Source organism: Glutamicibacter protophormiae, from assembly GCF_014647495.1.
In the GTDB taxonomy this organism is placed as follows: domain Bacteria; phylum Actinomycetota; class Actinomycetes; order Actinomycetales; family Micrococcaceae; genus Glutamicibacter; species Glutamicibacter protophormiae.
In genome coordinates this window covers 57,255-113,798 of the sequence record NZ_BMPH01000008.1, presented here as the reverse complement: position 1 = coordinate 113,798, position 56,544 = coordinate 57,255, and the positions used below count along the sequence as shown (strand labels likewise).

Here is a 56,544-nt window from a genome sequence, read left to right as displayed (position 1 = left end):
CTTAGGCCTAGTGGGCGTCGGCTTCGATCGCACCCTGGACGTAGATCGCGGTCAGCAGGGCGAAAACAAACGCCTGCAGCACCATGATCAGAAGTTCCAGGAAGTACATGGCAACCGATCCGGCGATGACCAGAACACCCAGGCCGTTCATGGCGAGGGAATCCTGAACCACGATCAGGTGACGTGCGCCGGCAGCTGCCAACATCACGATCATGTGACCGGCCAGCATCGTTGCCATCAAACGCAGCGAGTGCGTCAGCGGGCGAACGATGAAGTTAGAAATGATTTCCAACGGGATCATCAGAGGCATGATCCAGCCCGGAACACCGGACGGAACTACGGCGAGCTTGAAGTAGCGAATGCCGTGGTTCTTCAGGCCTACGGCAATCCAGGTGCCGTAGATGATGATTGCCATCGCGTATGCAGATCCAGCGTGTGAGAACGATGGAAGCTGCAAGAACGGAATTGCGCCGAAGAGGTTGTTCAGCAGTACGAAGAAGAAGGTCGCAAACAGCAGAGGAATCCAAGGACGGAAGTTCTTCTCGCCAATGATGTCGCGGCCGATGCCGTTACGCACGAAGGCGTAACCGGATTCAGCGAGGTACTGCATCTTACCTGGAACCAACTTCGGGTTCTTGATGGCTGCGGTGAAGAACCAAGTAATGAGCACGATCGACAGGACGATCATGAGCATCTGCTTGCCGAAACCAGTGCCGTACTCAGCCATCCATGGGAAAAGATCCGGGAGGTGGGTGTCGGACACTGTTGGCGGTACGAAACCGCCTTCTTCTGAGGCCATTGGGAGCGCAAACGCGAACAACGCGCTGTCCTCTCTGCAGTAACGGTCACGGGCAAAAGGTGGTGACTGGCGGTAACTGCCTTTCACCGTGTGAAGAAAAGATCAAACGGGTACTTCTCACAGCTGTCGCCATTAGCATCAACTCTGACAAGTGGCACCCCCGGGTTTCCCCGAGGATGAATCCGATTCGTCCGCACCCAATTAAGCGCACGGCCGAAAATGACCCGTTAGTAAGCTTATCAAACTCACAGCATCTCTCCGACATAAGAGTCAGAGGTCTAAGCCCTATTCCTCGTTATAGATGGCAAGGCGAGCCTTCATGAAGGCGCGGACCTCACCAACCTGCCAGGCAACGAGAGATATGGCTGCAGCAAGTACGAATCCCTGACGGTTAACCCAATCGGGCAACCCCAGGTTCAACAGAACGAAGGCGACGCCGAACACCTTGATGACGAACGTCGCCAGAAACGCGGGCATGGCCCACGAACGACGGATTCGCCCTGCAGCTTCAGCGATCAGAATGCCAATAGCAAAAAAGCCAATAACCACACCGGCGGCAAGTGCGCCGGATAACGCATACTCAAGATCGGCAACGAGCCAAGAAATCAGGAAAAAGGCTGCAGTTGCAATGATCGAGTACACCAATGACAGGCCAAGAATCGGCAACCAGATGGATTTCGGTGCAGACGAAGCACTGACGCGGGCAGAACCAGAAGCCAAGTCCGCATCCTTCCTTCGTCTAAATCGATGATCCATGTTGCACCTATCGATGCTGATGAAACTCAAATCTCCCTGCAAACAAAACTGTTCCGGGAGAACATCCACATTGAATTCTACACGAGATAGAAAGAGATTGTTGTCAGGCGGAGCGTCATCTTGGGCGGATTGGCTACTTGGCCAGCTTCTTGCGCAGTGCGCGGAAGCGGTCTTCGACCAGCGGTTTCCATGTGGCAAGACCCACACCGAGAAACAGCAAGATGACGATCGGAATCATCAATACGACAGGAATGAACGCGATCGAAACCACGGATACGGCGATGAAGCCGGCCCACAGGTACAGCAGGATCACCGCGCGGCGCACCGAATGGCCCTGCGCGAGCATCTTGTGGTGGATGTGCTTGGCGTCCGGTGAAAAGGGTGAGCGTTTGTTGGCCAGCCGGCGCAGCACCGAGAGCACAAGGTCCAGTACTGGTAGGAAGACGATCACCATCGGCAGCAGCATCGGCATGTAGGCCGGGATGTTGCGGAAGCGCTGCGCTTCGAGTCCTTGCACGTCACCGGTGACGGCGATGGTGGCCACCGAGAGGATCATGCCGATCGCCAGTACGCCGCTCTCCCCCATGAAGATGTTCGCGGGGTTAAAGTTGTGCGGCAGGAAGCCCAGGCAGGCGCCCAGCAGCAGGGAGCACAAAAGCGCACCCATGTTGGCGTAGTCGTCGGCGCTGACATGGGTGGCCAGCACGTAGGAGTAGACGAAGAAGGTGGCCGCCCCGATGGCGGCCAGCCCCGCGGCCAGCCCGTCGAGCCCGTCGGAGAAGTTGATCGCGTTCATCGTGAGCACGATCAGGAAGATGGTGATGGCGATCTGCATCCAGCTGTGCTCGATCTGCCAAGAACCCACCGGCAGGGACTGGATCACGATCCCGTGCCCGGCGATGATCCCGCCCACCAGGACTTGGCCCAGGGCCTTGACCCACCAGCGCAGGTCGAACATGTCGTCGGCCAGCCCCAGGAGCAGGATCACCAGCAGCGCCAGCACGATCCCGGTGATCGGTTCGGTGTTCCCGAAGACCCCGCGGAAGAAGCTGAGCTGGCTGGCCAGCCCGAGCCCGAGCGCGAAAGCGGCGATGATCGCCACGCCGCCGAACTTCACGATCGGCTTTTCGTGCTGGTCGCGGGCGCGGACCTTTTGGTTGCCGGTGAACCGCTCGCCCACGGAGCGGACGATCGGGGTAAGCAGGAAGGAGACCGCGAAACTGAACGCGATCAGCAGGACGTAGCTTCTCATGCGCCCTGGCCGGAGTCGTCCTGTCCCAAATCGAGAATGGCGGGAACGACCACGCGCAGCTCCTCGATGGAGATCGCGCCGGCGCGGACCACCTTCAGCCGGGTGCCGGTGCAGTCCACGATGGTCGAGGGCAGGGTCTCGGCGTCGTCCTGCGCGGCGCGCGAGCCGCCGTCAAGGTACACATCCACCGATTCGCCCAGCTGGGCGACGGCTTCGTCGGCTGAGGTGGCGGCCGGGTTGCCGGTGCGGTTGGCGGAGGAGACCGCCAGCGGGCCGGTGGCGGCCAGCAGCTCCAAGGCAGTCTGGTCGTTCGGGACGCGCAGCGCCACCGTGCCGCGGGTCTCCCCCAGGTCCCAGGTCAGCGACGGCTGCGCCTGCAGGATCAGGGTCAGCCCCCCGGGCCAGAAGGCCTCGGCGAGCTTGCGGGCTTCGTCCGGGATGTCGCGGGCCAGCCCGTCCATCGTGGCGGACTGCGCGATCAGCACCGGCGGCGGCATGGTCCGGCTGCGGCCCTTGGCCGCCAGCAGCATCGCCACGCCCTGCGCGCTGAACGCGTCGGCTCCGATCCCGTAGACCGTGTCGGTGGGCAGGACGATGCAGCGCTGGGCCGACAGCGCGGCGCGCGCCGCCTCGATGCCTGCAGCGTGTTCCTGCTCGTTGCTGACCATAAATCGTGTGCTCACGGGATCATTCTTTCATGTGGTGTGGTGGGTGGGTAGTTCAGCGCGGCGCGCGGCCGCTGGTCGAGCGCGGTCGTCCGGACAGGTCCGGGTGCCCGGCCACGCTCGTGAATCCGGTCTCGCGCAGCAGCTGGGCTGCCGACTCCTGCTGCACCTCGGCGTGCTCCATCACGAACAGCCCCCCGGGGCGCAGCAGGCGCCGCGCCTCGGCGGCGACGGCACGCGGGATCTGCAGACCGTCCTCGCCCAGCCCGTACAGGGCCATCTGCGGGTCGTGGTCGCGCACCTCCGGTTCGCGGGGCACCGCGTTGGGCGGGATGTAGGGCGGGTTGGAGACGACCAGGTCCATGGTGCCGTGCAGCTCGGGCGGCAACGCGGAGGCGTCGCGGTGCAGCACCGTGACGCCCAGCGGCTCGCAGTTGGCTCTGGTGTAGCCGATGGCGTCGTCGGAGAGCTCCACGGCCCACACGGCGGCCTGCGGCGCCTCGCTGGCCAGCGCTGCGGCGATGGCCCCGGATCCGGAGCACAGATCCACGCAGCGCGGGGCGGCCAGGCCCTGCTCGGCGAGGAAGTCCAGGCCCAGCTGGACCACGGTCTCGGTTTCCGGGCGCGGCGAGAACACCCCGGGCCCGACCTTCAGGGTCAGGTAGCGGAAGTGGCCCTCGCCGGTCAGGTGCTGCAGCGGGATGCGTGCGGCGCGGCGTTCCAGCAGCGATGCATACAGCGCGTACTGCGGCTCGGAGAAGGACTCCCCGCGCAGTTCGCGCAGCTTCAGCTCCGAGCGCTCGACGCGCAGCACGTGGCAGGCCAACAGGTCGGCGTCGGCCGCGGGACTGGGCACGCCCGCGGCGGCGAGCTGCGCCAGCGCGGCGCGGCGCACGGCTGACAGCTCGCGGACGGGTAGCGGATTCTCCACGGGTGTACGGGCGCTGACTACTCGCCCAGCGCCGCCAGGCGCTCTTCCTCGTCCATCTGGATGCAGGATTCGATGACCGGCTGGAGGTCGCCGTCCATCACCGCGTCCAGGTTGTAGGCCTTGTACCCGGTGCGGTGGTCCGCGATGCGGTTTTCCGGGTAGTTGTACGTGCGGATGCGCTCGGAGCGGTCCATGGTGCGGATCTGGCTGGCGCGCACCGCGGAGTTCTCGGCGTCGATGATCTCCTGCTGGTGGGCCAGCAGGCGCGAACGCAGCACGCGCATGGCGGCTTCGCGGTTCTGGATCTGCGACTTCTCGTTCTGCATGGCCACCACGATGCCGGTGGGCAGGTGGGTGATGCGCACGGCGGAGTCGGTGGTGTTCACCGACTGCCCGCCGGGGCCCGAGGAGCGGTAGACGTCGATCTTCAGGTCGTTGGCGTGGATGTCCACTTCTTCGGGCTCGTCGACCTCGGGCAGCACCAGCACGCCGGCGGCCGAGGTGTGGATGCGGCCCTGCGATTCGGTGACCGGCACGCGCTGCACGCGGTGCACGCCGCCCTCGAACTTCAGGTGGGCGTAGACGCCCTCGGCCGGGTCGTTCGACTTGCCCTTGATCGCCACCTGGGCGTCCTTGTAGCCGCCGAGGTCCGACTCGTTGTAGGAGATCATCTCGACCTTCCAGCCCTTGTGCTCCGCGTAGCGGGTGTACATGCGCAGCAGGTCGGCAGCGAACAGGGCCGCCTCGTCGCCGCCTTCGCCGCCCTTGACCTCGAGGATCACGTCGCGCGCGTCGTTCTCATCGCGCGGGATCAGCAGGCGGCGCAGCTTCTCCTCCAGCTCGGGCAGCTGTTCGGTGAGGGTTTCGACCTCTTCGGCGAAGTCCGGGTCCTCGTCGGCCATTTCCTTGGCGGCTTCCAGGTCCTCGGTGGCGCTGTGCCACTTGTTGTAGGCCTCGACGATGCCGTTCAGCTGCGCGGAGCGGCGGCCCAGCTTGCGGGCCACGCCCTGGTCGGCGTAGACGGCCGGATCGGAGAGCTTCGCCTGAATCTCGGCGTGCTCCTCAAGTAGCGACTTGACGGATTCAAACATGGGGCTGCTCTTCCTTTTTTCTACGCATCTCTGGCCAGCGGCCGCGTGGGGCCGAGTTAAATTCTATGTCTTAAGCGTCGCGGTGGTTGACGCGCCGATGGCGTCCAGCCGGCCGGGCAGGTGCCGGCCGGCTGGACGCCATGGCTTTTTGGACGCTAGTGCTTGTCCGGTGTGGTCTTGTTCACCAGCATCAGGAACTCCGCGTTGGACTGGGTGTCGCGGATCTTGCCGGTGAGCACCTCCAGCGCCTGCTGCGGGTCGATGCCCGAAAGCATGCGGCGCAGGCGCCACATGATGCGCACCTCTTCAGCGCTCATCAGCTGCTCTTCGCGACGGGTCGAGGACGCGTTCACGTCGACCGCCGGGAAGATGCGCTTCTCGGCGAGCTGGCGGCTCAGGCGCAGCTCCATGTTGCCGGTGCCCTTGAACTCCTCGAAGATGACCTCGTCCATCTTGGACCCGGTCTCCACCAGCGCGGTGGCCAGGATGGTCAGCGAGCCGCCGTTCTCGATGTTGCGGGCGGCGCCGAAGAAGCGCTTTGGCGGGTACAGCGCGGCGGAGTCCACGCCGCCGGACAGGATGCGGCCCGAGGCCGGGGCGGCCAGGTTGTAGGCGCGGCCCAGGCGGGTCATCGAGTCCAGCAGCACCACGACGTCCATGCCCATCTCCACCAGGCGCTTGGCGCGCTCGATGGCCAGCTCGGCCACGGTGGTGTGGTCGTCGGCCGGGCGGTCGAAGGTCGAGGCGATGACCTCGCCCTTAACGGTGCGCTGCATGTCGGTGACTTCTTCGGGACGCTCGTCCACCAGCACCATCATCAGGTGCACCTCGGGGTTGTTGGTGGTGATGGCGTTCGCGATGGACTGCAGGATCAGCGTCTTGCCGGCCTTCGGAGGCGAGACGATCAGGCCGCGCTGGCCCTTGCCGATCGGGGCGACCAGGTCGATGACACGCGGGCCGACCAGCTTCGGGTCGGTCTCCAGGCGCAGGCGCTCGGTCGGGTACAGCGGCACCAGCTTGTTGAATTCAACACGCTCGCGGTTGTCCTCCGGCATCTTGCCGTTCACGGAAGTCAGCTGCACCAGGGCGTTGAACTTCTGGCGCGGGTTCGGGGTCTCGTTCTCGCGCGGTGCGCGGATGGCGCCGACGATGGCGTCGCCCTTGCGCAGGTTGTACTTCTTGACCTGGCCCAGGGTGACGTAGACGTCGTTCGGGCCGGGCAGGTAGCCGGCGGTGCGGACGAACGCGTAGTTCTCCAGCACGTCCAGGATGCCGGCGATCGGCAGCAGGACGTCGTCCTCGCTCAGCTGCGGCTCGTCGTCCTCGCGGCGGCCGCGGCGGTTGCGGTTGTTCCGGTCGTTGCGGTCCTGGTTGCGGTCGTTGCGATCGTTGCGATCACGGCGGTTGCCGCGCTCGTTGCGGTCGTTGTTGCGCTCGCGGCGGTTGGCGTTGCGCTCGTTGCGGTCGTTGTTGCGCTCGCGGCGATCCTCGGACTGCTCGGCCGAATCCTGCTCGGAGGACTCGGCACGGTCGTTGCCGCGCTCGTTGCGGTCGTTATTGCGGTCGCCGCGGTCGTTGTTGCGCTCGCGGCGGTTGGCATTGCGCTCGTTGCGGTCGTTGTTGCGCTCACGGCGCTCCTCGGACTGCTCGGTCGCATCCTGCTCGGAGGACTCGGCGCGGTCGCCCCGGTCGTTGTTGCGCTCGCGGCGGTTGCCGCGTTCACGGCGGTTGCCGCGCTCGCGGCGCTCTTCGCGCTGATCGCCGGACTTCTCCGCGTCGGCGGTCTCGGCGGCGTCGGCCTCGGCCGAAGCGGCCTTCGCCTCGCCTGCGGCAGCTTCGGCGTCCTGCGCCGGTGCTTCGCTGCCCTGCTCGGCCTTGGCGGCGCGGGTGTTGCGGCGCTGGCGTGGCGCGCGCTCCTTGGCCGATGCCTGGGCGGCATCCTCGGCCGGTGCTTCCACCGCGGCTTCGGCCTGGGCCGGCGCCTCGGCGGTCTCTGCCTTGGCTCCCTCATCCTTGGCGCCGATCTTGCCCGAATCGGTCACGCGGCGCGAGGTACGGCGGGTGCGGGCAGGCTTCTCGGCCTTCGGCTCTGCGGCTTCGGCGGCCGGTGCGGCCTCCTGGGCTGGGGCCTCGGCTGCCTGCGGCGTCTCGGCGGCGGCCTTCGGTGCACGACGGGTGCGTGCTGCCTTGGCTGGCGCTTCCTTGGCGGATGGCGCCTGGGCAGCATCGTTCTTCGGCTCGGCGGCCTTGGCTGCTTCAGCGTCCTTCGCGGCGATAGAGCCGCCGCGCTGGTGGGAGCTGATGGCGGCAACCAGGTCGGCCTTGCGCATGCGAGATCCGCCGGTGATGCCGAGCTGCGAAGCCAGTTGCTGCAGCTGGGTCATCTTCAAAGAGGCCAGGCCCGAGCTCTTGTTCTCGGAAGTCTTGGTGTCCACGCCTTCATTCAGGCTCGTGGTTTCGGTCACGAAAGTTCCTTCTGACTAGTAGGATGGGCTGCTTGCGGCAGTCCCACTGTGCCGTAAATATGAGGTGTTGCCGCCCAGAATGGGAGGCTGTTCCAACGAAAACCCGTCCCGCCTTCAGGTCTGACCGGTGATGGCGGTACACGGGGTTTGAAAAGCTGATATCTCGACGACACGACTGTGCATGGATGTGGGATATCAAGGGTGCTGCGAGCTGCAGGAAAAATCCGGAACGGCTGGACGGCTGCGACAGGCACTGTGCACCGATCGCTTCCGCTTCAGCACTCGCCATAAGGTTCATCATCGGGCTGGCGCCCGCATGATCCGGTCTGCCTTGAGTGCTACAGCACTTCTACTGTAACACCGTTGGCGGCCAGCCGCGGAAACTCAGCACGCCAGGACACCGCAGATTGTGCGGAGAACTGCTCGATGAGCTTACGCGCCTGCTGCTCCTGCTGCTCCCCGGCCACCAGCGCGAGCACCGTCGGCCCCGCCCCGGAGACCACCGCGGCCAGCTGGTTCTCGCGCAGCAGCGCGATCAGCGCGCTGCTTTCCGGCATGGAAGCCGCGCGGTAGGACTGGTGCAGGTAGTCGACGGTGCCGGCGAGCAGATAGGCCGGGTCATTGCTCAGCGCGTGGATCAGCAGCGCGCCGGAGGCGGTGTTCGCCGCGGCTTCGGCGTGGTCGATCTGCGCCGGCAGCACCCCGCGGGCCACCTCGGTGGACAGGCCGTTGGACGGGATGGCCAGCACCGCGCGGACCTGTGCGTGCACCGGAACCAGCGCGCAGCTGAAGGTCCCGTCGGCGTTGGTCGCGGAGATGCTCAATCCGCCGTACACCGCCGGAGCCACATTGTCCGGGTGACCTTCCCACGCGGCGGCGGCCTGGAAGACCGCGTCCAGTCCCCCGCGCTCGGCGGCCGGCAGCAGCGCATCGGCCGTCGCATAGGCGGCGACGATCGCGGCGGCGGAGGAACCCATGCCGCGGGCGTGCGGGATGTTGTTGGTTGCCTGCAGCTCGATGCCGGCCGGAGCGAAGCCGCGCTGTTCCCAGTAGCGGTGCATCTCGCGGATGATCAAGTGGGATTCGTCACGCGGCAGGCTTTCGGCCCCGTCGCCGCTGATCTCCACCGTGCTGCGCTGCGCGGTGCGGATCTCCAGCCGGTCGCGGAATTCCAGCGCGAGGCCCAGCGAGTCGAACCCTGGTCCGAGGTTCGCGGTGGTGGCGGGAGGGGCGACGATCAGGTGCTGGCCCAGGGCGATCTGCTGCATGGGTTCCTTCGAGGTGTTGAGCTTGCGGTGGTTGGCGGGCGGCCGGAGCCGGAACGTGCAGCGGCCCGCCGCGGCCGCACCGGGTGCCGGTGCGGCTGCGACGGGCCGGCAGGCAGCGGGCGGCGTCTAGGACAGGCCCAGTGCGGTGGCGACTTCCACGACGTCGAAGCCGACCTTGGTCGGGGCGACGGCCGAGCCGTCGGCCTGCTTCAGGGCCCAGTCCGGGTCCTTCAGGCCGTGGCCGGTCACGGTAATCACGATCTTCTTGCCGGCTGGCACGTTGCCGACGGCGTGGTGCTTGATCAGACCCGCGACGCCGGCCGCGGAGCCCGGCTCCACGAAGACGCCCTCGCGGGAGGAGAGCCAGCGGTGCGCGGCGAGGATTTCCTCATCGGTCACCGAGTCGATGATGCCGCCGGACTCGTCGCGCGCTTCCTCGGCCTGGGCCCAGGAGGCGGGGTTGCCGATGCGGATGGCGGTGGCGACGGTGTCCGGCTCGGTCACCGGGTGGCCCAGCACGATCGGCGCGGCGCCGGCGGCCTGGAAGCCCCACATGATCGGGGTCTTGGTGGACACCGGTGCGAGCACGGCGCCGGCCTGGTTGGTGAACTCGGAGGCGTACTCCTTGTAGCCCTTCCAGTAGGCGGTGATGTTGCCCGCGTTGCCCACCGGCAGCACATGGTAGTCCGGGGCGTCGCCCAGGAAGTCGACGACCTCGAACGCGCCGGTCTTCTGGCCCTGGATGCGAGCCGGGTTCACCGAGTTGACCAGGAACACCGGGTAGTTCTCGGACAGCTTGCGGGCGACCTCCAGGCAGTTGTCGAAGTTGCCGTCGATCTGGATGATGTCCGCGCCGTGCGCGATCGCCTGGGACAGCTTGCCCATGGAGATCTTGCCGTCCGGCACAAGCACCGCGCATTTCAGCCCGGCCTGGGTGGCGTAGGCCGCGGCGGAGGCGGAGGTGTTGCCGGTGGAGGCGCACACCACGGCCTTGGCGCCGGCGGCGACCGCGGCGGTCATCGCCATGGTCATGCCGCGGTCCTTGAAGGACCCGGTCGGGTTCATGCCCTCGACCTTCAGGTACACCTCGCTGCCGGTCAGCTCCGAGAGCGCCGGGGCGAAGACGAGCGGGGTGCCGCCCTCTCCGAGCGTGATGATCTTGGTGTTCTCGTCTACTGGCAGACGGTCGGCATATTCGCGGATGACTCCGCGCCACTGGTGGGCCACGTTAGTTTCCTTCAACTCGCATAACGGATGTAACAGAGTGCACCGAGTCCAGCGCCGCGACGGCGTCGACGGTGGTGCGCAGGGCCGCTTCGGTGCCCCGGTGGGTCAGGATGCGCAGCGCGGAGCCCTCGCCGTCGGCATCGCTGTGCTGGCTCATGGATTCGATCGAGACGCCGTGCTCGCCGAAGACCGCGGCGATGCTCGCCAGCACGCCGGGCTGGTCCTTGACCGACAGGCCGATCCAGTAGCTGGTGGTGATCGCATCGAAGTCCAGCAGGTTCACCGGCTGGTCCGCCGAGCCGCAGGGCAGCGGGGCCCCGGCGGCCAGCTGGCGGGCCACGGCGATGACGTCGCCCATGACGGCCGAAGCGGTCGGGTTGCCGCCCGCGCCGGCACCGTAGAACATCAGGTCCCCGGCGTTTTCTGCCTCGACGAACACGGCGTTGAACGCGCCGCGCACGCTGGCCAGCGGGTGGCTGCGCTTGATCAGCGACGGGTAGACGCGCACCGAGACGCCGGCTTCTGCGTTCTGGGCGATCGCCAGCAGCTTGATGACGTAGCCGGCCTCGGCGGCGGCGGCCACGTCGGCGGCGGTCACCTGCGTGATGCCCTCGGTGTGCACCTGGTCCGAGGTGACGGTGGTGTGGAACGCCAGCGAGGCGAGGATCGCGGCCTTCGCGGCGGCGTCGTGCCCGCCCACGTCGGCGGTCGGATCGGCCTCCGCGTAGCCCAGCGCCTGGGCCTCGGCGAGCACGTCGTCGAAGGCCGCGCCGGTGGAGTCCATGGCGTCGAGGATGAAGTTCGTGGTGCCGTTGACGATGCCCATCACCTTGGTGATGTGGTCTCCGGCCAGCGAATCGGCGATCGGGCGCAGGATCGGGATGGCCCCGGCCACCGCGGCCTCGTAGCGCAGCTGGGCGCCATTCCCGGCGGCCAGCGCGTTCAGCTGCGCGCCCTGGGCGGCGATCAGCGCCTTGTTGCCGGTGATCACGCTGGCCCCGCGCTTCAGCGCCCGGGCGATGTAGTCCCCGGCCGGCTGCAGGCCGCCGAGCAGCTCGATGACCACGTCGGCCTGGTCGATCAGCGCATTCGCGTCGGTGGTGAACAGGTCCGCGGGCAGCTCCACGTCGCGCTTCGAGGCGGTGTTGCGCACGGCGATGCCGATCAGCTCCAGCTTCGCGCCGCTGCGGTCGGCCAGCGCCGCCGCGTCCTCGCGCAGGATCCGCGCGACCTGCGCGCCGACCGTGCCGCAGCCCAGCAGGGCGACCTTCAGGCTCTTTTCAGCGGTCAATTAAACTCCCATGTCGCGGGCCAACAAATCAGCTTCCGTTTCCCTGCGCACGATCAGACGGGCTTCGCCGTCGCGCACGGCTACCACCGCGGGGCGGGTGAGGTAGTTGTAGTTGCTCGACAGGGCCCAGCAGTAGGCGCCGGTCGCCGGAACGGCGAGCAGATCGCCGGCGGCAAGGTCTTCGGGCAGGTAAACGTCCTTCACGACTATGTCACCTGACTCGCAGTGTTTCCCAACTACGCGAGAAATAATTGCGTCGCTTTGCGTCATACGGCCAGCCAGCACCGCGGTGTACTGCGCGTCGTAGAGCACCGGGCGCGGGTTGTCGCTCATGCCGCCGTCCACCGAAACGTAGCGGCGCGGATGCAGGGTGCCGGCGGCGTCCTCGACCTGGACGTCCTTGCGCACCCCTGCCTCGTAGAGGGTGAAGGTCGAGGGTCCGGCGATGGCGCGGCCCGGCTCGATAGAGATGCGCGGGCAGTCCAGCTGAAGCTCGGCGCAGGTGGCGGAAACGACCTGCGCCATCTGCGCGGCCAGCTTCACCGGGGTGGAGGGGTGGTCCTCACTGGTGTAGGCGATGCCGTAGCCGCCGCCGAGGTCCAGTTCGCCCAGCTGCACGCCGTGGATCTGGCGGATCTGCGCCAGGATGCCGAGCATGGTGCGCGCGGCCATGGCGAAGCCCTCGGCCTCGAAGATCTGCGAGCCGATGTGCGCGTGCAGGCCCAGCAGGTTCACGTGCTCCGCGTCCAGGGCGCGGGCCACGGCGGCCAGCGCCGGGGAGGTGCCAGAATCGTTGGCCAGGATGGACAGGCCGAACTTCTGGTCCTCGTGGGCGGTGGCGATGGCCTCGTGGGTGGAGGCGTGCACACCCGGGGTGATGCGCAGCATCACGTTGGCCTGCCGGCCCAGCGCGTCGGCGATGCGGGTCACGCGCTGAAGCTCGTCCAGCGAGTCCACCACGATGCGGCCCACGCCGGTCTCGATGGCGCGGGTGATCTCCGCTGCGGACTTGTTGTTGCCGTGCAGCGAGAGGTTCTCCCCCGGCACCCCGGCCGCGGCGGCCACGGCCAGCTCGCCGCCGGAGCAGGTGTCCAGGCGCAGCCCCTCGGCGGTCACCCATCGGGCGACCTCGGTGCACAAGAACGCCTTGCCGGCGTAGTACACATCCACCCCGCCGCACAGGTCCTTGAAGGCGGCGTCGAACGCTGCCTTGAAGCCGGCGGCGCGGGCGCGGAAGTCGTTCTCGTCGAGCACGAACAGCGGGGTGCCGAATTCTTCGGCCAGCCGGGAGACGGGGATGCCCTGCACGGCCAGCTGGCCGTCGGCGCCGCGGGCCACGCCTGTGGCCCATTCGATCTCGCGCAGCGCGTTAACGTCGTTCGGGAAATTCAGCCAAGCAGGAGCCAGCGGCGATGCTGCCATAGGGTATTACATCCTCTCCGGGGCGGATACGCCCAGCAGTTCCAGGCCGTTGGCCAGGACGGTGGTGGTTGCGTCGTTGAGCCACAGGCGCGCGGAGTGCACCGGCAGCACGTTCGTGTCCTCGCCGATCGGGGTGATGCGGGTGGCGGCGTACCACGAGTGGTAGGCGCCGGCGACCTGCTCCAGGTAGCGGGCGATGCGGTGCGGTTCGCGGAACTCCGCGGCGCCGGCGACCACCGAGGGGAACTGGCCGAGCACGGCCAGCAGCTCGTTTTCGGTCGGGTCGGTCAGCTCGCCGGCGTCGAAGGACTCGCGGGTGACGTTTTTCTCCGCGGCGTTGCGGGCCGCGGCAGCGGAGCGCGCGTGGGCGTACTGCACGTAGAACACCGGGTTGTCGTTGGTGTTCTTCTTCAACTGCTCCGGGTCCAGCGCGATCGGCGAATCGGCAGGGAAGCGGCCCAGCGAGTAGCGCAGCGCGTCGGCGCCCAGCCAGTCGATCAGGTCGCGCAGCTCGATGATGTTGCCCGCGCGCTTGGACAGCTTCGCCCCGTTCACGCTGATCAGCTGGCCGATCAGCACCTCGATGTTCTTTTCCTTGTCGTCGCCGGCGCAAGCGGCGATGGCCTTCAGGCGATTGACGTAGCCGTGGTGGTCGGCGCCGAGCAGGTAGATCTTCTCGGTGAAGCCGCGGTCCTTCTTGGACAGGTAGTAGGCGGCGTCGGCGGCGAAGTAGGTTGGCTCGCCGTTCGCGCGGATCAGCACGCGGTCCTTGTCGTCGCCGAAGTCGGTGGTGCGCAGCCAGACGGCGCCCTCTTCGTCGAAGATATGGCCTTGCTCGCGCAGACGCGCCACGGCGTCTGCCACGGCCCCTCCCTCGTGCAGGGAGGTCTCCGAGAAGAACACGTCGAAGCTCACCCCGAAGTCCGCCAGGGTCTTCTTGATGTCGGCCATCTGCGCGACGTAGGCCAGCTCGCGGATCTGCGGCAGCGCGGTTTCCTCGTCCAGGCCCTTCAGCTGAGGGGCTTCGGCCTCGACGCTGTCGGCCAGTTCCTTGATGTACTCGCCCGGGTAGCCGCCTTCGGGCACCGGCAGGCCGTGCATGCGGTTGTAGACCGAACGGGCGAACACGTTCATCTGGTTGCCGGCGTCGTTGATGTAGTACTCGCTGGTGACGTCAGCGCCGGAGGCGCGCAGCACGCGGGCGATCGCGTCGCCCAACGCGGCCCAGCGGGTGTGGCCGATGTGCAGCGGGCCGGTCGGGTTCGCGGAGACGAACTCCATGTTGACCACGTGGCCGGCCAGGGAGTTGTTGGTGCCGTAGGCCTTGCCGGCCTCGACGATGGTGCGGGCCAGCTCGCCGGCGGCGGCGGCGTCAAGGGTGATGTTCAGGAAGCCGGGGCCTGCGATGTCCACGGCGCCGACTCCCGGTACCTCTGCCAGGCGGTTGGCCAGCAGCTGCGCGAAGTCGCGTGGGGCCATGCCGGCCTTCTTGCCCAGCTGGAGCGCGATGTTGGTCGCCCAGTCGCCGTGTTCACGGCTCTTGGGTCGCTCCACGCGCACGACGTCGGGGATGTCGACGGAGATTTCGCCGGCTGCTACGGCCTGGGTGAGGCATGCGGATATTGCTGCGGAGAGTTCTTCAGGAGTCACCCATCAAGACTACCGGTTTTTCGCGCGCGCCATGGGCATTCATGACGCTGCAGGCTGTGATCATGTAGGCATTCGGCGCGCCAGCGGCCGCTGGCGCGGATTCCACGTTTGGCGTTGCGACCTGATAGTATTTTTTCGTTGCCCAGCAACACGCCTCTGTAGCTCAGTGGATAGAGCGTCTGCCTCCGGAGCAGAAGGCCGAAGGTTCGATTCCTTTCAGGGGCACCACCTCACCGCAGGTCCTGGTTTACGCCGGGACCTGCGGTTTTTTGCATCCACCCGGGCGCCTCCCGGGTGGATCGGGAACGACGACGGCCCCGCCGGCGAGGAGTTTTCCTCCTCCGGCGGGGCCGTGGTCGGTTCAGCGACGCTGGCTGCTACTGCAGCATGGTGCGGTCATCGAGCTGGGCGCCCTTGATCTTCTCGAACTCGCCCAGCAGGTCCTTGACTGTCATCTGCTGCTTCTGCTCGGAATCCAGGTCCAGGATGATCTGCCCGTCGTGCATCATGATCAGGCGCGTGCCCAGTTGCAGCGCTTGCTCCATGTTGTGCGTGACCATCAGCGTGGTCAGCTGGTGGCGTTCGACGATCTGGTTGGTCAGGCGCGACACCAGCGCGGCGCGCTGCGGGTCCAGCGCGGCCGTGTGCTCGTCGAGCAGCAGGATCTTCGGCTCCGAGAACGTGGCCATGAGCAGGCTCAGCGCCTGGCGCTGGCCGCCGGAAAGCAGGCCGACCTTGGTCTTCAGGCGGTTTTCGAGCCCGAGCTCCAGGGACTTCAGCTCCTCCACGAACAGCTCGCGGCGCTTGGCCCCGACGCCTGCGCCCAGTCCGCGGAAGCGTCCGCGGGCGTAGGCCAGGGCCATGTTCTCCTCGATCGACATGGTCGGCGCGGTGCCGGCCATCGGATCCTGGAACACGCGGCCGATGTACTTGGCGCGGCGGAAGTCGGCCATCTTGGTGACGTTCTTCCCGGCGATGGTCACCGAGCCCACGTCCGGCTGCAGCTTGCCGGCGACCATGTTCAGCACCGTCGACTTGCCGGCGCCGTTGGAGCCGATCACGGTGACGAATTCGCCGTCGCCCAGGGTCAGGTTGATATTGCGCAGCGCCTTGCGTTCATTCACCGTGCCGGGGAAGAACGTGCGGGACAGGTTCTTGATCTCAAGCATTGGTGCGAACCTCTTCCTTGGATTCGGCGGCGGGCGCCGGGGTGCGTTTGAAGGACTTCACGATCTTCTGGAAGCCCTTCCACTTCGGCAGCAGCAGGGCGACAACCACCAGCACGGCGGAAATCAGCTTCATGTCGTTGACCTCCAGGCCGGCGACCAGGGCCAGCTGGATGACCAGGCGGTAGAGCACCGCGCCGATGACGACGGCCAGCGCGGCCAGCCAGATGTAGCGCTGGGTGAGGATCGCCTGTCCGACGATGACCGAGGCCAGGCCGATCAGGATTACGCCGATGCCCATGCCGACGTCGGCGAAGCCCTGGTACTGGGCCACGACCGCGCCGGAGACGCCGACCAGGCCGTTGGACAGCGCCAGGCCCAGGATCTTCTGGTTGTCGGTGCTCACGCCGAAGGAGCGGATCATTTCCTGGTTGTCGCCGGTGGCGCGCATGGCCATGCCCATCTCGGTGTGCAGGAACCAGACCACTGCCGCGACCAGCACCAGGCTGACCAGGAAGAAGATGCCGATGGAGGTCCAGGAGCCGAGGATGCCGGCGTTGCGCATCGGGCTGATGAGCGTGTCCTCGCCCAGCAGCGGCGTATTCGCCTTGCCCATGATGCGCAGGTTGATGGAGTACAGCGCGATCATCGTGAGAATACCTGCAAGCAGGCCGTCGATCTTGCCTTTGGTGTGCAGCAGGCCGGTGATGGCGCCTGCGGCCATGCCGGCGAGGAACGCCAGCAGGGTGGCCAACCAGGGGTTGACCCCGTTGACGATGCTGACAGCTGCCACGGCGGCGCCGGTGGTGAAGCTGCCGTCGACGGTCAGGTCGGGAAAGTCCAGAATGCGGAAGGTCAGGTACACCCCGAGCGCCATGATGGCGTAAATCAGCCCGAGTTCAACTGCGGTGATCATGTTCGGATCCTTGAGTTGTCATAAAATTGTGGGTAGTCGCGACGAAGGCGAGGCGGCATGGTGCGCGCCCCGCCTTCGTGCCGCAGGTTTGGTCCGGCGAGCCTTAGTAGGTCTCGACGGCCTTCGACTTCATGTCGTCCGAGAACTCGATGCCGACCTTCTTGGCAGCTTCCTCGTTCAGGTACAGCTCAACCTCCGAGATGGTCTCAACCGGCATCTCGGCCGGCTTGGCCTCGCCCTTGAGAATCTTCACGGCCATGGCGGCGGTCTGCTCGCCCAGCTTCTCGTAGTTGATGCCGTAGGTGGCGGTCGCGCCGCGCTTGACGGACTCGCCGTCGGCGGAGATAACCGGAACCTTCTTGGACTGGGCGGTCTGCAGCAGGCCTTCCAGCGCGGAAACCACTGCATTGTCGGTTGGCACGTAGAACGCGTCGACATCCAGCGAGCTGGCAGCCTGCTGGACCTCGCTCGGTGCGGAGATCGCGGCTTCCTTGATGGTCAGGCCCAGCTCGGCGGCGGCGTCCTTGGCCCACTGGACCTGGACTGCGGAGTTCGCTTCGCCCGAGGAGTAGACGATCCCGACGTCCTTGGCTTCCGGAGCCAGCTCCTTGAGCAGCTCCAGCTGCTCCTTGACCGGGTTCTTGTCCGAGGTGCCGGTGACGTTGCCGCCCGGGGCCTCGTTGGAGGCCACCAGCTTGGCGTCCACCGGATCGGTGACGGCGGAGAAGACCACCGGGATGCTGGTGATCGCCTGGGCGGCGGCCTGGGCGGTCGGGGTGGCAATGGCCAGGACCAGGTCGATGTCGCTGTCCGAGGCCAGCTTACCGACCATCGAGGTGTTGGTGGCCTGGTCGGCCTGGGCGTTGTTCTCGTCGTAGGAGATCTTGTCGCCGGTGTAGCCGGCGCTCTCCATGCCCTTCTTGAAGCCAGCGGCCACGGCGTCCAAGGACGGGTGGGTGACGTACTGGGCGATGCCGATCTTGACCGGCTCGTCGGTCTTGGCTGCGTCGTTGCTGCCGGAGTCATTGCTGCCGCAGGCGGTCAGTGCCAGGGCGCCGGTGGCGGCGATGGCCGCGAATTTCAAAGCCGTGAAGCGCTTCATGAAGGTTCCTTTCAAAGTTCCCTATGCGAGTGATAACCACCGATACTTCACTGGTTCCGGAGAGCCGCCAGGCTCGCTGTCGGCTCGGGAACGATCCGAACCAGGTGACGGTGATTACCCCCGATCTTACATGTGAACGACCTCACCTTGACTACAATCAACGCCGCATCGCAGACACTTGCGTGTTGATCCGGCGAAAACACCGCACAAAATTGGTTACAAAACCGCCCAATAAGCACTTTTTGTATTCCACTACCCCAAGCTGACGACGATTGTTTGGACGAAATGCGAACTTGACTTGCATCGAACGCGATCCGGATCACGCCGGCGACGGCCGCGAAATGCCACCCCGAGGCGTGGCGGGCACCGCGGCGCGAACGCGAATAGAATGGGGGCATCATGGCGCTAACCATTTCCTATCCCGAAGCCCTGCCCGTATCCGGCCGCCGCGAGGACATCCTCGACGCGGTATCCAAGAACCAGGTGGTCGTGATCGCCGGCGAAACCGGTTCCGGCAAGACCACCCAGCTGCCCAAGATGCTCATCGAGCTGGGGCTGGCCGAAAAGGGCATGATCGGCCACACCCAGCCGCGGCGCCTGGCCGCGCGCACCGTGGCCGAGCGCATCGCCGAGGAAATGGGCACCAGCATCGGCGAGGAAGTCGGCTTCCACGTGCGCTTCACCGGCGAGGTGTCGCGGCGCACCAAGTTGAAGGTGATGACCGACGGCATCCTGCTGGCGGAGATCCAGCGCGACAAGCTGCTGAAGAAGTACTCCGCGATCATCATCGACGAGGCGCACGAGCGCAGCCTGAACATCGACTTCCTGCTGGGCTACCTCAAGCAGATCATGCCCAAGCGCCCGGACCTGAAGATCATCATCACCTCCGCCACGATCGACCCCGAACGCTTCTCCGCGCACTTCGGCACGCTGGACGCGGACGGCGAGCTGGTCCCCGCGCCGATCCTTGAGGTCTCCGGGCGCACCTTCCCGGTGGAGCTGCGCTACCGCCCGCTGGCCGCCGAGGCGGACCCGGGCGAGGACGCGGACGCCGAATCGCTGGAGGACGACCGCGACCCGCTGGATGCGGTAACCGACGCGGTGCGCGAGCTGGCCGCCGAGGCCCCGGGCGACATCCTCATCTTCTTCTCCGGCGAGCGCGAGATCCGCGACGCGGCCGATGCGCTGCGCGCGCTGGTCGCCTCCAACAAGCGCCTGCCGCGCTACGAGGTGCTGCCGCTGTTCGCCAGGCTCTCGCTGGCCGAGCAGCACCGTGTCTTCCACCCGGGCTCCGCCCCGCGCATCATCCTCGCCACCAACGTGGCCGAGACCTCGCTGACCGTGCCGGGCATCAAGTACGTGATCGACACCGGCACCGCGCGCATCTCGCGCTACTCGCACCGCACCAAGGTGCAGCGCCTGCCGATCGAGCGCGTCTCCCAGGCCAGCGCGAACCAGCGTTCGGGCCGTTGCGGCCGCGTGTCCGAGGGCATCGCGATCCGCCTCTACTCCGAGGAGGACTACCAGGGCCGCCCCGAATTCACCGACCCGGAGATCCTGCGCACCAACCTGGCCAGCGTGATCCTGCAGATGATCTCCATGGGCGTGGTGGCCTCGGCCGCGGAGGTCTCGCAGTTCCCCTTCGTGCAGCCGCCGGAATCCCGGGCGATCTCAGACGGCGTGAACCTGCTGCGCGAGCTGGGGGCGCTGGATGGCGAAAAACGCGCCGGCATCACCCCGGTGGGCCGCCAGCTGGCGCAGCTGCCGCTGGATGTGCGGCTGGGACGCATGATCGTGGAGGCCGCCGGGCGCGGTGTGGCCAAGGAGCTGATGGTGCTGGCCGCGGCGCTGAGCATCCAGGATCCGCGCGAACGCCCTTCCGAGGACACCGGCCAGCGCGAACGCGCCGCCGAGCTGCACAAGCGCTTCGCCGACGACAAGTCGGACTTCACCGCGCTGCTGAACCTGTGGGCCTACGTGCGCGAGCAGCAGAACGAGCTGTCCTCCTCCGCGTTCCGCCGGCTGTGCAAGGCCGAGCACATCAACTACCTGCGGGTGCGCGAATGGCAGGATTTGTTCACGCAGCTGCGCCAGCTGGCCAAGCCCCTGGGCATCACCGTGGCCGCCGCGCCGATCGAGCCGGCCGCCAACGAGGACGCCGTGCACAAGTCGCTGCTCTCCGGGCTGCTCGGGCACATCGGGCTCTACGACGAGCGCAAGCGCGACTACGTGGGCGCGCGCGGCACCCGCTTCGCGATCTTCCCCGGCTCGGGGCTGTTCAAGAAGTCCCCGACCTGGGTGATGGCCGCCGAGCTGGTGGAGACCTCCCGGCTGTGGGCGCGTACCAACGCGGTGATCGACCCGGCCTGGGTGGAGGAGCTGGCCCCGCACCTGCTCAAGCGCACCTATTCGGAGCCGCATTGGTCCAAGCGCAACGGCTCGGTGATGGGCTACGAGAAGCTCACGCTCTTCGGCCTGCCGATCGTGCCGCGCCGCCAGTTCCACTACTGGCGCGTGGACAAGGCGCTGGCCCGCGAGCTGTTCATCCGCCACGCGCTGGTGGAGGGCGACTGGCGCACGCACCACAAGTTCTTCGCGAAGAACCGCGCGCTGCTGGAGGAAGTCGAGGAGCTGGAAACCCGTATGCGCCGGCACGACCTGCGCATTTCCGACGAGGACCTGTTCGCGTTCTACGACGCCCGGCTGCCCGAGGACATCCTCTCCGAGCGGCACTTCGACCGCTGGTGGAAGAAGGCGCGCGCCGCGGATCCGGCGCTGCTTGACTTCGATCCGCAGGCGCTGCTGGCCGCCGACGCGCAGGCGCTGGACGAGACCGCGTTCCCGAGAACCTGGGCGCTGGGCAGCATCCACCTGCCGCTGAGCTACGAGTACAACCCGGCCGCCGCCGGCGGCGAGGGCGACGGCGTTTCCCTGACCGTGCCGGTGGTGTTCCTGAACCAGCTGGATCCGGCGCGGTTCGCCTGGCTGATCCCGGGCCTGCGCCACGAGCTGCTCACCGCGCTGATCCGTTCCATGCCCAAGGCGATCCGCAAGAACTTCGTTCCCGCCCCGGATGTGGCCAGCAAGGCGCTGGCGATGCTGGAGGCCGACTTCGATCCCGCCGCCGACGACCTGGCGCAGTCGCTGGCGCTGGTGCTGCGCCGGCTGCGCGGCATCGTCGTGGACCCGGCGGTCTTCGACTTCTCCACGCTGCCCGCGCACCTGCGTTTCGGCTTCACCGTCACCGATGCCTCGGGCAAGGTGCTGGGCCAGGGCGACGACCTGGGCAAGCTGCAGCACAAGCTGGCCGCCGCAAACCGCGCCGCGCTGGCCAGCGGGGTCAACTCCCCCGGCGCAGCTCGTCCGGGCAAACCCGGCACGCCGGGGACCACGGCCGCCGCGTCCAAGGCCGGGCAGGACAAGGCGGCCGCGGGTCGGCAAGGCAACAAGGCAGGCAAGGGCACCCGGGGGAAGAAGAACGCCGCCGGGGCCTGGGACCAGCAAAAGCTCGATGCCTGGCCGCAGCTTGAAGCCGCCGGGGACACGCTGGGCGACAGGCTGCCTCACAAGGTCACCACCACGGTGATGGGCCAGCAGATCACCGCGTACCCGGGCCTGATCGCCCAGGGCGGGCGCGTGGACCTGACGGTGTTCCGCTCGGCCGTGGAGCGCGACGCCGCGCACCGCAGCGGCGTGATCCGGCTGCTGATGCTGCGCCTGCCGCCGACGGCGAAGTTCGTGATCTCGCACCTGGAGAACACCGAGAAGCTGGCGTTCACGCAGAACCCGCACGGCTCGATCGAGAACCTGATCAGCGACTGCACCATGGCGGCGGTGGACAAGCTGGTGCCCGAGCAGCTGCCGATGGACCGCGCCGCGTTCGAGGCGCTGTTCGAGGTGGTGCGCGCGGAGCAGATCGACACGGTGTTCGCGATCACCGCGGTGGTGGCGAAGGTGTTCGCCGCGGCCACGCAGATCTCCAAGGAGCTGAAGGCCACCCGCTCGCTGGCGATGTACGCCGCGATCACCGACATCCGCTCGCAGCTGGAGCAGCTGATCTACCCCGGGTTCATCGCCGCCACCGGAGCGCCGCACCTGCTGCGCCTGCCGCGCTACCTGGCGGGCATCGAGAAGCGGCTGGAGAAGCTCACCGGCGGCGCGGTCACCCGCGATGCGCAGGCGCTGGTCGTGATCCAGAAGCTGGAGGACGAGTACGACGCCGCCCTGGACCAGGTCCCGGAGGGCGCGCGCCTGCCCGCCGCGCTGCGCGAGGTGAAGTGGATGCTGGAGGAGATGCGCATTTCGCTGTTCGCCCAGGAGCTGGGCACCGCGTATTCGGTCAGCGAGAAGCGCATCCGCAAGGCCATCAAGGACGGCCTGGCGGCGCTGTAGCCGACGGCGCTGTAGCCGACGACGCCCCGACCCGTGCCAGGGGCAGGGGCAGGGCAATGCCCGCCGGATCCGACCTGCATGGTCGTTTCCGGCGGGCATTCGGCGTTCTTGAGCCCGGTGGCCTGGCGGCGCTAGTCGGCCGGGACGAATTCCGAATGGCCGTCGGCGCGCAGCCCGTCGCGCAGCGCCTGCGCGTTCGCGTCCAGCTGCGCCGGGTCCGGGTTCACCGCGGCGTTGGCCAGATCGAAGTCGGCCAGCGAGTTGGTCGGCCAGACGTGCACGTGCAGGTGCGGGACCTCGAAGCCGGCGATCATCAGCCCGGCGCGGGCGGCGTTGAACACGCGCTTCTGGGTGCGGCCGATCCTCGTGGCGACCAGGGTCAGGTGGGCGACGAGCTCGTCGGGCGCGTCGGTGAACTCGTTGATCTCCGCGCGCGGCACCACCAGGGTGTGGCCGTCGGACAGCGGGCCGATCGACAGGAAGCCGACGCACTGCGCATCGGACCAGACGAAGCGGCCGGGGATCTCGCCGTTGATGATTTTGGTGAACAGCGTACTCATGGGCTGCCTTTCTGCCCGCGGCGGCGGGCGGTTGCGGGCGCGCGGCGGCCCTCGGCGGGGCGCGCCGCGCGGAAAACTAGTGGCGGTGCTGCTCGTCGCTGGTGGCGACCGGGGCCTCGGGATGCGAGCAGTACTCGGACCAGCTGCCCGGGTAGAGCGCCAGCCGGATCCCGGCGGCGTGCGCGGCGAGCACCTGGTGGGCGGCGGTGATGCCCGAGCCGCAGTACGCGGCCGCATCGCCGGTGTCAGCGCCGAGCTTGGCGAAGTCGGCGCGCAGCACCGCGGCGGGCAGGAAGCGCGCCTGCGAGTCCAGGTTGTCGGTGGTCGGCCGGTTCCGGGCGCCCGGGATGTGGCCGGCGACCGGGTCGATCGGCTCCTCGATGCCCAGGTACCTGGCGGTGGCGCGCGAGTCGATCAGCGTGCCGCTGAAACCTGCCAGCTGGTCGAACTCGATGACCGGCATGCGCCCCCAGGACAGGGTGACCCGGCCCGGGGCGTTGGTCTGCTCCCCGGTGGCCAGCGCGGTGCCGGGCAGCGAGGAATAGGCTTCCAGTCCCCCGTCCAGCACCACCGCGTTCTCGAAGCCGGCGTGGCGCAGCAGCCACCAGGCGCGGGCGGCGGCCAGCGCGCCGGAATCGTCGTACACCACGACCTGCGAGTCCTGGTTGACGCCCCAGCGCCGGGCGGCGGCTTCGAAATCGGCCGGCAGCGGCAGCGGATGGCGGCCGGTTCCGGGGCCCGGGGCCGAGGACAGCTCGCGTTCCAGGTCGACGAAGACCGCGCCGGGGATGTGCCCGGCGGCGTAGAGCTCGCGCCCGTCGCTGCGGCCCAGCGACCAGCGCACGTCCAGCAGCACCGGGTCCGGGCCGGGAGCCTGGAGCAGCGCGGCCAGCGAGGCGGCGGAAATCAGCGGGTTCATGCGTGCCCCTCCACGGTGCCGGCGTCGGTCTGCGAAGTTTCCGCCGCGGCCAGCAGTTCGGCGGCGCGGTACTCGGTCCGCGGCTCCAGGCGCTGGTAGCTCGCCCCGTGGTGCGCAGCGATCGCGCCGAGCTGGCGGTCGAACAGCCCGGTGCCGCGGGCATTGAGCAGCCCGTCGTGGATCGGCACCCAGACCGGGGCGCCGACCGCCACCGCGAAGTCCGCGGCCTCGGCCATCTTGCCCCAGGGGCCCATGACCGGCAGCAGCAGCACGTCCGGGCGCACGCCGACCGGAACCTGGTAGCTGTCCCCGGGGTGGAAGACCTGCACCCGCCCCACGGCGGCGTCGCCCACCAGGTAGCCCACGTTGGCGACCGGGTCGATCGAATGGTGGATGGTGGCGTGGGTGCCGCCGAAGGTGCGCACCCGGATCCCGCCGACGATGAAGTCCATGCCCTCGTGCACGGTGTGCACCTGGGCGCGGCGGGCCGCGGGCAGTTCGGTGCGCAGCGCGGCGGCCAGCCCGGCCGGCGCGTACACCTGGAGCACCGGGTTCGCGCCCAGCGCTGCCGCCAGGGCCTGGTGGTCGGCGTGGTCCGGGTGCTGGTGGGTGATGAGCACCGCGTTCTTGTTCTCGAACGCACCGGCCAGATCGCTGAAGGATCCCGGGTCCAGCAGCAGCGACCCGTCGACGGTGCTCAGTTCCAGGCACGAATGCCCTCTGGATGTGATACGCATGTCCTTAGCGTAGGCTCCGGCGGCGTACCGTGCCACCACCAGACACGCCCTGCGGCCCAAAGTTGGCTAAAATTGGGTTAAACCGCCGGTGGCTGGGGTCGATTCGACACCCGCAGGCCGGCGCGGCAACCACGAACAACCCACATCAGAGGAATGGTGCACGGCCATGGCACAGCCCGAAACCCGGATCACCAAGCAGCGGGTCGCGGTGGAGGAGGCGCTGGAACAGGTCGACGACTTCGCGACTGCCCAGGAGCTGCACCGTTGGCTGCAGGAGGCGCAGAAGAAGGTCTCGCTGGCCACGGTGTACCGGCTGCTGCAGTCCATGTCCGACGACGGCCTGGTCGACGTGCTGCGCAGCGCCGACGGCGAGGCCCGCTTCCGCCGCTGCATCACCGAGGCGCACCACCACCACCTGATCTGCCGCGTGTGCTCCAAGACCGTGGAGGTGCTCGCCCCCTCCGTGGAGCGCTGGGCCGCGCGGATCGCGGCGGAGAACGGCTTCACCGACCCCGAGCACACCGTGGAGATCTACGGCACCTGCGCCGCCTGCCGCGAAGCCGGCAACTAGGGCTTATCGGGTCCGGAGCCGCCGAGGCCCGGCCGGCGCGGGTCCCAGCGGGCGCACGGCAGGCGTTGCGTGAAGCCTCTCCCGGCATTCCGCACGGTGCCGGGCAGGAGCGCCGCCGGCGGATCGGGCCCTGGATGCGGCAAAGCCCCCGGGCGATTCGCCACGGCGCTGTGCGTCGATGGGGGGGAACCGTGCGGGGGCTGGCGCGAGGTGCCAAGGCGGGGAACTAGCGCTCCTCGTTCCCCTCGGTCGCGGGGCCGTCGGGCGTGGCGCCGCCTTCGTCGGTCCAGTCGTGGCCGACCTCGTCGTTGCGAGCCGGATCGGACAGGTGGTCCCGCTCGGCTGCGGCCGCCTGGTCCTCACCTGACTGGGGCTGCACGGCATCGCCGTGGTTCGGAAAATTCGCGTTGTTCTCCATGTCGGTGCTCCTTTCATCGGTTGCTGACACCGTAGCAATGAGTGCCGCGCCCGCTCTAACATCGGCAGCTGGTTCCCAGCAAATACCCATCTTCCGGATCCGCGCCCGGCGCGGGCATACCCGCGTTGCTGGCCGGACGGCGGGCAATAGTTTGGATCCACGACCTCGCAACCCCTGCACCGGGGATAAGCCCTGGCAAGGAGAAGGCAGCATGGAGAACTACTTGCGGGGCTTGAAGGAATCGGAGCAGGATTTGAACCGGGAGCTCCAGCCGGCTCGGCTGGGAGCGCTGGGCGAAGAGGATCTGCTGGCACTGCACCGCCGGGTTCGCCAGGCCAGGAACAAGCACACCAGGAACTACCGCCGCAAGGCCGCGGCCGCCGATCAGTGTGCCCGCGGCGCCTCGCATCCCAAGGGCGGCAAGTTCCGGCATCGGGCCGAGGCGTTCGAAGAAGCGTTGTCGATCGTGTCGGCCCGGCTGGCCGCCGTAGCCCGCCTCGAAGCCGAACGGCGAAGGCCCGAGCGCCTGACGCGGGCGCAGGCCAGTCGCGGCACGGGCCAGAGGGCGCCGGCGCTGCGGTCCCTGCCAAGGACGTTGGCCCAGGCCACGCGGGACGGCTAGGCGGCTGCGCGCTTAAACCAACCGCGGCCCCGTCACAAGACTGACGGGGCCGCGGTTGAATCATCACTCGCACCTTTTGAGGTACCTACTACGTTACGGGTCCCGGCTATGAGCCCGCTGAGTCCGCGCCGTACGCCCGCCCATAGTTCCGGCGCCGGGCAGGCGAAGCGCTAGACCTGGTGGCGGCGCGGGGAGCGCACCGCCTCGATCCCCCGGCAGACCAGGTAGATCACGAAGGAGATGGTGGTGACATAGGGGCTGATCGGCAGCGAGCCGGCCAGCGCCAGCAGGATTCCGCCGACCACTGCCAGCTCGGCGAACAGCACCGAGAGGATGACGGTGAGCACCGGATTGGAGCTCACGCGCATGGCCGCGGCGGCCGGGGTGATCAGCAGCGCGAGCACCAGCAGCGCGCCGACCACCTGGATGGTCACCGCGACGGCAAGGGCCAGCACCATCATGAAGATGATCGACAGCCCCGCGGTGCGCACGCCGCGCGCATTGGCCACGACCGGGTCGGCGCTGGCGAAGGTCAGCGGCCGCCAGATCAGCGCCAGCGCCAGCACCACCACCGCGCTGAGCATCAGCATGCCGCCCAGCTGCACGTCGTCAACCGCGACGATCTGGCCGGTGAGCAGGCCGAACTTGTTGGCGCTGCGCCCCTCGTAGAGCGAGAGGAACAAGATGCCCAGGCCCAGGCCGAAGGGCATCAGCACCCCGGTGATCGAGTTGCGGTCGCGCGCCCGGGTGCCCAGCACCCCGAGGATCAGCGCCGCGATGAGCGATCCGAAGACCGAGCCGGTGACCACGTCCACGCCGATCAGCAGGGCGAAGGCGGCACCCGCGAAGGACAGTTCCGCGATGCCGTGCACGGCGAAGGCCATGTCGCGCATCATAATGAAGATGCCGATCAGCCCGCCGACGATGCCCAGCGCGGCGCCGGCGACCAGCGAGTTGCCGACCAACGGCAGCAGCAGCGCGTAGTCCTCGAAGTTGAACGCCTTCTCGATGAAGTCTGCGAAGTCCATGTTCAGGCCTGCTTTCCGTTGGCGCCCTGCGCACCGGAGGCGGGGCCGGCGTCCTCGGCGTGGTCGTGGCCGTCGGGCGGCAGGGCGCGGTTGCCGTCGCCGCTGACCACCACGATGCGCCCGTTCACGCGCAGCACCTGCACCGGGGCGCCGTAGAGTTCGCTGAGCACCTCGGTGCGCATGACCTCGTCGACGCTGCCCAGGTGGAAGCGGCCTTCGGCGAGGTAGAGCACCCGGTCGACATAGGGCAGGATCGGGTTGATCTCGTGGGTGACGAAGATGACCGCGCTGCCGCGCTGCACGGCCTGGTGGTGGATGACCTCGCTGATGGCCTGCTGGTGGTGCAGGTCCAGGGACAGCAGCGGCTCGTCGCACAGCAGCACCTTGGGGTCCCCGGCCAGCGCCTGGGCCGCGCGCAGCCGCTGCTGCTCGCCGCCGGAGAGGTCCGACACCGCCCGGTTGGCGTAGCCGCCGGCGCCGACCAGCTCCAGCAGCTCGTCGACCTTGGCGCGCACCGCGCGGCGGGCCAGCCGGATGCCCGGCCTGGTGCCGTCGATGCCCAGCGCGACCAGGTCGCGGGCGCGCAGCGGCACGTTGTCGCCGAAGGGCCGCTGCTGCGGGATCAGGCCCACCGAGTCCGACCCCCGGCACACCGGGGCCCCGTCGATGAAGACCCTGCCGGCATCCAGCGCGGTGGTGCCCAGCATGGTGTTGATGAAGCTGGTCTTGCCCGAGCCGTTGGGCCCGAGCACGGCCAGGAACTCCCCCGGCTGCACCTGCAGGTCCAGGCCTTCCCAGAGGACTCTGGGGCCATAGGCCAGTCGCGCATTCTCGAAGGTGACGATCGGGGCAGGGCTCATCGGGGCGGCTTTCTAAGCAGGTGCTGCATGCGGAGTCCCCCGCCCGGGGCGCCCCTTCGGGCGCTGATTCGGGCGGGAATGAAAAACTGCGGCACCGCTGGAACGGTACCGCAGTTAATCCTACCAGTTGCGAGTCATTCGCAATACGCGGTCGGCCGAAGGCTTAATGGGCGCCTGGCCGAACCGGCGGGATCAGCCCTGGGGGTTGCTGCGCGGCGGGGCCACGCGCTTCCGGGTGGAGTCGCTGATCTCGCCCACCAGCACCTCGATGATGTCCTCCAGGAACACCACGCCCAGGGTGGCGCCCGCGTCGTCGACCACCGCGGAAAGGTGGTTGCCCTCCTGGCGCATTGTCTCCAGCGCGTCCTCGATCTCGGTGTCCTGCTTCAGCTTGCCCAGCGGGTGCAGGTCCAGGTCGCGCAGCGGGGCGGTGGAATGCGCATCGTCGATGAGCATCACGTCCTTCACGTGCCAGTAGCCCACCGGGATCTGCTCGCGGGTGATCAGCAGACGCGAGAAGCCGGTCTTGCCGACCTTCTTCTCGAATTCGCGCGCGGTGGCGGTGCCCCATTCAAGGGTGAACAGGTCCTCCAGCGGCACCATGCAGGTCTTCGCGGTGACGCTGGAGAACTCCAGCGCCTTGGTCAGGCGCAGCGCGTCGTCCTTCTCCAGCGCGCCCTCCTCGGAGGAGGCGCGGATGATGGTGCGCACCTCGGCGGCCGTGTAGGAGCTGGCCACCTCGTCCTTTGGCTCGACGCCGAAGGCATGCAGCACCAGGTTGGCCGCGCCGTTGAGCAGCGCGGTGATCGGCTTGAGCACCTTGGACAGGCCCACCAGCGGCATGGCCAGCAGCAGCACGGCCTTGTCCGCCACGGAGACCGAGATGTTCTTCGGCACCATCTCGCCGAAGGTCACGTGCAGGAAGGTGACCACGATCAGCGCGATCAGGAAGGCGACGGTGTCCGCCGCGGCGGCGGCCAGGCCCAGCGCCATCAGCGGTTCGGCCAGCAGGTGGTGGATCGCCGGTTCGGAGATGTTCAGGATCAGCAGCGAGCAGACCGTGATGCCCAGCTGGCACACGGCCAGCATGATCGACACGTGCTCCATCGCGTACAGTGCCACCTTGGCCCGCTTGTTGCCGGCCTCGGCCAGCGGCTCGATCTGCGATCGGCGGGCGGACATGACCGCGAATTCGCCGGCGACGAAGAACGCGTTGAATGCCAGCAGGATGACCAGCCAGAGAAGTCCCATGACGTCGCTCATTCGCCCTCCTCCTGTTGCCGCGGCGCCGGTTCGAAGCGGATCTGCGCAATGCGCCGCCCGTCCAGCTCGGTGACCGTGAAGACGCCGGCCGCGGTGGAGACCTGGTCGTTCAGCTCGGCCATGCGGCCCAGCTCGGCGAGCATGTAGCCGCCGACGGTTTCGTAGGAGGCGTCATCGGGGATGACCTCGCTGCCCACGTGCTCGTTGACCTCGTCCGGGCGGTACATGCCCGGGAAGAGCCACTTGCCGTCGGGCTGGGTGACAGCTTCCTCTTCGTCCTCGTCGTGCTCGTCGGACACCTGCCCGACGATCTCCTCGACCAGGTCCTCCAGGGTGACCAGCCCGGCGGTTCCGCCGTATTCGTCCATCACGATGGCCAGCTGGTACTCGGCCTCGCGCAGCTGCTCCAGCAGCACGTCGAGGTGGATGGTTTCCGGGACGTAGAGCGCGTCGTGGGCGAATTCGCCCACCTGCAGGGCGGCGCGGCGTTCGCGCGGCACCGAGACGACGGCCTTGATGTGGCAGACGCCCTGGATCTCGTCGCTGGAGCCCTCGGTGACCGGGAAGCGGGAGAAGCCGGTGTCGGCGCTGACCGCGATCAGCTCCGACAGCGGCGCCTCGGAGTCGATGGTGGACATCGAGGTGCGCGGGGTCATCACATCCGCGGCGGTGCGCTCGGAGAATTCGATGGTGGACTGCACGAAGCGGGCGGTCTGCACATCCAGGGTGCCAAGCTGCGCCGAACGGCGCACCAGCGAGGCCAGTTCCTGCGACGAACGGGCCGCGGAGATCTCCTCCTTGGCCTCCATGCCGAAGAAGCGGTGCAGCACCGCGTTGGAGAAACCGTTGAGCACGACGATGGCCGGCTTGAAGACCGCGGTGAACACCAGGTGCGGACGGGCCAGCACCTTGCCCACGGCCATGGCCTGGGCGATCGCCAGGTTCTTGGGGACCAGTTCACCGATGAGCATCGACAGCAGCGTGGCGATCAACATGGAAACTACCACCGAGATCGTGGTGGCGCTGGCGCCGGCGATGCCGACGGTTTCCAGCAGCGGTGCCAGCAGCTTGCTCAATGACGGTTCGAGCACGTAGCCGGTGAGCAGCGTGGTCAGGGTGATGCCCAGCTGGCAGCTGGACAGCTGCGTGGACAGGGAAGTCAGGCACTGCATCAGCGGCTTGGCGCCGCGTTCGCCGGCTTCGACGGCCTGCTGCACGGTGCTCTTGTCGAGTGCGACCAGCGCGAATTCCACGGCGACGAAAAAGCCGGTCCCGAGGATCAGCAGCAGGCCGAAAAGTATGTAAAGCCATTCCATGGGTGGTTATCTCCACCCGCGCAATGATTGAGGTGGTATTTCCCCGAAGCCCGTGAGGGGGCAACTAGAAGGCTCCAATGCGGAGCCGGAACTTGTCGGAGATGGACTGACGTGGCCGGCGCTGCGCCTACGGGCGTCGGGCCGGCTAGGAGAGTGTGATTCCATAGTGCGACTCAGTCTAACTAATGGCGGGGGAATCTGCATTACTCCGCGCTTCAGGCGACCAGCGGTATCCCGGAGCCGATGAACGGGTTGTCATTCGCACCACTTTCGTGAGTTTTGATACGTGCCGTGGCCAAGTGCGTAGAAAAGTTACTAGACTGGTCGGCAGGTCTAGAAATCAAAGTGAGTTCGGCGGTCACTATCACGTCCTCGTCAGACCACCGGCTCAAGCTAGAACAACGTAGAAATCAAGGAAGAGGCGTTGCACGTGCCAGAGCAAGCACACCACCGACTTACTGAAGAGTTCGGTGGAAACGAATGGCTAGTAGATGAGCTGTTCGAACAGTATCTCGTTGACAAGAACTCGGTAGACAAGAAGTGGTGGGAGATTTTCGAGTCCCTCGCTGCGGAGAAGTCGGCGCCGGCCGCACCGGCGTCGAAGCCGGCAGCCGCCGCACCACCCGCTCCAGCCGTTAAGGGCGCACCGCGCGCGGCCGCAGATGCCCGCGCCTCGGAGCCGGCACCCGCAGCCGCAGCACCTGTCAAGAAGGCCGAGCCGTCGCCGAAGACTGCTCCCATTCCAGCCCAGGCACCGAAGCCGACCCCGTCGACCGAACTGTTCGGCGAGGAGAAGCGCACCGCGTTGCGCGGCCCGATGAAGGCCATCGCGACCAACATGGACGCCAGCCTGACCGTGCCGACCGCCACCACCGTGCGCGCCGTTCCGGCCAAGGTGATGATCGACAACCGCATCGTCATCAACAACCACCTCAAGCGCGCCCGCGGCGGCAAGATCTCCTTCACCCACCTGATCGGCTTCGCCGTGATCCGTGCGCTGAAGCAGATCCCATCGATGAACGTCACCTACGACGTGATCGACAAGAAGCCGACCGCCATCCAGCCGGCGCACGTGAACTTCGGCATCGCCATCGACATGCCCAAGCCGGACGGCACCCGCATGCTGGCCGTGCCGAACATCAAGGCCGCGGAGACCCTGAGCTTCAACGAGTTCTGGACCACCTACGAAGACCTGATCAAGCGCGCCCGCGCCAACAAGCTGACCGCGGACGACTACGCCGGCACCACCGTTTCGCTGACCAACCCCGGCGGCATCGGCACCGTGCACTCGGTGCCGCGCCTGTCCAAGGGCCAGGCCGCCATCATCGGCGTCGGCGCCCTGGAATACCCGGCGGAGTTCCGCGGCTCGGCCGAGACCACCGTGGCCCGCATGGGCATCGGCAAGCACATCACCCTGACCTCCACCTACGACCACCGCGTCATCCAGGGTGCCGGTTCGGGCGAGTTCCTGAAGCTGGTGGAAAGCCTGCTGCTCGGCGAGCAGGGCTTCTACGACGAGATCTTCGAGCAGCTGCGCATCCCGTACGAGCCGGTGCGCTGGGCCGTGGACAACCAGGTCGACATCGACCTGCAGGTCAACAAGGTCGCCCGCATCCAGCACCTGATCAACTCCTACCGCGTGCGCGGCCACCTGATGGCCGACACCAACCCGCTGGAATACGTCCAGCGCAAGCACCCGGACCTGGACATCAAGTCCTACGGCCTGACCCTGTGGGATCTGGACCGCGAATGGATCTCCGGCGGCCTGGGCGGCCAGGACCGCGCCCCGCTGCGCGACATCCTGGGCATCCTGCGCGACGCCTACTGCCGCACCATCGGCACCGAGTACATGCACCTGCAGAACCCGGTCGAGCGCGAGTGGTTCCAGGCCAAGCTGGAGCGCGGCTACGCGAAGCCGACCCGCGAAGAGCAGCTGCGCATCCTGAGCAAGCTGAACTCCGCAGAGGCCTTCGAGACCTTCCTGCAGACCAAGTTCGTCGGCCAGAAGCGCTTCTCGCTGGAAGGCGGCGAATCGCTGATTCCGCTGCTGGACGCCATCATCTCCGACGCGGCCGACGACCAGTTGGACGAAGTCGCGATCGGCATGGCCCACCGCGGCCGCCTGAACGTGCTGACCAACATCGCCGGCAAGACCTATGCACAGGTCTTCCGCGAATTCGAAGGCACCGCCACCCCGGGCTCCGTCCAGGGCTCCGGCGACGTGAAGTACCACCTGGGCACCGAGGGCTCCTACACCTCGGACGCCGGCAACGAGACCAAGGTGTACCTGGCGGCCAACCCGTCGCACCTGGAAGCAGTGGACCCGGTGCTCGAGGGCATCACCCGCGCCAAGCTGGACCGCCTGGGTTCGGGCAACGCAGTACTGCCGATCCTGGTGCACGGCGACGCCGCGTTCGCCGGCCAGGGTGTGGTTTCCGAGGTGCTGGCAATGAGCCAGCTGCCGGGCTACAAGACCGGCGGCACCGTGCACGTGATCGTGAACAACCAGATTGGCTTCACCACCGCGCCGACCTCCTCGCGTTCGTCCGTCTACGCCTCCGACGTGGCCCGCACCGTGCAGGCCCCGATCTTCCACGTCAACGGGGACGACCCGGAGGCAGTGGTGCACGTGGGCCAGCTGGCCTTCGAGTACCGCCAGAAGTTCGGCAAGGACGTCGTGATCGACCTCATGTGCTACCGCCGCCGCGGCCACAACGAGGGCGACGACCCGTCGATGACCCAGCCGATCATGTACAACCTGATCGAGGCCAAGCGCTCGACCCGCAAGCTGTACACCGAGGCCCTGGTCGGCCGCGGCGACATCACGCAGGAAGAGGCCGACAACGCACTGGCCGAGTACAAGGGCTCGCTGGAGCGCATCTTCGCCGAGACCCACGCCGCCCAGACCTCGCCGATCCCGATCATCACCCCGGGCTCGACCATCAACGACCTGGAGAAGCCATTCGCCCAGGCCGCAGACGAGGGCACCATGGACGGCGCCCGCCCGTCGGCGATCTCCGCGCAGACCCTGGCCCACATCGGCGACGCCCACTCGGCGATCCCCGAGGGCTTCGTGATGCACACCAAGCTGAAGTCGCTGCTTGAGCGCCGCACCAAGATGGCCCGCGAAGGCGGCATCGACTGGGGCTTCGCCGAGCTGGCGGCCCTGGGCTCGCTGTCCATGGAAGGCGTGCCGGTCCGCCTGGCGGGCCAGGACTCGCGCCGCGGCACCTTCGTGCAGCGCCACGCGGTCTTCCACGACCGCGAGAACGACAACGAGTGGTACCCGCTGAAGAACCTGTCCGAGGACCAGGCGCAGATGTGGATCTACGACTCGCTGCTCTCCGAGTACGCGGCCCTGGGCTTCGAGTACGGCTACTCCGTGGAGCGCCCGGACGCGCTGGTCATGTGGGAGGCGCAGTTCGGCGACTTCGTCAACGGCGCCCAGACCGTGATCGACGAGTTCATCTCCTCGGCCGAGCAGAAGTGGTCGCAGTCCTCCTCGCTGGTCATGCTGCTGCCGCACGGCTACGAGGGACAGGGCCCGGACCACTCCTCGGCCCGTATCGAGCGCTTCCTGCAGCTGTGCGCGGAGAACAACATGGTCGTGGCCCAGCCGTCCACCGGCGCCAACCACTTCCACCTGCTGCGCCGCCAGGCCTACGCCCGTCCGCGCAAGCCGCTGATCGTGTTCACCCCGAAGCAGCTGCTGCGCCTGAAGGCCGCAGCCAGCGCCGTGGAGGACTTCACCAGCGGCGGCTTCCGCGAAGTGATCGGCGACGCCTCGATCACCGATGCGAACGCCGTGGACAAGGTGCTGCTCTGCTCGGGCCGCGTGTACTACGACCTGCTGGCCGCACGCACCAAGGCCGGGGACTCGAAGACCGCGATCGTCCGCGTCGAGCAGCTCTACCCGGCACCGGTCGAGCAGATCGCCGCCGAGCTGGCCGAGTACCCGAACGCGACCGCGAGCTGGGTGCAGGACGAGCCTGCGAACCAGGGCCCATGGCCGTTCTTCGGCCTGTACGTGGCACCGAACCTGGACCAGAAGATCAACCTGGTCTCGCGTCCGGCATCGGCCGCCACCTCGGCCGGCACCGCCAAGCGCCACGAGGCTGAGAACGCGGTGCTGATGCAGCAGGCCTTCGCCCGCTAGCGCCCACCCGCGCCGTCGGCGCATCCCCGACCGGCGAACCAGCGCTCCCTTTCCAGGAGCCGGGTTCGCCGGTCTAGGTGTTTAATGGGGTACGACATCCCAGAGCACGCAGTGCAACACTGATAATGTTGACAACGATCCACCCTTACCCAACGAAAGGCCGCCAAGTTGGAGTTACGCACCATCCGGATTACCGCAATCGGGGACGAACTTCTGGCAGGCCACGGCGACCCGCGCGGCCTGGGCTGGTTCGGCCGCGTCATGGCCCGCACCCAGGACCCGGCCCTGCGCCTGCAGTCGTTTGTGCTCGCCGCTCCCGCCGAGGGTTCCGAGGCGCTGGCCGAACGCTGGCTGGGCGAGGCGTCGCGCCGTTTCAGCGACCAGTTCGAGAACCGCCTGGTGATCGCGCTGTCGGACCGCGACGTCGACCTGGGCGTCAGCACCGCGCGCAGCCGCCTGAACCTGGCCAACATCCTCGATTCCGCCTCCCAGATGAACATCAAGGCGCTGCTGGTCGGCCCGGCCCCCGGGCTGGACGACGCGCGCAACGAACGCGTGGCCGAGCTGAACCGCGTGTACGCGGACGTGGCCATGCGCCGCAACCACCACTACGTGGACACCTTCGCTCCCCTGCGCAGCCACGCGCAGTGGCGCGCCGACCTGAACGCCTCCGGCGGCGTGCCGGGCCAGGCCGGCTACGGCCTGATGGCGTGGCTGGTGCTGCACCGCGGCTGGTACTCCTGGCTGCAGCTGCCAGAGCCCAGCGCAGGCTAGCGGCACCGCCCGGCGCGACCCGGCGTCCGCGGGGCCCGTTAGGCTTTTGCCACCGGAATGTGAAAGACTATTAGTCGGCTCGAAACCCATCGAGCAGTTTGTAATGATCCCTCTAGGAGTCACCATGTCGAAGCGCGCTCGTAAGCGTCGCGATCGCAAGCGTGGCGGTGCCAACCACGGCAAGCGCCCAAACAGCTAAGCGAAGCGAACAGACGAAGAACCCCGTACCACTCGAAGCATTTCGAGCGATACGGGGTTCTTTCCATGGTCGCCGGTGTGGCGCGCCGGGTGCTAGTGGCCGGATTCGATCCTGATCTGCGAGATCCGGGTGATGATGTTCGCCTTGAGCTGCTCCGGGGCATGCTCCTGGCAGCTGCGTCGCACCACCGAGCGGATGATGCACTCCAGGTCGTACTGCTCGGTGCACTCGGGGCAGTGGTCCAGATGGGCCTTGACCTCTTTCAGGTCGGCCAGGGTGAGGGCGCCGTCGAGGTACTCGTAGATGCGCACGATGCGCGCGTCGGAGCAGTCCCCCAAAGAATTGCAGTCCATCTTACTTCGTCCCTCCATCGACCTTGGCTGCGGGCTTGGCCGCCGCCTGGATTCCGCGTTCTGCGGCGTAGTCCGCCAGCAGTTCCCTCAGTTGCTTGCGTCCACGGTGCAGCCGCGACATCACCGTGCCGATCGGCGCCCCGAGGATCTCCGAGGCTTCCTTGTAGCTGAAGCCCTCGACGTCGACGAAATACACCGCCAGGCGGAAATCCTCGCCAATGGACTGCAGGGCCGCCTTCACATCGGAATCCGGAAGGTGGTCCAGCGCCTCGACCTCGGCCGAGCGCAGGCCCGTGGGCGAATGCTCCATCGCCTGAGCCATCTGCCAGTCCTCCACCGTGTCCGTGCTGGTGCGCAGCGGTTCGCGCTGGCGCTTGCGGTACAGGTTGATGTAGGTGTTGGTCAGGATCCGGTACAGCCAGGCCTTGAGGTTCGTGCCGGGCTTGTACTGGTGGAAGGCCGAATACGCCTTCGTGTAGGCCTCTTGGACCAGGTCCTCGGCATCCGACGGGTTGCGCGCCATGCGCAGCGCGGCGGAATACAGCTGGTCCACGTAGACCAGGGCGTCCCGCTCGAAACGCTCGCGGCGCTGCGCCTCGGACTCGGCGCCCGCATCGGGAAGGTTCGCGTCCACACTCTCGTTAGTCATCGCCCTCGAGTCTACGCGCTGCGCGGAGTTTCCGGGCAGGGTGCGGCCCGGGCGCTGCGTGCCCTGCACTGCGCCGCCGGCGCCCGCCACGGTGCTGATGTCTTCAATCGTCGTCACACTCGGTTCAACGAACGGCGTCCAAACCTTATTCCCGCGCCGATCTCGGCTAGGATTTAAGCAGGCGGGACGGGGCGAGGAACGCCCCGGCAGGCGCCAGAACATCTTGTGCTCCGACGCCGCAGCAACCAGGCCTCACAGTTAGGATCAGCCCAATCAACACCGCACCCAGCACTGGAACCACCCCTTCGCATCCGGTCGAGCCCCGGTGGTGGCCCGCCCCCTTCGCCGCCGCGCCGCTGGACGCGACGGTCCTGGTGCCGGCTTCCAAGTCGCTGACCAACCGGTACCTGGTCCTCGCCGCCCTGGCGTCCTCCCCCTCCACGATCCACAACACCCTGATCAGCCGCGACACCGAACTGATGCTCGACGCGCTGGCGGCCTTCGGCGTCGCGCTGGAGCGCACCGTGCAGGCCGACGGCTCCACCACCGTGCATGTCGTCCCCCCGGCGCGGCTGTCCGCCGGGCCGCTTCAGGTGCAGTGCGGGCTGGCCGGCACCGTCATGCGCTTCGTCCCGGCGCTGGCCGCGGTGGCCGGCGCGCAGGCGCGCTTCGACGGCGACGCCGCCGCCCGCGTGCGCCCGATGGCCCCGGTGCTCGATGCCCTGGCCGAGCTGGGCGTGATCTTCACCTACCACGGCACCCCAGGCATGCTGCCCTTCACCATGGACGCGCGGCAGCTGGAAGCCGGCGCCGCCGTGCAGATCGACGGGTCGGCCAGCTCCCAGTTCATCTCCGCGCTGCTGCTGGCCGGCCCGGCGCTGCCCGGCGGGCTGCGCCTGCGCGCCGCGCAGGGCCCGCTGGCCTCGCCGGACCACATCGCCATGACCGTGGCCACGCTGCGCGAGCTCGGCGCGGTGCTGGAGGTCGACGCGGACGGGCGCGGCTGGCACGTGCAGCCGCGGCCGATCGCCGGCTTCACCGTCACCGTGGAACCTGACCTGTCCAACGCCGGGCCGTTCCTGGCCGCCGCGCTGGCCACCCGCGGCGTGGTGCGCGTGCCGTTCTGGCCTGCGGCGACCACCCAGGTCGGCGGCAAGTGGGTGCAGATCCTTGCGGCCATGGGCGCCGAGGTGTCGCTGGGCGCCGATTCGGTGCTCACGGTGCGCGGCACCGGGCCGATCCGCGGGATCGACTACGCGGACGCCTCCGAGCTCGCCCCGACCCTGGCCGCGCTGTGCGCGCTGGCCGACTCCCCCAGCAGGTTGACCGGCATCGGGCACCTGCGCGGGCACGAGACCGACCGGCTGGCCGCGCTGCAGGCCGAGCTGGGCAAGGTGGGTGCGCAGGTGCAGGTGACCGGGGACGGGCTGGAGATCACCCCGGGCGCGCTGCGCCCGGCGGACCTTGACAGCTACGAGGACCACCGCATGGCCACCGCCGGAGCCCTGCTGGGCCTGGCCGTCGACGGGATCCGCGTCGCGGACATCGCCACCACCTCCAAGACCATGCCGGACTTCCCGGCGCAGTGGGCGGCGATGGCCGCCACCGCCGCCGGAGCGGCAGAGCAGGGCGCCCGCTGATGCGCTACTCCGACTACGATGAATCCTCGGTCCGCGTCCGCCCGAACAAGAAGGGCTCGCGCCCGCGCACCAAGGACCGCCCGGCCCATGAAAAGGCAGTGATCGGGCGCATCGTCACCGTGGACCGCGGCCGCTACACCGCGATCCTGGACGAGGACACGCCGGCCGAGCGCATCGTGATCGCCGCCCGCGCCCGCGAACTGCGCCGCCAGGCCATCGTGCCCGGGGACCTGGTCGCGCTGGTCGGGGACACCTCCGGCAAGCCGGACACGCTGGCGCGGCTGGTGCGCATCGAGGAGCGCAGCACGCTGCTGCGCCGCAGCGCGGACGACACCGACGCCACCGAGCGGGTGGTGGTGGCCAACGTGGACAAGCTGGTCATCGTGGTCGCCGCGGCGAATCCGGAGCCCCGCACCGGCTTCGTGGACCGCGCGCTGGTCGCCGCCTACGACGCCGGCATCCAGCCGGTGCTCTGCGTGACCAAGGCCGACGTCGCCGACCCGGCCGAATTCCTGGCCCACTACGAGGGCCTGGAGCTGCCGGTGGTCATCTCGCGCACCACCGATGCGGAAGCCTCCGGCATCGACGCGCGCAGCGCCGACGGGGCCAGCGCCCGGCTGGACGCCGCCGCACTGGAGCAGCTGCAGAGCCTGCTCGCCGGCTGCGTCTCGGTGGTGCTGGGCCATTCGGGGGTGGGCAAGTCCACCCTGGTCAACGCGCTGACCGGCGCGCAACGCGCCACCGGGCACGTCAACGCCGTGACCGGGCGCGGGCGGCATACCTCGTCCAACGCGCTCGCGCTGCGCCTGGGCGAGACCCCCGGCTCCTGGCTGATCGACACCCCGGGCATCCGCTCCTTCGGGCTGGGCCTGGTGGACCCGGAGAACATCCTGGCCGCCTTCGAGGACCTGGCCGACATCGCCACCGGCTGCCCGCGCGGCTGCACCCACGCCGCCGGCGAGGCCGGCTGCGCGCTGCAGGCCTGGGCCGACGACGAATCCACCGGCGCCCAGGCCGCCGCCCGGCTGGCCTCCTACCGCCGGCTGGTCACCACCGAGGAAACTACGCACGAAAAGGAGCTCGGCGCGCAGTAGCGCCGCACCACCATGGCTGAATACACCCTGCAGCAGGACCTGAAGTTCGCCCTCGCGCTGGCCGACAAGGTCGACGCGTTCACCCTGGCCCGCTACGGCGCCAACGACCTCCTGGTCGAAACCAAGCCGGACATGACCCCGGTCTCCGACGCCGACCGCGGCGCCGAGCAGCTGATCCTGGACCAGCTGGCCGAGCACCGCCCCGGGGACTCCGTGCTCGGCGAGGAGTTCGGCGTGCACGGGGACTCCTCGCGCCGCTGGGTCATCGACCCGATCGATGGGACCAAGAACTTCGTGCGCCGCGTTCCGGTCTGGGCGACGCTGATCGCGCTGCTCGTCGACGACGAACCGGTGCTCGGTGTCGTTTCCTCCCCCGCGCTGGCCCGCCGCTGGCATGCGGCCACCGGGCTGGGTGCGTTCGTCACCGAGCCGGGCGCCGAGGTCGGCTCCACCGCCACCCGGCAGATCCGCGTTTCCGGGGTGAGCGAGCTGTCCGACGCGTCGCTGTCCTACGCGTCGCTGAACGGCTGGAAGGACGCCGGCAAGCTCGACGGGCTGCTGGACCTGCTCACCACCGCCTGGCGCACCCGCGGCTACGGCGACTTCTACTCCTATGCGCTGCTGGCCGAGGGCGCGGTGGACGCCGCGTTCGAACCCGAGCTGGAGCTCTACGACATGGCCGCACTGGTGCCGGTGGTGCGCGAGGCCGGAGGCCGTTTCACCTCCGTCGCCGGAGTCGAGGGCTGCCACGGCGGCAACGCGCTGGCCAGCAACGGCCGCCTGCACGAAGCGATCCTCCCCTACCTGAACCGCTAGCCGCCCATGCCCCGCAACCGCGATCCGCGCGCGCTGACCGCCAGCGAGGAGGACTACCTCAAGGCGCTGTACCTGCTCACCGAGTGGGAGGACACGCAGGTGAGCACCGGCGCGCTGGCCGACCAGCTGGGCCTGTCGCCCGCCTCGGCGACCCCGATGGTGCAGAAGCTGGCGGCGAAGTCGCTGGTGCACCACGTGCCACGCGGGGCGATCACGCTCAGCGAGGCCGGGCGCCGCGAGGCCCTGCGCATGGTGCGCCGCCACCGGCTGCTGGAGACCTTCCTGCGCGACGAGCTGGGCTACGGCTGGGACGAGGTGCACGACGAGGCCGAGGCGCTGGAGCACACCGTGACCGACCGCTTCATCGACGCGTTGGATGAGCGCCTGGGCCGCCCGCGGCGCGACCCGCACGGGGACGCGATCCCCGCGGCCGACGGCACCCTGCCGGCCAGCCGGGCGGTGCGCCTTGACCGCTTCACCGGCCGCACCGCGATCGTGGACCGGATCAGCGACGAGGACCCCGACTTCCTGCGCCGTGCCAAAGACCAGGGGCTGGTGCCCGGCGCGGCGATCACCCTGCCGCACCAGCTGAACTACCTGGAGGCCTCGCTGGTGTGGGTGCGCCCGGCCTGAGCCCGACGCCCGGCCGGCCGCCACGGCGCCCCGGTCCATGTGCAAAAATGGTGCCAGAACCCCGGCAGACAGGAGCATGCCATGACGGACCGCCCCGGCGTGCTGTTGCTCGGCGTCTGCCCGGAGCAGGATTTGGCCGCAGCGGCCCAGGCCACGGCGCTGGCGGAGCAGCTGGGCGCAGAACTGCACTGCGCCTGGGTCGACCCCGCCCGCTACACCGTGCAGCGGCTCGCCGACGGCACGGTGCGCTCGGCGCCCATCGACCCCGAGGTGCAGGACCAGGATGTCCAGCCGTTTCCCGAATTGCTCCGCCGGGATCTCGCAACGATCCTGGAACCGCTGGCGGTGGTCTGGCGGACCCACGCGCTGGCCGGGAACCCCAGCGCTGAGCTGTCCGCCCTGGCCGAGCGGCTCGGGGCGCGGATGATCGTGGTCGGCGCCCGCCGTCCCTCGCTGCGCACCTCGCTGCACGAACTGCTCGGCGGCTCGGTGGCGGCCCAGCTCGCCCGGTGCCAGCTGCTCCCGGTACTCGTGGTGCCCGCCGCGCAGCACCCCTGAACCGGGGAATTGCCAGAGCCGGGCGCCGCCCTGTCCCGCTATCCGCAACCGACGAATGCTGACCAATGAACCGAGACCTCCCCCAGCCGGACCCCGAAAACACCGTACGGCGCCGGGCGCACCTGCGTCCGGGCCATCTGCTGCTGGTGTTCCTCGGCGGCGCGGCCGGGACCGCGGGGCGCGAGGCCGTGAATCTGCTGCTCCCTTCGCAGCAGGGCTTTCCGACCGCCACCTTCGCCGTGAACATCCTCGGCGCGCTGCTGCTCGGCCTGCTGCTCGAATCCCTGGGCCGCTTCGGAGGCAGCCCCGGCCGTGCGCGGCGGATGCGGCTGCTGCTGGGCACCGGGTTCATGGGCGGCTTCACCACCTACAGCACCCTCGCGGTGGACGGCGCGCTGCTGCTGGGCACAGGATCCGCCGGCCTCGGAGCCTTGTATGCGCTGGGCAGCATCGTGCTGGGTGCGGCGGCCAGCTGGTGCGGCATCCTGCTCGGTGCCGCTCGCACCCGCCGCAATGCGTCCGGGGAGGCCTCCCGATGACCGCCATGCTGTTTCTCGTGCTGAGCCTGTGCGGCGGCCTCGGCGCCTGTGCCCGCTACGCGCTGGACGGGCTGGTCGCCTCGCGCCTTTCCGGCGCCCTGCCGTGGGGAACGATTCTCGTCAACCTCAGCGGCTCGTTCTTGCTGGGCCTGCTCACCGGCCTGGTCGCCGGACGACTGTTCCCCGAGTCGTGGCAGCTCGCCGTCGGAACGGGCTTCCTGGGCGGCTACACGACCTTCTCCACCGCCAGCATCGAAACGGTGCGATTGCTGCAGGCCGGCAAGCCGGCAGCCAGCGCGGTCAATGCTTTCGGCACCCTGCTCGGGGCCCTCGCGGCCGCCGGGCTCGGACTGCTGGCCGCCGCACGGCTGTAGCGTGGCCGGTCGGCCAGTTAATCAGCAGGAGCCAGGCCCGTCGGGCCTGGCTCCTGCTCTTTAGGTTCTCGTGTTGCGCGGCTCAGCGTGCGGCGCGACGTCCGCGGGCTGGCGCTGGCGACTGCGCCGGCTGGGTGCCCACAGCCACCGGCTGGGCCTGGGGCTGGGGTTTGCTGCGGTCGTGCGGCACGACGTAGCCGCCGGTGGCGAGGATCAGGATCGCGCTCACGCCGGTGAGCGCGAGCATGGCGATGGCCCAGATCTGCGACTGTTCGGTGAACGACCGGTCGATGCTCAGCCAGAGCACGTAGGCACCGATGAGGTAAATCAGGTGGATCAGCGTCAGCCTGGTGCGCAGGCGCAGCCTGACGACGGCTTTCGGCGAGAAGAACACCGACCAGAGCGCCAGCAACGGCACCACTACCACGAGGATCGCGGGGATCGTCGGCCATGGCACGTAGGCGATCGCGGCAAGTGCCGCGGCAAACAGCAAGCCGACTTCCAAAAGGAAGGCGACGGCTGCGTAGAGCGAAGAGAGGATCGGGGACACTTTCTGGGTGTTGCTTTTGCCCATCACTGACTGCCTCACTCTAATTCCGCACGTTTTCGCCCAAGAATGCTCTCGGTATCTACTCAATTCTATGTGGTAAACAGAATGCCTGCGAGCAGGCTCGCGCGAGAGGTACAGCACCACTGCTTGATTCCGGACAGCAAGAAGCCCCGGAACCGTAGTTCCGGGGCCATTGGTGGAGATGGGGAGAATTGAACTCCCGTCCGATGTAGTGTTGCCAGGTCTTCTCCGGGCGCAGTTTGCTACGGAATTTCTCTGCCCCAGCCATCACGCAAACAAGTGGCTGATCCGGGCACAGTTGCCTAAATATGTACCCGACAGCGGCAACAGCTGCCGGATACAGTGGCTATCTAAATGACGTTAGGAACAGGGGCGATAGCATCCCCTGGCTAACGGACTGTCTGGCTGCTTAGGCAGCGAGAGCGAAGTCAGTGCGCTTTGATTCGGCACTTATTGTTTTGCAAAGAGCGTTTACGAGATAACTTTGCGTCCTCGGCCCGCTTCATCTGTCGCGACTTACACCGTCGAAACCGATCATCCCCGTATTTTGTTGTCAGTTCCGGGTTTCCCCGGATGCAACCGCACCGAAGTGCGTTAACCAATCATAGCGCACCTCCCGCCGGAACCCCAACGAGAGATGCGCCACCGATTCAGCGTGGAGCCGCAGTCTGATCAGGCATGACCGCGATTGCGCTCGCGCATGGCACGCAGCGCTTCGCGGTTGTCCTGTTTCTCGCGCAGCGTCTGCCGCTTGTCGAACTCGCGCTTGCCTCGCGCGATGCCGATTTCAAGCTTTGCGCGGCCGGACTTGAAGTACAGGCTCAGCGGCACGATGGTCAAGCCAGCTTCGGAGATCTTGCGCTCGATCTTGACCAGCTCCTGGCGGTGCAGCAGGAGCTTGCGGCGGCGGCGAGCCGCATGGTTGGTCCAGGAGCCGTTGAGGTACTCCGGGATATAGCAGTTCTCGATATACAGTTCGCCGCGATAGAACTGGCCGAAGCCGTCCACCAGCGATGCCTTGCCTTCGCGCAAGGACTTCACTTCGGTGCCGGTCAGCACCATACCGGCTTCGAATGTGTCGAGAATTTCATAATCGTGGCGAGCCTTGCGGTTGCTCGCGATGACACGATCTTCCTGGTTCTTCTTGGCCATGACACTCCTTGCATGTCGCGGGCGGATTCCCGCGCACAAATATCAAGTCTAGCGTTAGAGAAGTCCCAATGGGTTCACGGCTTGGCCGTTGACGATCGTTTCGAAGTGCAGGTGGCAGCCGGTGGAGTTGCCGGTGGTGCCGACATAGCCGATAACCTGCCCCTGGGAGACCTTCTGGCCGACGCCTACGGCGATCTTGGACATGTGGTGGTAGTTCGTCGCCAGCGCCTTGCCGTTGACGACGCCGTGCGAAACGGTCACCTTGTTGCCCGAGGAACCGCCCCAGCCAGCCATCCAGACTTCGCCGTCGGCTGCTGCGGTAATCGGCGAACCGCACTGGCCGCCGAAGCCCCAGTCGATGCCGGCGTGCACGTAGCCTCCCCGGCCTCCGTAGTCGATGGTGCCGGCTGGAGTGGGACGCCAGCCGAAGCTGGAGGTGATCTTGTTCCCGGCGGTCGGCTTGACCAGGCCCCAGGCGCTGGATCCTGCGGACTGCGGAGCCACCGGAGCGGCGGTTTCCTTGGGAACGTACTTCTTTTTGGTGTAGGCCTGCTTCTTGGCCTTGGCTTCCGCCGCCAATTTGGCCTGCTGGGCCTCGTAGGCGGCCTTGCGCTTGGCCTCAGCTTCGGCGGCCTTGCGCTTGCGTTCCTGCTCTTCGCGCAGCAGGCGCTCCTGGCGCTCCTTGATGTCCGCCTGCACCTGCGCGTACTCGGCCTGCTGGGCCTTCAGCTTCGCTTGGATCTGCGGCTTCTTCGCTTCCAGCTGCGCACTGAGGGACTCGGTGCTGACGACCAGCGCGTCCAGTTCATCCTTGGCAGACTGCGCGGCGTTGCGGGCGGTTTCTTCCTGGGCCAGCGCTTCCTCGGCCTGGGACTTCAGCGAGGAAATTTCCTTCTCCACCGCCGCCAGCCGGACCTTGTTGTTCTCGTTGTTCGCCTTCTCCTGCGCCAAATCGTTGTAGGCGGAGTTCTGCGATTCCATGGCGCGATTGGCCATGTCGAGCCCGTCGGCCATGGCGGTCGCGGATTCCATGTTCAGGATCATGTCCAGGCCGCCGGATACGCCGCCGCGCTTGTACGCTTCGGAGGCGATCTTGGCCATGGCGTCTTCCGCCTTGTCCATCTCCGCGTTGTTCGCTGCAATCTCCGCGGCGACCTTGTCCCGGGTTCCCTGGGCGCTGATCAGCCGGTCGTTCAGGTCGGACACGGCGGCCTGGGCGTTAGCGACGCGGTTCTGCGCGTCGGCCAGCGCGGCCTGCAAGACCGGCACCTGGGCCTGCTGGTCGCGCAGCTTCTGGTCGGTTTCCTGGATGTCTGCATCCAGGAACTCCATGTCTTGCTCCAGGTTGTCGATGTTCTCCTGCACTTCAACCTTTTTGTTGTCGAGTTCATCAGCGACAACGAGTCCAGCTGGCAGTGTCAGGGCGAGAGCCATTGCTCCACCGAGGGTGGCGCGCAGGAACTTGCGCCGAACTGCGTTGGACAGCATAGGACTCCTTAAAGACGTGCAAAAAGCAGGTTGATCACGACACAAAGGTCGCGGTAAAGCTAAACCTTCAGGTAACGCTTCAACGTTACCACTGATGAAATTGTTGCCAAAACGATACCAATTATCAAGAGCACCGGTGCTATGAGCCAGACTTCCGCGGTGGAAATGAATGCCACTCCCACGTTCTCACTAGCGAGCTTGTCCTCAACGAGGAATTTCATCAGCAGCCAGAGCGTGCCGGAGGCCAGCACGCCGCCAATCACGGAGGCAATCACACCTTCGATGATGAACGGAAGCTGAATCGTCGCCTTTGAAGCACCTACCAGGCGCATGATCGTGGTTTCCAGCCGTCGATGCATGGCCGACAGCTGGATCGTCGTTCCCGTAAGCAGCACCGCGCAGGCGATCATCACGATGGCCACGATGGCCGCCGCGGCGGAGGCGACCCGAACGAGCTGGAAGACTTTTTCCAGCAGTTCGCGCTGGTCGACCACCGAGTCGACACCGGCAACGGTAGAGAAGGCCTCGTTGATGACCTGGTACTTCTCAGGATCGACCAGCGCGACGCGGAAGGACTCGGGCAGCTGGTCGGCCTTGACCTGGTCGACGAGCGAGGAGTTCTTGTACTGGTCCAGGAAGTTCTTGTAGGCGTCTTCCTTGGACTCGTAGGCGATTTCCTTGACGTACGGGGCGAGCTGCTCGGATTCGAGCATGGCCTTGATGGAGTTGCGCTGGTCATCCGTGACCGGCTTGCCTGCGCAGTTCGACGAGGCGCTGGCATCGTCGCAGAGGTACACTGCGACCTCCATGCGGTCGTACCAGTACCCCTTCATCTGGTTGATCTGCAGCTGCAGGAGCGCTGAAGCGCCGACGAAGGTCAGTGACACGAAGGTCACCAGCACCACCGAAACGACCATGACGACGTTTTGGCGCAGGCCCTTAACGGCTTCGCGCAGGATAAATCCGAGTCTCACTGGTCTTCGTCCTTCTTTTCGTCCATGGCTTCAAGCGGTTCACGCTCGTCGTTCGGCTCGGTGGAGGCATCGCCGAAGAGCAGCGCGCGGGATCCGTCCTGGTTCACCACGGTCGTCATCGGCGTGTACTGGCCTTGGGCTTCATCTCGCACCACGCGTCCGGAATTCAACTCAATGACGCGGTGGCGGAATTCGCTGACCAGTTCATGGGCGTGAGTTGCCATCAGCACAGTGGTGCCGTTCTGGTTGATGCGGTCAAGCACGTTCATGACTTCGATGCTGTTCTTGCGGTCGAGGTTGCCGGTGGGCTCATCGGCCAGCAGGATGGCGGGCTTGTTCACAATCGCGCGGGCGATGCCCACGCGCTGCTGTTCGCCGCCGGAGAGTTCGGTTGGCTTGCGCCGGGCCTTGTCTTCAAGTCCGACGAGCTTCAGCGCGTCGGGGACGCGGTCGCGAATCTGTGCGCGGGAGGCGCCGATGACTTCCATGGCGAAAGCGACATTATCGAAGACGGTGCGTTCGCGCAGCAACCGGAAGTCCTGGAAGACGAAGCCGATGTTGCGGCGCAGTTTAGGCACGCGACGGCTGGGGATGCGGTTCAGGTTCTGGCCAGCCACGTAGACAGCGCCGTCGGTGGCGCGCTTTTCACGCAGGACAAGGCTGAGGAAGGTTGATTTACCGGAGCCGGATTCGCCGACAAGGAACGCGAACTCGCCGCGGTTGATCTCGATGCTCACGTCGTCCAGGGCAGCATTTTTCTGCTTGGGCTCGTAAACCATCGAGACGTTTTCGAATTTAATCATGTCTTCAATCGCCAGTTTTCGTCGGGGCGCGACCCACGAAAACCAATCTCGAGAGCAAACGTCTTCTGATGCGCCAATCAACCAAACCTTATCGGTGCGCGGCGGCCATCATGAGGGCATTCGCGGGTGTGTTGCCAGATTCATCAGCTACTAACAGCTGACACAAATTTATATTTTGGCCGCCAATTCCGGTGCTGGCAACCAGTTTTTTACTGGTTGTCCTGGCGGATCCGCGGACGGGCGCAAGGACGTGAGTTTCCTCAAACCCACGCTCCCCCGGGCCAAGGGAAGAGACCTGCGCTTCCGTTGGCCGGCGGGGCTGCGCGGGCTACTTGCTCGGGCGGCGCTGTGTGGCGCGCCAGCGGATCCCGGCGTCGATGAAGTCGTCGATTTCACCGTCGAGCACGGCGGCGGTGTTGCCGACTTCGTGCTCGGTGCGCAGGTCCTTGACCATCTGGTAGGGGTTGAGCACATAGGAACGCATCTGGTCACCCCAGGATGCCTTGACGTCGCCGGCCAGTTCCTTCTTCTGGGCGTCCTGCTCGGCCTTCTTCTGCAGCAGAATTCGCGACTGCAGCACGCGCAGGGCGGCGGCGCGGTTCTGGATCTGCGACTTCTCGTTCTGCATGGAGACCACGATGCCGGTCGGGATGTGGGTCATGCGCACCGCGGAGTCGGTGGTGTTCACGCTCTGGCCGCCGGGACCCGAGGAGCGGAAGACGTCGACCTTGATTTCACTTTCCGGGATCTCGATGGAATCGGTCTGCTCGATCAGCGGGATGACTTCCACCGCGGCGAAGGACGTCTGGCGGCGGCCCTGGTTGTCGAATGGCGAGATGCGCACCAGGCGGTGGGTGCCGGCCTCGACCGAAAGGATGCCGAACGCGTAGGGAGCATCGATTTCGAAGGTAGCGGACTTCAATCCGGCTTCTTCCGCGTAGGAGGTGTCCATGACCGTCGCGCTGTAGCCGCGCTTTTCCGCCCAGCGCAGGTACATACGCAGCAGCATTTCCGCGAAGTCCGCGGCATCGACGCCGCCGGCGCCGGAACGAATGGTGACCACGGCGCCGCGGGCATCGAACTCACCATTGAGCAGGGTGACGATTTCCAGGTCGTCCAGCGACTTGCGGATGGCGAGCAGTTCCTTGTCCGCCTCCGCCAGGGTGTCCTTGTCGTCTTCCAGCTCCGCTAGTTCGACCAGGACTTCCAGGTCGTCGATGCGCGTGTGCAGCTTGGTCAGGCGATCAAGTTCCGACTGGCGGTAGGAGAGCTTGCTGGTGACAATCTGCGCGCTGGCCGGATCGTCCCACAAATCCGGGGCACCGGCTTCCTCGGAGAGTACTGCGATGTCAGCCTTGATTTGATCAACATCGCTCACTTCCTCGATGGCGGCGAAGGTCGCACGGATTGAGCGGATTTCAGCGGGAAAGTCAGTATTTGCCATGGTGTTCTAAGCGTACGCCATTTGCGGTTCGGTTCCGGGTTTTGCGTCGTTAACGGCTGAGCACCGTTCGCGCGGTGGAATGCACCGTAATGGGAATCCCGGAGGGCACAATCCATCCGATGATCGGAGGGCTGACGGTGCCGGTGAGCACGATCTCGGCGCCCTGCCCTCCGGGCAACACCTGTACGGACTCGATGCCCAGATTGTCGATGCGTCCCGAGGCGCCGACATCCGCCAGATAGCGATGTGCACCCTGTTGGACTTGCTCTGCAGTGAGCTGGATGCGCGGGGCGCCGTCGTCGGCGACGAATTCGAATTCGTCCACCGCCGCCACGATGGCACCGTCCGCCATGGACAGCAGCTGCCGCGCCTTGAGATTCACCGCGCTGGCGGCGAGCACCACGGAAATGGTCAGCAGCGTGACCGCGCACAACCCGATGGCCAGCACCAGCGACTGGCCGTCCTCGCGCCCCAAGGCTTCGCGCAGGCGGCGGCTAGCCAAAACGGTCAATCCTTTGGGCAGCGGTGGCGTCCACGGCGAACGCCGATGCGGAGATGTAGTCGGAGACGAAGGGCAGCGGGACGTCCAGGCTGACGGTGACCGTCACCACCGATCCGGGGCTGAGGCATTCGCTGTTGCAGGAGATGGTGGTGTTCGAACCGCTGAATCCGAAGTTCGCGATGGCGCGATCGGCCGCTGCCTGGGCGTTGGAGCGGGCCTGCGCCGGGTTCTCCGCCACGGCGAACACCTTGGCGGCTTGATCCGCCGCGGAGACCACCGCATAGCTGCCGCCCTCCAGCGCTGCGGCGGCCAGGACCAGGTAGATCATCGGAATCAGCAGGATCGTGGCGGCGAAGATGAACTCCACGATTGCGCTGCCGTGCTCGTCCGCGGTCGCCTCACGCCACCGGCGCAGCGGCTGGCGAGCGCAGGCCCTAGCCATAGCGCACCGCATCGGAGGTGACGCTCAGGTCCCACCCGTTGGGCAGGAAGCCGATCAGCGGCACCCGGGTGTTGACGGTGACGGTCACCAGCTGGGTGCCGCCGATGGCGGTGGTGGACACCGACACATCCTTGGCGAATCCGCCATGCAGCGATTCGGTGATGAGCGTGCGGGTCCGGCCGGCCGCGTCGGCGGGCGAGCGGTCGGCCAACGCCCCGTAGTGGGCGCCGTTGGCCGCGGCGTCGGTGAGCGTATTGCGCACGTGCAGCGCCAGGGCCAGCTGCATGATCGAGAAGGCCAGCACGATCAGCAGCGTGGTGATCATGACGAACTCGGCCACTGCGGAGCCGCGTTCCCCGTGGTCCCCCGGACCGTCGGCGAACCGGAGCTGCAGTCCCCTTCGGTTTCGCATGCCGGTCCTATCCCAGCCCGGACACCCTGTCGATGGCCTGGTTGAACAGGTCCTGCAGCCGGGGCCCGGCGATCGCCAGCAGGGCGGCCACCAACAGCGCGCTCATGAGCGTGATCATGACCCATCCGGGCACGTCGCCACGCTGGTCGCGGGCCCGGGCCGCCGCCCTGCCCCAGAGGTTGCGGCCTGCGTCGGCGACATGCAGGCTCAGGTTGAACATCATCATGTGGAGCCGTGACATGGTGGCCCCTCCTTCGTGTAGGTGGTGCGATGTGATGGATTCGGTGTCGAAGGCGTCAATAGCTCATCTCCAAGAGCGCCAGCCCGGGGAAGATGGCGAAGACGATGGTTAGCGGCAGGACGCCGAAGATAATGGGAACGAGCATGGAAATTTCCCGCTTTCCGGCAATCTCCATCAGCTCGCGCTTGGAGGCATCGCGCACGTCCTGCGCCTGGTCGCGCAGCACCTGCCCCAGGGGCGTGCCGCGTTCGGTGGCGACGACGATGGCGTCCACGAAGCGGGTCATCGCGCCGATCTGCACCCGGTCCGACATGTTGGACATGGCCTGCACCATGCTGGTGCCGGAGTGGATGTCGTTGAGCGTGTGGGTGAACTCGGCGCCGATGTCGCCGTGGCAAATACGCGAGATGCGTTCGACCGCCCCGGTGGTCGATTCGCCGGCGCCCACGGTCAGCGCGAGCACCTCGGCGACGGTGGGAAACTGCGTCAGGATCCTGCGGGCGCGGCGTTTGACCTGTTCGCCGAGCCACCAGCCGCGCAGGAAGTAGCCCATGACGGCGCAGCCCAGCACCACCGTCACGGCCAGCGGAAGCGAGACCGACTGGCGGAAGGCGAGCAAGGCCATCAGCGCGGAGCCGACGACGAGCCCGGTCAGCGCGCAGAGCAGTTCCTGCGAGCGGTAGTCCACAAGGCTCAGGCGCAGCCCCGCGGCCTGCAGTCGTTTGCGCACTGTGGTTGAAGAGGGGCTGTGCAGGTTGGCGATCTTCTTGACCTGTTGCAGCAGCGGACGCGCCAGCTGCCAGAGCGCCGGGGTCGCCGAATCCTGCTGCCAGGAATCCTGCAGCATGCGCGAGGATCGCACGCCGACCCTGATGTGAGGGGCCACTCGATCGGCGAAGGCCATGGGACGCCACGCGGGAAGCCGCACGATCATCAGCCACAGCCCGGCCCCCAGGCCCAGCCCGCACAGCGCCGCCCACGCGGTGTAGCTGTTCATGAGAGCACTCGTTCCTCGATGGGCAGCGCCCCCAGGCGCAGCATGACCCGGTAGCAGAGGAAGGAGACAACCAGGCCGGCCAGCAGCACGAAGACCCCCGCCGGGGTGAGATAGGCGTCCTTGGCCGCCGGCTGGGTGCCGAGCACCAGCAGCAGGATCCAAGGGGCGGCGACGGCCAGCCGTGCGGCGGAGACGATCCAGGACTGCCGGGCGGCCAGCTCGCCGCGGGTGCGCACGTCGTCGCGCAGGAACGCGGCCAGTGTGGCCAGCGTCTGCCCCAGGTCGGTGCCGCCGACCTCGCGGGTGATGCGCAGCGTCGTCAGGATCTTGTCCGCTACCGGGTCCGCGAGCCGTTCGCCCAGCTGGTCCAGCGCCGTGCTGAAGTTGGCGGTGGCCCGGTAGTCGAGGGCGAAGTCGCGGAACACCGGGCGCAGCGTCTCGGGGCCGACCAGCGCCAGCTGGCTCAGCGATTCGGGCAACGACAGGCCGGCGCGGATGGCGCTGCGCAGGTGGTCGACGACTTCCGGCCATTGTTCATGCAGCGCGCTCTGTCTCTTGGCCGCCTGGTGGCGCAGATACACCCACGGCGCCAGAACACCGAAGATCGCGAAAACGCAGGCGAACAGCCAGGAGGCCGTCAGCCCCAGGGTGAGCAGCGCGAACACCAGCCCGCTGGCCAGGCAGATCAGCATGAACTTGGCCGGGCTGACGCTGGTGACCCCGGCGCGCAGCAGCGCCTGGCCGATCCGCGAGTGCCGGCTGCGGGTGCGTTCCCAGGGCGCGAAGAGCAGCCAGTCGGCCAGCATCGCCAGCCCCAGCCCGCCCAGCAGCCCCAGGAAGATGCTCATGATTCCTGCCCCAACCGCTCCGCGACGTTCAGCCCGGCCAGGTCGAATTTCTCATGCGACCAGTCCGCGCCGGATGCTGGAACCAGTTCCCCTGCCTTGCGTTCGAACAGCGTGGAGGTCTCGATCGCGCCGCCCTCCACGCGATTGCGCACCGCGAGGATCTCGTTGACATAGCGGTTGCCGGAGGCGTCGCGCACGCAGTGCACCACCAGGTCCAGACAGGCGGCGACGGTCTTGATCGTGAAGTCGCTGGTGATGTTCGGCCCCGCCAGCAGCGGCAGCGTGCAGATTTTGATGATTGCGTCGCGGGCTGAGTTCGCATGCAGGGTGCACAGGCCCGCGACGCCCGAATTCAGGGCGATCAGCAAGTCCAGGGATTCGGCCTCGCGCACCTCTCCGACGATGATGCGGTCCGGACGCATGCGCAGCGCCTCCTTGACCAGCCGGCGCATCGTGATTTCGCCGGTGCCCTCGAGGTTCGCCAGCCGGGTTTGCATCGCCACGACGTCGCGCAGCGCCAGGTTCAGTTCGAAGATCTCCTCGATGGTGATGACGCGTTCGCGGGAGCCGATGGAGGATGACAGCGCGTTGAGCATGGTGGTCTTGCCGGCTTGTGTCGGGCCGGTGACGATGACGTTCAGCCCGGCGCAGATCGCCCAGCCCAGGTAGGTGGCCGCCGCGGGGCTCAGTGATTTGAGGTCCACCAGGTCTTCGAGCCGGGAGGCGCGGGCGATGAACTTGCGGATGTTGACAGCCCAGTGCTCGTGCGTGATGTCCGGGATGACCACATGCAGCCGGGAACCGTCGGGCAGCTGGCAGTCGACGAACGGCTGGGACAAATCCAGCCGGCGCCCGGACGCCTTGAGCATGCGCTCAACCAGCCCGGCGACTTCCGCGGCGTCCAGCCTGATGTGGGTCAGTTCGCTCTGGCCGCCGCGGGCGCAGAACACCTGGTGCGGGGAATTGATCCAGATCTCCTCCACGCTCGGGTCGTCGAGCAGCTGCTGCAGGGCGCCGAATCCGGCGACGTTGTCGTAGACCGCGCGCCGGGCTTGTTCCAGCGAGCCAAGGGCGGGCACCGCGCCGAGCAGCGCGCGTTCGTCGTAGTCCCGCACGACGTCGTCGATCAGCGACTTCATCAGCGCGGGCTGCTTGGCCGGGTCCAGGCCGCGGCGTCGGACCAGCTCTCGCACTTCATCTTCCACGATCGACAAGGCATCCACGTCAAGATCCTTCGGGCCTCATGGGGGTTCGGCGTTCCCGGAATTCTCGGGGACCATCGGCGAGCGCACTGCCGGTGCAGCGGTAGGCCCCGGTGCTGTTCCGAGGTCTATTTCTGGATATGTCTGTGGAGCCTAGCCCCGACATCAGGTGCTGGCAAGATGTTTCGCGAATTTGTGGATAAAGCAATGGGCGGTTATCCCCACCCCGGCGTCCTCGGACCCGGCAAACGCGCTAGTCGTGATGGGCTGGGGCACGCAAGGGCCGGAGAACGCGTTGGGAGGGAAGATGCTGCACTATGAACTGCTGCTGTCCTCGCGCACGCTGCTGAATCCCCGGCAGCTGCTGCTCCAAGTCTCCGCGGCCTTGGACGGGCCGCAACTGGCGGCGGTGCTCGACGGCCAGGTTCCGGGCACCCGCTGGTACCGGGGAGCGACGCCGTTGGAGGAGCTGGGAATGCTGGGCCCGGGCCAGCCGCTGCTGCTGGCCGATGTCCCGGGCCCCGGTTTCGCGGTGGCGGCCGGCAGCCCGCGGCTGAAGCTGTACGTACCCGAGGGCCCGGATGCGGGAGCCTGGATGGAACTGGGCCGTGGCACCCACGAGATCGGCCGTGGCGCCCCGCTGTTCCTTGGCGATCCGCAGGTTTCCCGGGTGCATGCCCGCCTGGTGGTTGATGAGCGGTCCATGCGCGTGCGGCCGGCCCCCGGGCAGCGGGTGCTGGTGTTTTCTGGCCGGGATGTGGTGCCGGTGGAAGCCGAGGCGGAACTGCAGGCCGGCAGCCGGATCCAGTTGGGCGGCACCGTGCTGGAGGTCGGAGATCCGGCGCGCAGCGAGGCGGGGCAGGCGGCGGACGGCGGGCAGCTGGAGTTCAGCCTCCCTCCGCCCCCGGAACTTGGCAGGCTGGTGACGCTGTGCCTGGCGGCGCTGGTCCCGGTGTTCTCCGGCGTCCTGCTGGCGGTGCTGACCGGTTCCATGCTGTTCTTGGCGGTCTCCGGGCTGTCGGCGCTGCTGGGCGTCGTCCCCGCGGTGCAGCTGCTCGGCGAGCGCCGCCGGTGGAAACGTTCGGTGCGTGGACAGCAGCACAGCGTGGTGCGCGCCCGACGCCGTTTCGCCTGCCCGCTGGGTACGGCGCTGGTCGCCGGCATCGACCGGGCGCAGCTCGGGGTGCTTCCCCAAGGCCTTCCTCCGCTGGTGTTCGGCAGCGGCAGCTGGCAGCTTCCGGGTCGGAAGACGCCGCCGGAGGGCGGCAGCCGGCGGCCGCGCAGGGCGCCGGGCAGCGGCCGGTCCACGGGCAGGATTTCCGGAGTTCCGGTTTTCGCGCCGGCCGCCGCGCAGGTCTGGCAACTTCTCGGAGGCGAGGACCCCGCGGTGGATTCCCTGCTGGCCGCGCTGCTGTCCAGATTCCTGCCGGCGGTGGCCGCGGGCCGCATCGAGCTGGTCATCGACCCCTCGATCGCTCGGCTTCCGGCCGAGCTGTTGCTGTTGCGGCATGTGCGCCAGGGCACCGCCGCGCTTCTGGCCCGGAGCACTGGCCCTGCGTCGGCCGTTGCCTGGATGCCCGGCGGCAGCGGAACCTCGGCATCGCCTGACCCTTCCATCGAGCGGATATTCCTGACCGGGCTCGCTCCGGTCCCGCTGCCGCGCACGCTGGTGATCAGCCTGCATCCGGTGCCCGCAGCCCGGTGCGACTATTGGGTGGATCCGGTGCGCTGCCGAGCCAAGCTGCCCGACGGGAGCCTGTGCCTGGAAACACCGGACCGGCTGGATGCGGGGAGACTCGCCCGGATCATCCAGTCGTGCCTCGCGATCTGCCCGCGCGCACCGGCGTCGGACGGGGAGCCCCCGGCGGGTGCGGGCTTGACCGCGGTGATCGGGGAAGATCCGTTCCGCGGCCGGCAGCTGCTGGATTTCGACGAGGACGGGCCGCACGTGCTGGTGTGCGGAACCACCGGGTCGGGCAAGTCCGAAGCGCTGCGGCGCATCATCGCGGATCTGGCCGGGCGCTACAGTCCCGAGCAGCTGGCGTTGGTGCTGGTTGATTTCAAGGGCGGTGCGGGCCTGGCCGCCTTCGGCCCGCTGCCCCACGTGCAGCTTTCCGCCAACGACCTGGACGCCGCCGGCGCGCAGCGGACCCTTGCGCAGCTGGAACGCGAGGTGGCCCGGCGCGAACGGCTACTGGCCGAACACCGCTGCAGCGACCGCTCCGAGTACGTCCGGCGCTCCGGCGTCCCCGCGCTGCCCCGGCTGCTGGTGGTGGTCGACGAGTTCCGGGTGTTCATCGAAACCCTGCCCGAAGCGGCGGCGCGCATCGACCGGCTGGCGGCGGTCGGCCGGTCGCTGGGCATCCACCTGCTGCTGAGCACGCAGCGGGCCGCCGGCGCGCTGTCCGGGCAGACCCGTGCGAATCTGAACACCGTGGTGGCGCTGCGGGTCAAGGACGCAGCCGAGTCCATGGACCTGGTCGGTTCGCCGGCCGCCGCCCAGCTGGTCCGCCCGGGCAGCGCGGTCATGGCCGGCCCCGGGCAGGCCAACCGCCAGGTCCAGTTCGCCCTGGCGGTGAGCCCCACCCTGTATGGAAGCATTGCCGAGCGCGGACCCGGAAACCTGATCCTGCATCCGGTGGGCCGCTTCGGGCATCCGGATCCCGGGGCCGACGGGCAGGCCCTGCACCGGCATGTGCGCCGGCTCGCCGACAACTGGCGGCATTCGCCCCTTCCGCCGTGCCCCTTTGCCCCGCAGCTGCCGCCGCCTGAGCAGGAGGCTACTCCCCCGACGCAGTGGCAAGGCGATGGTGCCGGCGCCATCTTCTGCGGTGTTGTCGACGACCTCGCAGCGGGCCGGCTGGAGGACCTGGTCATAGAACCGGCCCGCGGCCGGGGGCTGCTGGTGTGCGGTGTGCCGGAAGCCGGCGGCCGCCAGCTGTTCGAAGGGCTGATGCGGCTGGAGCGCCGGATCCTGTGCTTCGGTGACGCGTTGT

The 56,544-nt window shown here is 67.6% G+C and carries 52 protein-coding genes, 1 tRNA gene and 1 other RNA gene (1 of these 54 cut by a window edge); 15 read left to right on the top strand and 39 right to left on the bottom strand.

The window, feature by feature from the left end; genetic code table 11:
• Window positions 1-7: 7 nt before the first annotated feature.
• From atpB to argS, 12 genes are all read right to left on the bottom strand, one after another.
• Window positions 8-820 (bottom strand): F0F1 ATP synthase subunit A, encoded by an 813-nt coding sequence (gene atpB / locus IEY43_RS10855; protein ID WP_374189861.1) that lies wholly within the window; start codon window positions 818-820, stop codon window positions 8-10.
• A 264-nt stretch (window positions 821-1,084) separates the two neighbouring features.
• Window positions 1,085-1,519, bottom strand: a complete 435-nt coding sequence (locus tag IEY43_RS10850; RefSeq protein ID WP_188948615.1) for a hypothetical protein — start codon at window positions 1,517-1,519, stop codon at window positions 1,085-1,087.
• Window positions 1,520-1,688: 169 nt separating this feature from the next.
• On the bottom strand, window positions 1,689-2,807 hold the full coding sequence (locus tag IEY43_RS10845) for an MraY family glycosyltransferase (protein WP_188948614.1): 1,119 nt from the start codon (window positions 2,805-2,807) through the stop codon (window positions 1,689-1,691).
• Window positions 2,804-3,490, bottom strand: a complete 687-nt coding sequence (locus IEY43_RS10840; protein ID WP_188948613.1) for an L-threonylcarbamoyladenylate synthase — start codon at window positions 3,488-3,490, stop codon at window positions 2,804-2,806. Before IEY43_RS10840 ends, IEY43_RS10845 begins: the two co-directional genes overlap by 4 nt.
• A 37-nt stretch (window positions 3,491-3,527) precedes the next feature.
• Window positions 3,528-4,403 carry a peptide chain release factor N(5)-glutamine methyltransferase gene (gene prmC, locus IEY43_RS10835; RefSeq protein WP_188948612.1) on the bottom strand — a complete coding sequence of 292 codons (876 nt, stop codon included), beginning with the start codon at window positions 4,401-4,403 and terminating at the stop codon, window positions 3,528-3,530.
• 17 nt (window positions 4,404-4,420) lie between these two features.
• The gene (prfA, locus tag IEY43_RS10830) at window positions 4,421-5,494 is read right to left on the bottom strand and encodes a peptide chain release factor 1 (RefSeq protein ID WP_188948611.1); all 1,074 of its coding nucleotides are present in this window, start codon (window positions 5,492-5,494) and stop codon (window positions 4,421-4,423) included.
• Window positions 5,495-5,649: 155 nt separating this feature from the next.
• Window positions 5,650-7,959 carry a transcription termination factor Rho gene (gene rho, locus IEY43_RS10825; protein ID WP_188948610.1) on the bottom strand — a complete coding sequence of 770 codons (2,310 nt, stop codon included), beginning with the start codon at window positions 7,957-7,959 and terminating at the stop codon, window positions 5,650-5,652.
• A 338-nt stretch (window positions 7,960-8,297) separates the two neighbouring features.
• Complete coding sequence (gene thrB / locus IEY43_RS10820; RefSeq protein ID WP_188948609.1) at window positions 8,298-9,227, bottom strand: homoserine kinase; 930 nt, start codon at window positions 9,225-9,227, stop codon at window positions 8,298-8,300.
• A gap of 126 nt (window positions 9,228-9,353) precedes the next feature.
• Complete coding sequence (gene thrC, locus IEY43_RS10815) at window positions 9,354-10,454, bottom strand: threonine synthase (protein ID WP_188948608.1); 1,101 nt, start codon at window positions 10,452-10,454, stop codon at window positions 9,354-9,356.
• Window position 10,455: 1 nt separating this feature from the next.
• Complete coding sequence (locus IEY43_RS10810; protein ID WP_188948607.1) at window positions 10,456-11,745, bottom strand: homoserine dehydrogenase; 1,290 nt, start codon at window positions 11,743-11,745, stop codon at window positions 10,456-10,458.
• Window positions 11,746-13,167, bottom strand: coding sequence for a diaminopimelate decarboxylase (gene lysA / locus IEY43_RS10805; RefSeq protein ID WP_188948606.1), 1,422 nt, complete (start codon window positions 13,165-13,167; stop codon window positions 11,746-11,748). It abuts the gene before it with no gap.
• A 6-nt stretch (window positions 13,168-13,173) separates the two neighbouring features.
• Window positions 13,174-14,817, bottom strand: coding sequence for an arginine--tRNA ligase (argS, locus tag IEY43_RS10800; RefSeq protein WP_188948605.1), 1,644 nt, complete (start codon window positions 14,815-14,817; stop codon window positions 13,174-13,176).
• Between the two features lie 152 nt (window positions 14,818-14,969).
• On the opposite strand from argS, the gene IEY43_RS10795 reads away from it, so the two are divergent.
• Window positions 14,970-15,045 (top strand) — tRNA-Arg (locus IEY43_RS10795).
• 149 nt (window positions 15,046-15,194) lie between these two features.
• Here the strand turns inward: IEY43_RS10795 and IEY43_RS10790 are convergent.
• The 3 genes from IEY43_RS10790 to IEY43_RS10780 all read right to left on the bottom strand — a co-directional run bounded on the left by IEY43_RS10790 (window position 15,195) and on the right by IEY43_RS10780 (window position 18,001).
• Window positions 15,195-15,986, bottom strand: a complete 792-nt coding sequence (locus tag IEY43_RS10790) for an ABC transporter ATP-binding protein (RefSeq protein ID WP_188948604.1) — start codon at window positions 15,984-15,986, stop codon at window positions 15,195-15,197.
• Window positions 15,979-16,899, bottom strand: coding sequence for an ABC transporter permease (locus IEY43_RS10785; RefSeq protein ID WP_188948603.1), 921 nt, complete (start codon window positions 16,897-16,899; stop codon window positions 15,979-15,981). The genes IEY43_RS10790 and IEY43_RS10785 overlap by 8 nt, the downstream gene beginning before the upstream one ends.
• A 103-nt stretch (window positions 16,900-17,002) precedes the next feature.
• Window positions 17,003-18,001 carry an ABC transporter substrate-binding protein gene (locus tag IEY43_RS10780; protein ID WP_188948602.1) on the bottom strand — a complete coding sequence of 333 codons (999 nt, stop codon included), beginning with the start codon at window positions 17,999-18,001 and terminating at the stop codon, window positions 17,003-17,005.
• A 399-nt stretch (window positions 18,002-18,400) separates the two neighbouring features.
• On the opposite strand from IEY43_RS10780, the gene hrpA reads away from it, so the two are divergent.
• On the top strand, window positions 18,401-22,393 hold the full coding sequence (hrpA, locus tag IEY43_RS10775) for an ATP-dependent RNA helicase HrpA (protein ID WP_188948601.1): 3,993 nt from the start codon (window positions 18,401-18,403) through the stop codon (window positions 22,391-22,393).
• 131 nt (window positions 22,394-22,524) lie between these two features.
• Here hrpA and IEY43_RS10770 read toward each other — a convergent pair whose 3' ends face one another.
• The 3 genes from IEY43_RS10770 to IEY43_RS10760 form a co-directional block, all read right to left on the bottom strand.
• Window positions 22,525-22,953: an HIT family protein gene (locus tag IEY43_RS10770; protein ID WP_188948600.1), complete on the bottom strand. Its 429-nt coding sequence runs from the start codon at window positions 22,951-22,953 to the stop codon at window positions 22,525-22,527.
• 76 nt (window positions 22,954-23,029) lie between these two features.
• A complete protein-coding gene (locus IEY43_RS10765) occupies window positions 23,030-23,872 on the bottom strand; it encodes a sulfurtransferase (RefSeq protein WP_188948599.1) in 843 nt (280 codons plus the stop codon).
• Complete coding sequence (locus tag IEY43_RS10760; protein ID WP_188948598.1) at window positions 23,869-24,609, bottom strand: MBL fold metallo-hydrolase; 741 nt, start codon at window positions 24,607-24,609, stop codon at window positions 23,869-23,871. Before IEY43_RS10760 ends, IEY43_RS10765 begins: the two co-directional genes overlap by 4 nt.
• A gap of 166 nt (window positions 24,610-24,775) precedes the next feature.
• Here IEY43_RS10760 and IEY43_RS10755 point away from each other — a divergent pair, with 166 nt between their 5' ends.
• Entirely contained in the window at window positions 24,776-25,180 is a 405-nt protein-coding gene (locus IEY43_RS10755; RefSeq protein WP_188948597.1) for a Fur family transcriptional regulator, read from the top strand.
• Window positions 25,181-25,406: 226 nt separating this feature from the next.
• Here IEY43_RS10755 and IEY43_RS10750 read toward each other — a convergent pair whose 3' ends face one another.
• Window positions 25,407-25,598 (bottom strand): hypothetical protein, encoded by a 192-nt coding sequence (locus IEY43_RS10750; RefSeq protein ID WP_188948682.1) that lies wholly within the window; start codon window positions 25,596-25,598, stop codon window positions 25,407-25,409.
• A gap of 211 nt (window positions 25,599-25,809) precedes the next feature.
• Between IEY43_RS10750 and IEY43_RS10745 the strand changes: the two genes are divergently transcribed.
• Window positions 25,810-26,220 carry a hypothetical protein gene (locus IEY43_RS10745; protein WP_188948596.1) on the top strand — a complete coding sequence of 137 codons (411 nt, stop codon included), beginning with the start codon at window positions 25,810-25,812 and terminating at the stop codon, window positions 26,218-26,220.
• A gap of 170 nt (window positions 26,221-26,390) precedes the next feature.
• On the opposite strand, the gene IEY43_RS10740 is transcribed toward IEY43_RS10745, so the two are convergent.
• From IEY43_RS10740 to IEY43_RS10725, 4 genes are all read right to left on the bottom strand, one after another.
• Window positions 26,391-27,248 carry a metal ABC transporter permease gene (locus IEY43_RS10740; protein ID WP_188948595.1) on the bottom strand — a complete coding sequence of 286 codons (858 nt, stop codon included), beginning with the start codon at window positions 27,246-27,248 and terminating at the stop codon, window positions 26,391-26,393.
• A gap of 2 nt (window positions 27,249-27,250) precedes the next feature.
• Window positions 27,251-28,108, bottom strand: coding sequence for a metal ABC transporter ATP-binding protein (locus IEY43_RS10735; protein ID WP_188948594.1), 858 nt, complete (start codon window positions 28,106-28,108; stop codon window positions 27,251-27,253).
• A gap of 192 nt (window positions 28,109-28,300) precedes the next feature.
• Window positions 28,301-29,371, bottom strand: coding sequence for a hemolysin family protein (locus tag IEY43_RS10730; protein WP_188948593.1), 1,071 nt, complete (start codon window positions 29,369-29,371; stop codon window positions 28,301-28,303).
• Window positions 29,368-30,687 carry a hemolysin family protein gene (locus tag IEY43_RS10725; protein WP_188948592.1) on the bottom strand — a complete coding sequence of 440 codons (1,320 nt, stop codon included), beginning with the start codon at window positions 30,685-30,687 and terminating at the stop codon, window positions 29,368-29,370. Before IEY43_RS10725 ends, IEY43_RS10730 begins: the two co-directional genes overlap by 4 nt.
• A gap of 430 nt (window positions 30,688-31,117) precedes the next feature.
• On the opposite strand from IEY43_RS10725, the gene IEY43_RS10720 reads away from it, so the two are divergent.
• From IEY43_RS10720 to IEY43_RS18505, 3 genes are all read left to right on the top strand, one after another.
• A complete protein-coding gene (locus tag IEY43_RS10720; protein ID WP_188948591.1) occupies window positions 31,118-34,843 on the top strand; it encodes a multifunctional oxoglutarate decarboxylase/oxoglutarate dehydrogenase thiamine pyrophosphate-binding subunit/dihydrolipoyllysine-residue succinyltransferase subunit in 3,726 nt (1,241 codons plus the stop codon).
• 168 nt (window positions 34,844-35,011) lie between these two features.
• A complete protein-coding gene (locus IEY43_RS10715) occupies window positions 35,012-35,617 on the top strand; it encodes a GDSL-type esterase/lipase family protein (protein ID WP_188948590.1) in 606 nt (201 codons plus the stop codon).
• Between the two features lie 124 nt (window positions 35,618-35,741).
• A complete protein-coding gene (locus IEY43_RS18505; RefSeq protein ID WP_369299107.1) occupies window positions 35,742-35,816 on the top strand; it encodes a 50S ribosomal protein bL37 in 75 nt (24 codons plus the stop codon).
• 92 nt (window positions 35,817-35,908) lie between these two features.
• On the opposite strand, the gene rsrA is transcribed toward IEY43_RS18505, so the two are convergent.
• Together rsrA and IEY43_RS10705 are read right to left on the bottom strand one after the other, a co-directional pair.
• Window positions 35,909-36,169: a mycothiol system anti-sigma-R factor gene (rsrA, locus tag IEY43_RS10710; protein WP_113607932.1), complete on the bottom strand. Its 261-nt coding sequence runs from the start codon at window positions 36,167-36,169 to the stop codon at window positions 35,909-35,911.
• A 1-nt stretch (window position 36,170) separates the two neighbouring features.
• Window positions 36,171-36,818 carry a sigma-70 family RNA polymerase sigma factor gene (locus tag IEY43_RS10705; protein WP_188948679.1) on the bottom strand — a complete coding sequence of 216 codons (648 nt, stop codon included), beginning with the start codon at window positions 36,816-36,818 and terminating at the stop codon, window positions 36,171-36,173.
• Between the two features lie 272 nt (window positions 36,819-37,090).
• Here IEY43_RS10705 and aroA point away from each other — a divergent pair, with 272 nt between their 5' ends.
• From aroA to crcB, 7 genes are all read left to right on the top strand, one after another.
• The gene (gene aroA / locus IEY43_RS10700) at window positions 37,091-38,458 is read left to right on the top strand and encodes a 3-phosphoshikimate 1-carboxyvinyltransferase (protein ID WP_188948678.1); all 1,368 of its coding nucleotides are present in this window, start codon (window positions 37,091-37,093) and stop codon (window positions 38,456-38,458) included.
• Window positions 38,458-39,552: a ribosome small subunit-dependent GTPase A gene (gene rsgA, locus IEY43_RS10695; protein ID WP_188948589.1), complete on the top strand. Its 1,095-nt coding sequence runs from the start codon at window positions 38,458-38,460 to the stop codon at window positions 39,550-39,552. Before aroA ends, rsgA begins: the two co-directional genes overlap by 1 nt.
• A 12-nt stretch (window positions 39,553-39,564) precedes the next feature.
• The gene (locus IEY43_RS10690) at window positions 39,565-40,368 is read left to right on the top strand and encodes an inositol monophosphatase family protein (protein WP_188948588.1); all 804 of its coding nucleotides are present in this window, start codon (window positions 39,565-39,567) and stop codon (window positions 40,366-40,368) included.
• Between the two features lie 6 nt (window positions 40,369-40,374).
• Complete coding sequence (locus tag IEY43_RS10685) at window positions 40,375-41,001, top strand: metal-dependent transcriptional regulator (protein WP_188948587.1); 627 nt, start codon at window positions 40,375-40,377, stop codon at window positions 40,999-41,001.
• Between the two features lie 81 nt (window positions 41,002-41,082).
• Entirely contained in the window at window positions 41,083-41,559 is a 477-nt protein-coding gene (locus IEY43_RS10680) for a universal stress protein (protein ID WP_188948586.1), read from the top strand.
• 65 nt (window positions 41,560-41,624) lie between these two features.
• Window positions 41,625-42,098, top strand: a complete 474-nt coding sequence (locus IEY43_RS10675) for a fluoride efflux transporter FluC (protein WP_188948585.1) — start codon at window positions 41,625-41,627, stop codon at window positions 42,096-42,098.
• Window positions 42,095-42,472 (top strand): fluoride efflux transporter CrcB, encoded by a 378-nt coding sequence (gene crcB, locus IEY43_RS10670; protein ID WP_188948584.1) that lies wholly within the window; start codon window positions 42,095-42,097, stop codon window positions 42,470-42,472. Before IEY43_RS10675 ends, crcB begins: the two co-directional genes overlap by 4 nt.
• An 82-nt stretch (window positions 42,473-42,554) precedes the next feature.
• Here the strand turns inward: crcB and IEY43_RS10665 are convergent, their stop codons facing one another.
• The 14 genes from IEY43_RS10665 to IEY43_RS10600 all read right to left on the bottom strand — a co-directional run bounded on the left by IEY43_RS10665 (window position 42,555) and on the right by IEY43_RS10600 (window position 53,569).
• Window positions 42,555-43,046, bottom strand: a complete 492-nt coding sequence (locus IEY43_RS10665) for a DUF2568 domain-containing protein (RefSeq protein WP_188948583.1) — start codon at window positions 43,044-43,046, stop codon at window positions 42,555-42,557.
• 170 nt (window positions 43,047-43,216) lie between these two features.
• Window positions 43,217-43,585: a transfer-messenger RNA gene (gene ssrA / locus IEY43_RS10660) on the bottom strand.
• 130 nt (window positions 43,586-43,715) lie between these two features.
• Complete coding sequence (gene smpB, locus IEY43_RS10655) at window positions 43,716-44,195, bottom strand: SsrA-binding protein SmpB (protein ID WP_188948582.1); 480 nt, start codon at window positions 44,193-44,195, stop codon at window positions 43,716-43,718.
• Between the two features lie 54 nt (window positions 44,196-44,249).
• Window positions 44,250-45,683 carry a M23 family metallopeptidase gene (locus tag IEY43_RS10650; RefSeq protein ID WP_188948581.1) on the bottom strand — a complete coding sequence of 478 codons (1,434 nt, stop codon included), beginning with the start codon at window positions 45,681-45,683 and terminating at the stop codon, window positions 44,250-44,252.
• A 59-nt stretch (window positions 45,684-45,742) separates the two neighbouring features.
• Window positions 45,743-46,657, bottom strand: a complete 915-nt coding sequence (gene ftsX / locus IEY43_RS10645; protein ID WP_188948580.1) for a permease-like cell division protein FtsX — start codon at window positions 46,655-46,657, stop codon at window positions 45,743-45,745.
• Window positions 46,654-47,460 carry a cell division ATP-binding protein FtsE gene (gene ftsE, locus IEY43_RS10640; RefSeq protein ID WP_188948579.1) on the bottom strand — a complete coding sequence of 269 codons (807 nt, stop codon included), beginning with the start codon at window positions 47,458-47,460 and terminating at the stop codon, window positions 46,654-46,656. Before ftsE ends, ftsX begins: the two co-directional genes overlap by 4 nt.
• Before the next feature lie 328 nt (window positions 47,461-47,788).
• The gene (gene prfB / locus IEY43_RS10635) at window positions 47,789-48,904 is read right to left on the bottom strand and encodes a peptide chain release factor 2 (protein ID WP_188948578.1); all 1,116 of its coding nucleotides are present in this window, start codon (window positions 48,902-48,904) and stop codon (window positions 47,789-47,791) included.
• 49 nt (window positions 48,905-48,953) lie between these two features.
• Window positions 48,954-49,406, bottom strand: a complete 453-nt coding sequence (locus tag IEY43_RS10630) for a hypothetical protein (protein WP_188948577.1) — start codon at window positions 49,404-49,406, stop codon at window positions 48,954-48,956.
• A complete protein-coding gene (locus IEY43_RS10625; RefSeq protein WP_188948576.1) occupies window positions 49,399-49,848 on the bottom strand; it encodes a hypothetical protein in 450 nt (149 codons plus the stop codon). The genes IEY43_RS10630 and IEY43_RS10625 overlap by 8 nt, the downstream gene beginning before the upstream one ends.
• Window positions 49,841-50,260 (bottom strand): TadE family protein, encoded by a 420-nt coding sequence (locus IEY43_RS10620; protein ID WP_188948575.1) that lies wholly within the window; start codon window positions 50,258-50,260, stop codon window positions 49,841-49,843. The genes IEY43_RS10625 and IEY43_RS10620 overlap by 8 nt, the downstream gene beginning before the upstream one ends.
• Window positions 50,261-50,267: 7 nt before the next feature.
• Window positions 50,268-50,501, bottom strand: a complete 234-nt coding sequence (locus IEY43_RS10615; RefSeq protein WP_229777359.1) for a hypothetical protein — start codon at window positions 50,499-50,501, stop codon at window positions 50,268-50,270.
• A 55-nt stretch (window positions 50,502-50,556) separates the two neighbouring features.
• The gene (locus tag IEY43_RS10610) at window positions 50,557-51,498 is read right to left on the bottom strand and encodes a type II secretion system F family protein (RefSeq protein ID WP_188948574.1); all 942 of its coding nucleotides are present in this window, start codon (window positions 51,496-51,498) and stop codon (window positions 50,557-50,559) included.
• Window positions 51,495-52,346, bottom strand: coding sequence for a type II secretion system F family protein (locus IEY43_RS10605; protein WP_188948573.1), 852 nt, complete (start codon window positions 52,344-52,346; stop codon window positions 51,495-51,497). The genes IEY43_RS10610 and IEY43_RS10605 overlap by 4 nt, the downstream gene beginning before the upstream one ends.
• Entirely contained in the window at window positions 52,343-53,569 is a 1,227-nt protein-coding gene (locus IEY43_RS10600) for a TadA family conjugal transfer-associated ATPase (protein WP_188948572.1), read from the bottom strand. Before IEY43_RS10600 ends, IEY43_RS10605 begins: the two co-directional genes overlap by 4 nt.
• 286 nt (window positions 53,570-53,855) lie before the next feature.
• On the opposite strand from IEY43_RS10600, the gene IEY43_RS10595 reads away from it, so the two are divergent.
• Window positions 53,856-56,544 carry the 5' portion of an FtsK/SpoIIIE domain-containing protein gene (locus tag IEY43_RS10595; RefSeq protein ID WP_188948571.1) on the top strand. It continues 1,037 nt past the right edge of the window, so the window shows 2,689 of its 3,726 coding nt (coding positions 1-2,689); it begins with the start codon at window positions 53,856-53,858; its stop codon lies off the right edge, out of view.

Coding starts and splice junctions, on each gene's coding strand:
- IEY43_RS10845 (WP_188948614.1), bottom strand. CDS start 2,807: ATGAGAAGCTACGTCCTGCTGATCGCGTTCAGTTTCGCGGTCTCCTTC.
- prfA (WP_188948611.1), bottom strand. CDS start 5,494: ATGTTTGAATCCGTCAAGTCGCTACTTGAGGAGCACGCCGAGATTCAG.
- thrB (WP_188948609.1), bottom strand. CDS start 9,227: ATGCAGCAGATCGCCCTGGGCCAGCACCTGATCGTCGCCCCTCCCGCC.
- lysA (WP_188948606.1), bottom strand. CDS start 13,167: ATGGCAGCATCGCCGCTGGCTCCTGCTTGGCTGAATTTCCCGAACGAC.
- IEY43_RS10790 (WP_188948604.1), bottom strand. CDS start 15,986: ATGCTTGAGATCAAGAACCTGTCCCGCACGTTCTTCCCCGGCACGGTG.
- IEY43_RS10785 (WP_188948603.1), bottom strand. CDS start 16,899: ATGATCACCGCAGTTGAACTCGGGCTGATTTACGCCATCATGGCGCTC.
- IEY43_RS10780 (WP_188948602.1), bottom strand. CDS start 18,001: ATGAAGCGCTTCACGGCTTTGAAATTCGCGGCCATCGCCGCCACCGGC.
- hrpA (WP_188948601.1), top strand. CDS start 18,401: ATGGCGCTAACCATTTCCTATCCCGAAGCCCTGCCCGTATCCGGCCGC.
- IEY43_RS10770 (WP_188948600.1), bottom strand. CDS start 22,953: ATGAGTACGCTGTTCACCAAAATCATCAACGGCGAGATCCCCGGCCGC.
- IEY43_RS10765 (WP_188948599.1), bottom strand. CDS start 23,872: ATGAACCCGCTGATTTCCGCCGCCTCGCTGGCCGCGCTGCTCCAGGCT.
- IEY43_RS10760 (WP_188948598.1), bottom strand. CDS start 24,609: ATGCGTATCACATCCAGAGGGCATTCGTGCCTGGAACTGAGCACCGTC.
- IEY43_RS10755 (WP_188948597.1), top strand. CDS start 24,776: ATGGCACAGCCCGAAACCCGGATCACCAAGCAGCGGGTCGCGGTGGAG.
- IEY43_RS10750 (WP_188948682.1), bottom strand. CDS start 25,598: ATGGAGAACAACGCGAATTTTCCGAACCACGGCGATGCCGTGCAGCCC.
- IEY43_RS10745 (WP_188948596.1), top strand. CDS start 25,810: ATGGAGAACTACTTGCGGGGCTTGAAGGAATCGGAGCAGGATTTGAAC.
- IEY43_RS10740 (WP_188948595.1), bottom strand. CDS start 27,248: ATGGACTTCGCAGACTTCATCGAGAAGGCGTTCAACTTCGAGGACTAC.
- IEY43_RS10735 (WP_188948594.1), bottom strand. CDS start 28,108: ATGAGCCCTGCCCCGATCGTCACCTTCGAGAATGCGCGACTGGCCTAT.
- IEY43_RS10730 (WP_188948593.1), bottom strand. CDS start 29,371: ATGAGCGACGTCATGGGACTTCTCTGGCTGGTCATCCTGCTGGCATTC.
- IEY43_RS10725 (WP_188948592.1), bottom strand. CDS start 30,687: ATGGAATGGCTTTACATACTTTTCGGCCTGCTGCTGATCCTCGGGACC.
- rsrA (WP_113607932.1), bottom strand. CDS start 36,169: ATGGACTGCAATTCTTTGGGGGACTGCTCCGACGCGCGCATCGTGCGC.
- IEY43_RS10705 (WP_188948679.1), bottom strand. CDS start 36,818: ATGACTAACGAGAGTGTGGACGCGAACCTTCCCGATGCGGGCGCCGAG.
- rsgA (WP_188948589.1), top strand. CDS start 38,458: ATGCGCTACTCCGACTACGATGAATCCTCGGTCCGCGTCCGCCCGAAC.
- IEY43_RS10690 (WP_188948588.1), top strand. CDS start 39,565: ATGGCTGAATACACCCTGCAGCAGGACCTGAAGTTCGCCCTCGCGCTG.
- IEY43_RS10685 (WP_188948587.1), top strand. CDS start 40,375: ATGCCCCGCAACCGCGATCCGCGCGCGCTGACCGCCAGCGAGGAGGAC.
- IEY43_RS10680 (WP_188948586.1), top strand. CDS start 41,083: ATGACGGACCGCCCCGGCGTGCTGTTGCTCGGCGTCTGCCCGGAGCAG.
- IEY43_RS10675 (WP_188948585.1), top strand. CDS start 41,625: ATGAACCGAGACCTCCCCCAGCCGGACCCCGAAAACACCGTACGGCGC.
- crcB (WP_188948584.1), top strand. CDS start 42,095: ATGACCGCCATGCTGTTTCTCGTGCTGAGCCTGTGCGGCGGCCTCGGC.
- IEY43_RS10665 (WP_188948583.1), bottom strand. CDS start 43,046: ATGGGCAAAAGCAACACCCAGAAAGTGTCCCCGATCCTCTCTTCGCTC.
- smpB (WP_188948582.1), bottom strand. CDS start 44,195: ATGGCCAAGAAGAACCAGGAAGATCGTGTCATCGCGAGCAACCGCAAG.
- IEY43_RS10650 (WP_188948581.1), bottom strand. CDS start 45,683: ATGCTGTCCAACGCAGTTCGGCGCAAGTTCCTGCGCGCCACCCTCGGT.
- ftsE (WP_188948579.1), bottom strand. CDS start 47,460: ATGATTAAATTCGAAAACGTCTCGATGGTTTACGAGCCCAAGCAGAAA.
- prfB (WP_188948578.1), bottom strand. CDS start 48,904: ATGGCAAATACTGACTTTCCCGCTGAAATCCGCTCAATCCGTGCGACC.
- IEY43_RS10625 (WP_188948576.1), bottom strand. CDS start 49,848: ATGGCTAGGGCCTGCGCTCGCCAGCCGCTGCGCCGGTGGCGTGAGGCG.
- IEY43_RS10620 (WP_188948575.1), bottom strand. CDS start 50,260: ATGCGAAACCGAAGGGGACTGCAGCTCCGGTTCGCCGACGGTCCGGGG.
- IEY43_RS10615 (WP_229777359.1), bottom strand. CDS start 50,501: ATGTCACGGCTCCACATGATGATGTTCAACCTGAGCCTGCATGTCGCC.
- IEY43_RS10610 (WP_188948574.1), bottom strand. CDS start 51,498: ATGAACAGCTACACCGCGTGGGCGGCGCTGTGCGGGCTGGGCCTGGGG.
- IEY43_RS10605 (WP_188948573.1), bottom strand. CDS start 52,346: ATGAGCATCTTCCTGGGGCTGCTGGGCGGGCTGGGGCTGGCGATGCTG.